General features: G+C 48.5%; 57 protein-coding genes and 1 pseudogene (2 of these 58 running past the window's edge). 18 read left to right on the plus strand and 40 right to left on the minus strand.

Going from position 1 to position 56792, the window contains the following annotated elements:
* Positions 1–403, minus strand: partial view of a PstS family phosphate ABC transporter substrate-binding protein gene (locus PSE6802_RS0122460; RefSeq protein WP_019502283.1) — the start only. Its footprint begins 620 nt before the window's first position; the window shows 403 of its 1023 coding nt (coding positions 1–403); the start codon lies at positions 401–403; its stop codon lies off the left edge, out of view.
* Positions 404–1026: 623 nt separating this feature from the next.
* On the opposite strand from PSE6802_RS0122460, the gene PSE6802_RS0122465 reads away from it, so the two are divergent.
* Positions 1027–1953: a class I SAM-dependent methyltransferase gene (locus PSE6802_RS0122465; protein WP_019502284.1), complete on the plus strand. Its 927-nt coding sequence runs from the start codon at positions 1027–1029 to the stop codon at positions 1951–1953.
* A gap of 134 nt (positions 1954–2087) precedes the next feature.
* Positions 2088–2323 (plus strand): annotated as a pseudogene (locus PSE6802_RS35980) (N-acetylglucosamine-6-phosphate deacetylase); the annotation flags it as partial.
* A 316-nt stretch (positions 2324–2639) separates the two neighbouring features.
* Here the strand turns inward: PSE6802_RS35980 and accD are convergent.
* From accD to grpE, 3 genes are all read right to left on the minus strand, one after another.
* Positions 2640–3593 carry an acetyl-CoA carboxylase, carboxyltransferase subunit beta gene (gene accD / locus PSE6802_RS0122475; protein ID WP_019502286.1) on the minus strand — a complete coding sequence of 318 codons (954 nt, stop codon included), beginning with the start codon at positions 3591–3593 and terminating at the stop codon, positions 2640–2642.
* A gap of 320 nt (positions 3594–3913) precedes the next feature.
* Positions 3914–5785 (minus strand): molecular chaperone DnaK, encoded by a 1872-nt coding sequence (dnaK, locus tag PSE6802_RS0122480; RefSeq protein ID WP_019502287.1) that lies wholly within the window; start codon positions 5783–5785, stop codon positions 3914–3916.
* Between the two features lie 99 nt (positions 5786–5884).
* Positions 5885–6622: a nucleotide exchange factor GrpE gene (gene grpE / locus PSE6802_RS0122485; RefSeq protein ID WP_019502288.1), complete on the minus strand. Its 738-nt coding sequence runs from the start codon at positions 6620–6622 to the stop codon at positions 5885–5887.
* Positions 6623–6957: 335 nt separating this feature from the next.
* Here grpE and PSE6802_RS0122490 point away from each other — a divergent pair, with 335 nt between their 5' ends.
* Both PSE6802_RS0122490 and PSE6802_RS30015 read left to right on the plus strand, forming a co-directional pair.
* A complete protein-coding gene (locus PSE6802_RS0122490; RefSeq protein WP_019502289.1) occupies positions 6958–7782 on the plus strand; it encodes an alpha/beta fold hydrolase in 825 nt (274 codons plus the stop codon).
* 162 nt (positions 7783–7944) lie between these two features.
* Entirely contained in the window at positions 7945–8694 is a 750-nt protein-coding gene (locus PSE6802_RS30015; RefSeq protein ID WP_019502290.1) for a TVP38/TMEM64 family protein, read from the plus strand.
* 27 nt (positions 8695–8721) lie between these two features.
* On the opposite strand, the gene PSE6802_RS33840 is transcribed toward PSE6802_RS30015, so the two are convergent.
* Both PSE6802_RS33840 and PSE6802_RS0122505 read right to left on the minus strand, forming a co-directional pair.
* Positions 8722–8889: a type II toxin-antitoxin system HicB family antitoxin gene (locus tag PSE6802_RS33840; RefSeq protein ID WP_019502291.1), complete on the minus strand. Its 168-nt coding sequence runs from the start codon at positions 8887–8889 to the stop codon at positions 8722–8724.
* 31 nt (positions 8890–8920) lie between these two features.
* A complete protein-coding gene (locus tag PSE6802_RS0122505; RefSeq protein WP_019502292.1) occupies positions 8921–10138 on the minus strand; it encodes a M20 metallopeptidase family protein in 1218 nt (405 codons plus the stop codon).
* Between the two features lie 165 nt (positions 10139–10303).
* Between PSE6802_RS0122505 and PSE6802_RS0122510 the strand changes: the two genes are divergently transcribed.
* From PSE6802_RS0122510 to PSE6802_RS0122520, 3 genes are all read left to right on the plus strand, one after another.
* Complete coding sequence (locus PSE6802_RS0122510) at positions 10304–10966, plus strand: riboflavin synthase (protein ID WP_019502293.1); 663 nt, start codon at positions 10304–10306, stop codon at positions 10964–10966.
* 75 nt (positions 10967–11041) lie between these two features.
* Complete coding sequence (locus tag PSE6802_RS0122515; RefSeq protein ID WP_156815631.1) at positions 11042–11392, plus strand: hypothetical protein; 351 nt, start codon at positions 11042–11044, stop codon at positions 11390–11392.
* Positions 11392–12363: a hypothetical protein gene (locus PSE6802_RS0122520; protein ID WP_019502295.1), complete on the plus strand. Its 972-nt coding sequence runs from the start codon at positions 11392–11394 to the stop codon at positions 12361–12363. Before PSE6802_RS0122515 ends, PSE6802_RS0122520 begins: the two co-directional genes overlap by 1 nt.
* Here the strand turns inward: PSE6802_RS0122520 and PSE6802_RS33845 are convergent.
* The 3 genes from PSE6802_RS33845 to PSE6802_RS0122535 are packed head-to-tail and all read right to left on the minus strand — an operon-like array spanning position 12360 to position 13747.
* Complete coding sequence (locus PSE6802_RS33845) at positions 12360–12536, minus strand: hypothetical protein (RefSeq protein WP_019502296.1); 177 nt, start codon at positions 12534–12536, stop codon at positions 12360–12362. The genes PSE6802_RS0122520 and PSE6802_RS33845 overlap by 4 nt on opposite strands.
* Positions 12537–13328: an IS5 family transposase gene (locus tag PSE6802_RS0122530; protein WP_019498649.1), complete on the minus strand. Its 792-nt coding sequence runs from the start codon at positions 13326–13328 to the stop codon at positions 12537–12539.
* A 56-nt stretch (positions 13329–13384) separates the two neighbouring features.
* Positions 13385–13747: a hypothetical protein gene (locus PSE6802_RS0122535; protein ID WP_019502297.1), complete on the minus strand. Its 363-nt coding sequence runs from the start codon at positions 13745–13747 to the stop codon at positions 13385–13387.
* Positions 13748–14083: 336 nt separating this feature from the next.
* On the opposite strand from PSE6802_RS0122535, the gene purL reads away from it, so the two are divergent.
* Complete coding sequence (gene purL / locus PSE6802_RS0122540; protein ID WP_019502298.1) at positions 14084–16402, plus strand: phosphoribosylformylglycinamidine synthase subunit PurL; 2319 nt, start codon at positions 14084–14086, stop codon at positions 16400–16402.
* A gap of 6 nt (positions 16403–16408) precedes the next feature.
* On the opposite strand, the gene glcF is transcribed toward purL, so the two are convergent.
* The 14 genes from glcF to PSE6802_RS0122615 all read right to left on the minus strand — a co-directional run bounded on the left by glcF (position 16409) and on the right by PSE6802_RS0122615 (position 25641).
* Positions 16409–17758 carry a glycolate oxidase subunit GlcF gene (glcF, locus tag PSE6802_RS0122545; RefSeq protein WP_019502299.1) on the minus strand — a complete coding sequence of 450 codons (1350 nt, stop codon included), beginning with the start codon at positions 17756–17758 and terminating at the stop codon, positions 16409–16411.
* Between the two features lie 11 nt (positions 17759–17769).
* Positions 17770–18285, minus strand: coding sequence for a DUF3172 domain-containing protein (locus PSE6802_RS0122550; protein ID WP_019502300.1), 516 nt, complete (start codon positions 18283–18285; stop codon positions 17770–17772).
* Between the two features lie 87 nt (positions 18286–18372).
* Positions 18373–19119 (minus strand): WecB/TagA/CpsF family glycosyltransferase, encoded by a 747-nt coding sequence (locus PSE6802_RS0122555; RefSeq protein ID WP_019502301.1) that lies wholly within the window; start codon positions 19117–19119, stop codon positions 18373–18375.
* A 115-nt stretch (positions 19120–19234) separates the two neighbouring features.
* Positions 19235–19360: a hypothetical protein gene (locus PSE6802_RS35525; protein ID WP_019502302.1), complete on the minus strand. Its 126-nt coding sequence runs from the start codon at positions 19358–19360 to the stop codon at positions 19235–19237.
* Between the two features lie 28 nt (positions 19361–19388).
* Positions 19389–19676, minus strand: a complete 288-nt coding sequence (locus PSE6802_RS0122565) for an antibiotic biosynthesis monooxygenase family protein (RefSeq protein WP_019502303.1) — start codon at positions 19674–19676, stop codon at positions 19389–19391.
* Positions 19677–19734: 58 nt separating this feature from the next.
* Complete coding sequence (locus tag PSE6802_RS0122570) at positions 19735–20127, minus strand: VOC family protein (protein WP_019502304.1); 393 nt, start codon at positions 20125–20127, stop codon at positions 19735–19737.
* A gap of 102 nt (positions 20128–20229) precedes the next feature.
* Positions 20230–20418, minus strand: a complete 189-nt coding sequence (locus PSE6802_RS0122575; RefSeq protein ID WP_019502305.1) for a hypothetical protein — start codon at positions 20416–20418, stop codon at positions 20230–20232.
* 92 nt (positions 20419–20510) lie between these two features.
* Complete coding sequence (locus PSE6802_RS0122580) at positions 20511–20876, minus strand: YciI family protein (protein WP_019502306.1); 366 nt, start codon at positions 20874–20876, stop codon at positions 20511–20513.
* 139 nt (positions 20877–21015) lie between these two features.
* A complete protein-coding gene (locus PSE6802_RS0122585; RefSeq protein ID WP_019502307.1) occupies positions 21016–21495 on the minus strand; it encodes a DUF1579 domain-containing protein in 480 nt (159 codons plus the stop codon).
* A 153-nt stretch (positions 21496–21648) separates the two neighbouring features.
* Positions 21649–22029, minus strand: a complete 381-nt coding sequence (locus PSE6802_RS0122590) for a YciI family protein (RefSeq protein ID WP_036945723.1) — start codon at positions 22027–22029, stop codon at positions 21649–21651.
* A gap of 223 nt (positions 22030–22252) precedes the next feature.
* On the minus strand, positions 22253–23524 hold the full coding sequence (locus PSE6802_RS0122595; RefSeq protein ID WP_019502309.1) for an RNA polymerase sigma factor: 1272 nt from the start codon (positions 23522–23524) through the stop codon (positions 22253–22255).
* Positions 23525–23908: 384 nt separating this feature from the next.
* Positions 23909–24322, minus strand: coding sequence for a TipAS antibiotic-recognition domain-containing protein (locus PSE6802_RS0122600; protein WP_156815632.1), 414 nt, complete (start codon positions 24320–24322; stop codon positions 23909–23911).
* A gap of 132 nt (positions 24323–24454) precedes the next feature.
* Complete coding sequence (locus PSE6802_RS0122610; RefSeq protein WP_026103486.1) at positions 24455–24943, minus strand: anthrone oxygenase family protein; 489 nt, start codon at positions 24941–24943, stop codon at positions 24455–24457.
* Positions 24944–25011: 68 nt separating this feature from the next.
* Positions 25012–25641 (minus strand): NAD(P)-dependent oxidoreductase, encoded by a 630-nt coding sequence (locus PSE6802_RS0122615; protein ID WP_019502313.1) that lies wholly within the window; start codon positions 25639–25641, stop codon positions 25012–25014.
* Between the two features lie 322 nt (positions 25642–25963).
* On the opposite strand from PSE6802_RS0122615, the gene PSE6802_RS0122625 reads away from it, so the two are divergent.
* Positions 25964–27039 (plus strand): ISKra4 family transposase gene (locus tag PSE6802_RS0122625; protein ID WP_156815358.1). Its coding sequence is split into 2 segments (ribosomal slippage): positions 25964–26119 and positions 26122–27039, totalling 1074 coding nucleotides; the frame shifts between segments, so codons are not numbered across the junction.
* A gap of 54 nt (positions 27040–27093) precedes the next feature.
* Here the strand turns inward: PSE6802_RS0122625 and PSE6802_RS0122630 are convergent.
* Positions 27094–28002 carry an energy-coupling factor transporter transmembrane component T family protein gene (locus PSE6802_RS0122630; protein WP_026103487.1) on the minus strand — a complete coding sequence of 303 codons (909 nt, stop codon included), beginning with the start codon at positions 28000–28002 and terminating at the stop codon, positions 27094–27096.
* A gap of 144 nt (positions 28003–28146) precedes the next feature.
* Here PSE6802_RS0122630 and PSE6802_RS0122635 point away from each other — a divergent pair, with 144 nt between their 5' ends.
* Together PSE6802_RS0122635 and PSE6802_RS0122640 are read left to right on the plus strand one after the other, a co-directional pair.
* The gene (locus tag PSE6802_RS0122635) at positions 28147–29448 is read left to right on the plus strand and encodes a TldD/PmbA family protein (protein ID WP_019502315.1); all 1302 of its coding nucleotides are present in this window, start codon (positions 28147–28149) and stop codon (positions 29446–29448) included.
* Positions 29449–29704: 256 nt separating this feature from the next.
* Complete coding sequence (locus tag PSE6802_RS0122640; protein WP_019502316.1) at positions 29705–30586, plus strand: ferritin-like domain-containing protein; 882 nt, start codon at positions 29705–29707, stop codon at positions 30584–30586.
* A gap of 57 nt (positions 30587–30643) precedes the next feature.
* Here PSE6802_RS0122640 and PSE6802_RS0122645 read toward each other — a convergent pair whose 3' ends face one another.
* From PSE6802_RS0122645 to PSE6802_RS0122665, 5 genes are all read right to left on the minus strand, one after another.
* Positions 30644–31300, minus strand: coding sequence for a V4R domain-containing protein (locus PSE6802_RS0122645; protein WP_019502317.1), 657 nt, complete (start codon positions 31298–31300; stop codon positions 30644–30646).
* 33 nt (positions 31301–31333) lie between these two features.
* A complete protein-coding gene (locus tag PSE6802_RS0122650) occupies positions 31334–31792 on the minus strand; it encodes a globin family protein (RefSeq protein WP_019502318.1) in 459 nt (152 codons plus the stop codon).
* Positions 31793–31874: 82 nt separating this feature from the next.
* Positions 31875–32210 carry a hypothetical protein gene (locus tag PSE6802_RS0122655; protein WP_019502319.1) on the minus strand — a complete coding sequence of 112 codons (336 nt, stop codon included), beginning with the start codon at positions 32208–32210 and terminating at the stop codon, positions 31875–31877.
* A complete protein-coding gene (locus PSE6802_RS0122660) occupies positions 32207–32881 on the minus strand; it encodes a V4R domain-containing protein (protein WP_019502320.1) in 675 nt (224 codons plus the stop codon). The genes PSE6802_RS0122655 and PSE6802_RS0122660 overlap by 4 nt, the downstream gene beginning before the upstream one ends.
* Positions 32882–33032: 151 nt before the next feature.
* Positions 33033–33515 (minus strand): 2Fe-2S iron-sulfur cluster-binding protein, encoded by a 483-nt coding sequence (locus PSE6802_RS0122665; RefSeq protein WP_019502321.1) that lies wholly within the window; start codon positions 33513–33515, stop codon positions 33033–33035.
* A gap of 641 nt (positions 33516–34156) precedes the next feature.
* Between PSE6802_RS0122665 and PSE6802_RS0122670 the strand changes: the two genes are divergently transcribed.
* Positions 34157–35107: a LysR family transcriptional regulator gene (locus PSE6802_RS0122670; protein ID WP_019502322.1), complete on the plus strand. Its 951-nt coding sequence runs from the start codon at positions 34157–34159 to the stop codon at positions 35105–35107.
* 89 nt (positions 35108–35196) lie between these two features.
* Here PSE6802_RS0122670 and dnaA read toward each other — a convergent pair whose 3' ends face one another.
* On the minus strand, positions 35197–36636 hold the full coding sequence (gene dnaA, locus PSE6802_RS0122675) for a chromosomal replication initiator protein DnaA (protein ID WP_019502323.1): 1440 nt from the start codon (positions 36634–36636) through the stop codon (positions 35197–35199).
* A gap of 93 nt (positions 36637–36729) precedes the next feature.
* Here dnaA and pdxA point away from each other — a divergent pair, with 93 nt between their 5' ends.
* Positions 36730–37782 (plus strand): 4-hydroxythreonine-4-phosphate dehydrogenase PdxA, encoded by a 1053-nt coding sequence (pdxA, locus tag PSE6802_RS30020; RefSeq protein WP_019502324.1) that lies wholly within the window; start codon positions 36730–36732, stop codon positions 37780–37782.
* Here the strand turns inward: pdxA and PSE6802_RS0122685 are convergent.
* The 4 genes from PSE6802_RS0122685 to PSE6802_RS0122700 all read right to left on the minus strand — a co-directional run bounded on the left by PSE6802_RS0122685 (position 37732) and on the right by PSE6802_RS0122700 (position 43044).
* On the minus strand, positions 37732–38898 hold the full coding sequence (locus PSE6802_RS0122685; RefSeq protein WP_019502325.1) for a hybrid sensor histidine kinase/response regulator: 1167 nt from the start codon (positions 38896–38898) through the stop codon (positions 37732–37734). The genes pdxA and PSE6802_RS0122685 overlap by 51 nt on opposite strands.
* 4 nt (positions 38899–38902) lie before the next feature.
* Complete coding sequence (locus PSE6802_RS30025; protein WP_019502326.1) at positions 38903–40429, minus strand: histidine kinase dimerization/phosphoacceptor domain -containing protein; 1527 nt, start codon at positions 40427–40429, stop codon at positions 38903–38905.
* Between the two features lie 234 nt (positions 40430–40663).
* Positions 40664–42073: a folate/biopterin family MFS transporter gene (locus PSE6802_RS0122695; protein ID WP_019502327.1), complete on the minus strand. Its 1410-nt coding sequence runs from the start codon at positions 42071–42073 to the stop codon at positions 40664–40666.
* 134 nt (positions 42074–42207) lie between these two features.
* A complete protein-coding gene (locus PSE6802_RS0122700; RefSeq protein ID WP_019502328.1) occupies positions 42208–43044 on the minus strand; it encodes a sigma-70 family RNA polymerase sigma factor in 837 nt (278 codons plus the stop codon).
* Positions 43045–43396: 352 nt separating this feature from the next.
* Here PSE6802_RS0122700 and PSE6802_RS0122705 point away from each other — a divergent pair, with 352 nt between their 5' ends.
* Complete coding sequence (locus PSE6802_RS0122705) at positions 43397–45076, plus strand: NB-ARC domain-containing protein (RefSeq protein ID WP_019502329.1); 1680 nt, start codon at positions 43397–43399, stop codon at positions 45074–45076.
* A 131-nt stretch (positions 45077–45207) separates the two neighbouring features.
* Here the strand turns inward: PSE6802_RS0122705 and PSE6802_RS0122710 are convergent, their stop codons facing one another.
* The gene (locus PSE6802_RS0122710; protein ID WP_019502330.1) at positions 45208–45918 is read right to left on the minus strand and encodes a tetratricopeptide repeat protein; all 711 of its coding nucleotides are present in this window, start codon (positions 45916–45918) and stop codon (positions 45208–45210) included.
* A 6-nt stretch (positions 45919–45924) separates the two neighbouring features.
* A complete protein-coding gene (locus PSE6802_RS0122715; RefSeq protein ID WP_019502331.1) occupies positions 45925–46986 on the minus strand; it encodes a hypothetical protein in 1062 nt (353 codons plus the stop codon).
* 84 nt (positions 46987–47070) lie between these two features.
* Between PSE6802_RS0122715 and PSE6802_RS0122720 the strand changes: the two genes are divergently transcribed.
* Together PSE6802_RS0122720 and PSE6802_RS0122725 are read left to right on the plus strand one after the other, a co-directional pair.
* Positions 47071–48579 carry an AAA family ATPase gene (locus PSE6802_RS0122720; RefSeq protein WP_019502332.1) on the plus strand — a complete coding sequence of 503 codons (1509 nt, stop codon included), beginning with the start codon at positions 47071–47073 and terminating at the stop codon, positions 48577–48579.
* Between the two features lie 45 nt (positions 48580–48624).
* Positions 48625–49416 (plus strand): Uma2 family endonuclease, encoded by a 792-nt coding sequence (locus PSE6802_RS0122725; protein ID WP_019502333.1) that lies wholly within the window; start codon positions 48625–48627, stop codon positions 49414–49416.
* A gap of 74 nt (positions 49417–49490) precedes the next feature.
* Here the strand turns inward: PSE6802_RS0122725 and PSE6802_RS31430 are convergent, their stop codons facing one another.
* Together PSE6802_RS31430 and PSE6802_RS30035 are read right to left on the minus strand one after the other, a co-directional pair.
* Entirely contained in the window at positions 49491–49868 is a 378-nt protein-coding gene (locus PSE6802_RS31430) for an STAS domain-containing protein (RefSeq protein ID WP_019502334.1), read from the minus strand.
* Positions 49855–50112: a DUF1816 domain-containing protein gene (locus tag PSE6802_RS30035; protein WP_019502335.1), complete on the minus strand. Its 258-nt coding sequence runs from the start codon at positions 50110–50112 to the stop codon at positions 49855–49857. The genes PSE6802_RS31430 and PSE6802_RS30035 overlap by 14 nt, the downstream gene beginning before the upstream one ends.
* Before the next feature lie 528 nt (positions 50113–50640).
* On the opposite strand from PSE6802_RS30035, the gene PSE6802_RS32230 reads away from it, so the two are divergent.
* Complete coding sequence (locus tag PSE6802_RS32230) at positions 50641–51903, plus strand: ATP-binding response regulator (RefSeq protein WP_019502336.1); 1263 nt, start codon at positions 50641–50643, stop codon at positions 51901–51903.
* Entirely contained in the window at positions 51900–54215 is a 2316-nt protein-coding gene (locus PSE6802_RS30045; RefSeq protein WP_019502337.1) for a hybrid sensor histidine kinase/response regulator, read from the plus strand. The genes PSE6802_RS32230 and PSE6802_RS30045 overlap by 4 nt, the downstream gene beginning before the upstream one ends.
* 325 nt (positions 54216–54540) lie before the next feature.
* Here the strand turns inward: PSE6802_RS30045 and PSE6802_RS0122750 are convergent, their stop codons facing one another.
* Together PSE6802_RS0122750 and PSE6802_RS0122755 are read right to left on the minus strand one after the other, a co-directional pair.
* Positions 54541–56289 carry an iron uptake porin gene (locus PSE6802_RS0122750; protein WP_019502338.1) on the minus strand — a complete coding sequence of 583 codons (1749 nt, stop codon included), beginning with the start codon at positions 56287–56289 and terminating at the stop codon, positions 54541–54543.
* A gap of 407 nt (positions 56290–56696) precedes the next feature.
* Positions 56697–56792: the 3' end of an iron uptake porin gene (locus tag PSE6802_RS0122755; RefSeq protein WP_019502339.1), read on the minus strand. Its footprint extends 1533 nt past the window's final position; the window shows 96 of its 1629 coding nt (coding positions 1534–1629); its start codon lies off the right edge, out of view; its stop codon occupies positions 56697–56699.

The raw sequence follows: 56792 nt of genomic DNA on the forward strand, positions 1-56792 counted from the left end.
AATCTTTAGCCCAGTTGTTTTGGGGGTGAACAACTACAGCAATACCATCAAAAGCAATAGGTAGCTCGATGTACTTAATGCCTTTATTCTTACAAGCATCCATTTCCTTTTTCAGGATGGGGCGAGAAGCATTGGAAATGTCTAGTTCGCCAGCGCAAAACTTTTTGAATCCGCCGCCAGTACCAGAAATACCAACTGTAACTTTGATACTAGAATTAGCCTTCTGGAAACCGCTAGCAGCAACTTCAGCAATTGGATAGACAGTACTTGACCCATCTACTTTGATGGTTTTTTGCTGAGCTAGTGCCGAAGGAATCAAAGGAAGCGTAACTGCTGCGGCACCTACGAGAAGGGTTGACGCACCCCTAAACAGTGTCCTTTGAATAATAGCGCTTGCATTCATCTTAATTTGTAACCCTAAACCTGAATAAGTACTTAGTAATCAAGCTACACAAATATTTACCCCCTCAGGTGAAGGATAGGGAAAGGTTGAATTAAGCTAATGATAAGAATTGGTAAAAAAATGGTTAAACCATTTCCAATTCATCCTTGCGATCGCCGCTAGCAATTAAAATCCTAATTTATAACAAATTATACCCAAATTATACCCAAATTCACTAAATGATGATGTCTCTTTAATTCTCTCAAGTTTGCGAATTGCGATCGCCATGATAATCAGAAGTAGACATCAATTTAGGTAGAACAGAATTCCATGCTTTGTTAAGAAACTGAGTTTCAATCTAAAATACTATAGCGGTTTTCAGATCGGAAAGAGCAGTGGATTTGGTGGTGTTGCCCCCAAGAAGGGGTGGCCCCTTCACTCCGCCAATGAAACCCGTTCTCAAGCGAACATCGCTATATAACACTCCGATCTGAGTCGTAAATTCCTTTACTGACCGCTGACTACTACAGCTAACTTGCACGAATCATTTCGGATTGCTATAGTCTATACATAGACAGATCCGTGTCTGCCTATCTCACTAATGGTCTAGTAGTGGTATAGAAGTAACGATCGAGGAAAGAATCATGAAACGAGCTATTAAAGGACTTCTTAAAAAAGCGCCGTTCTTTCGGAATCTCGAAGAGAATATTAGAAATCTCGAGGAGCATGTGAGAAGGCAGGGAGCATATCCCGTTGGCCACTATTATTCTCCCATCCCGTCACAAGAAGATGTTCTTACGTATCTAAGAACGCGCAAGCCGCCGAACAAGGAACTAATCGGCATTAATTTGAACGAACAGAAGCAATACGACTTACTAAACGAGTATGCTCAGTTCTATAAAGACCTTCCATTCCCAGAAAAACTAGTTGCTTCGAGCCGCTACTATTACGACAACTCCTGGTTTAGCTATTCAGATGCTATTTTCCTTTACTGCTTTTTAAGAAAGTATCAGCCTAAAAGAATCGTTGAAGTCGGATCGGGTTTTTCATCTGCTGTAATGCTAGATACCATTGATAGCATTTTTTCTCAGAGACCGGAAATTACTTTTATTGAACCATATCCCGATCGGCTTAATAGCTTGCTTAGAGACAAGGACAGGCAACAGATAGAATTAATTGACAGAAAGATTCAAGAAGTTCCATTTGACATTTTCTCCACTCTAAAATCTGGCGATTTCCTGTTTATTGATTCAAGCCATGTAGTGAAATGCGGTAGCGATCTGCAACTGCTTATGTTTGAGATCTTACCACGCATTCAACCGGGAGTCTTTGTCCATTTTCATGATGTATTCTACCCATTTGATTATCCCTCCGAGTGGTTAACAGAGGGAAGATATTGGAATGAAAATTACTTTCTTCGTGCATTTCTAGCTTACAATTCCGAATGGAGCATCCTATTTTTCAATACCTACGCGCACTACATGTTTAGCGATATAATAAAAGAGAAAATGCCTTTATGTATGAAGAATCCAGGCGGCAGCTTGTACATTCAACGCAACCAAATTGTTTAGTTGATATGGGTGCGATTTTTTAGATATCAAATTCTGCCAATAATACTTTCTTCTCACCCGGAGCGATCGATCTGCAAATCAATGGAGCTTTAGGTGCTTCTTTTAATGAATTGGATGCGGATACGGACGATCGCTTGTTTTTAGTGAGCGATGCTCTGGCTCCGTTGGGGTTGCCCGATGGCAGTTATCCTTGGGGTGCACGCGAGATCGAGGTCAAAAATGGCACGGCGAGGCGGGCGGACGGTACGCTCTAACTATGTTACCGTTGCTGGAATGCGTAAAGAATATGGTGAAATGGGGAATTTGCCTGCCCAATCGGGCGATCGCCACGGCAACAATCGCACCGCGTCAAGTACTCAACTTACCAACTGCTTTTCCTGTTATATAGCTGTAGACGGATCGGTTAGTACAGGGGGTGTGGGGGCACAGCCTCCACGCAGGGGTAGAACCCCTGCACCCCGTCATAATCTTTATGGCTTTGACATACTCACCGAGCTAAAGCAACGGTGATTCTTGACGCTTCACAGCTACGCGCTACCGAAGTAGTCTTACCATCGCTCCACGTCCGTTTAGAGTCTCCCAATGCCCTATGGCGACTAGCTACATCTTACCAAAAAGCCGTGCTAAAAGCACGGGGTTTTAGACCCAATTTTCTGATAACTATAGCTTGCCAGATGAGTCGTCAGCTAACTTGTCATCTCATCCGCCAGCAAGTGCATCCCAGGCTCTAGTTTGGCATTTGCACTCTGAACGTGAATTGGTTTGGCAGCGTCGATCGGGACTGGTTTAGAGTGCATGCGTATGATTGCCGCCAGAGTTTGTTTGAGCTGAGTGCGGGGCACCACAGCATCGACAAATCCGTGCTCTAAGAGATATTCCGCTGATTGGAAGTCATCGGGAATTTTTTGCTTGAGGGTTTGCTCGATAACCCGCCTGCCTGTAAAAGCAATCATGGCTTTCGGCTCTGCCAGGATAATATCGCCCAGCATGGCAAAACTGGCCGTGACTCCACCAGTGGTGGGGTGAGTGAGGATGGGAACATACAGCAGTCTCGCCTGACGATGCCGCTCTAAGGCAGCAGAGGTCTTCGCCATTTGCATTAAGCTTAAAATGCCCTCCTGCATTCTGGCTCCACCAGAGGCACATACAATCGCAACGGGCAAATTTTTCTGCGTAGCAGTCTCGATCAGGCGGGTTAACTTTTCCCCGACGACAGAACCCATGCTGCCGCCCATAAAGCGAAAGTCCATGACACCTAGAGCAATCCCAAAACCTTCAATACTGCCCAAACCGGTTACGACACTATCACTGAGACCCGTACTTTCCTGAGTTTCCCGCAGGCGGGCGCTATAGGGTTTGCGATCGCGAAACTCTAAGGGATCGCAGGAATGCAACTGACCGTTAATTTCTGTCCAACTGCCAGGATCGGTCAGTTGAGCAATGCGCTCGCTAGAGTTGACCTGCATGTGATGGCCGCATTCGGGGCAAACCATCAAGTTGTTGCGTAAGTCCTTGATATACGTGAGGGCAGAGCAAGAACTGCACTTATGCCAAAGCCCGTCAGGTATCTCTCGTTCTTGGTGTTGTTGACCCATGGGAGTTGCCTTGCGGCGATCGGCAAACCAATCGAACAACGACATAAATTTACTTAGCCATATAAACAGTATGCAAAGAGGCTCAAGCTACAGAAAAACTAGACTTAGCTTTTACTATGAGGTTAAAGCCTACCCTTTTGCAAATTTTAACATTTCACTGTCACACTCAAAATTTATGAATTTTCGCAGTGCCAAACGATACCAAATCCTTTGTAGTTCGCCCCTTTTACTCGAAGTCCGCACAGGCGGACTTTGTTTGTGTAGCCGTGACTTCCAGTCGCCAGGCAATCTTAGGGGTTAATTTAATGAGGATTTGGGATCGCACGTTCTACAGTGGGGACATTATTTAACTGCGCTTCCCCAATCTACTCGATATTTTCAATGTCTAAACTATCTTTGGGCTTAACTCGCTCTACCTGCGAATACCGTTCGATCGCTTCAGTAATCGCAAATAAACAATCTTGCAAGGGTCTGACCTTTTCCTGTAGCTCCTCTGAGGTAGTTTCTGACTTTTCCAGAATAACTTTCAGGCGCTCGATGTGTTTTTGGGTAGGCTCGCGCAGACTCGCAGTAATCACGGTCGGGCCGTATTCGCGTAGTGCTTCCTCTACCGTGCGCATTAGGTTGGTAGCCTGATTGCGCATATCCGCCATCCTCCGGCGTTCGGTATCCTCTTCCGCATATACTTCCGCTTCTATACGCATGCGTTCGATTTCACTAGCGCTAAGACCGCCGGTATTAGTAATACTAATACTTTGCTCTAAACCAGTATCGACATCGCGGGCGGACACGTTCAGGATGCCGTTGGCATCAATATCGTAGGAAACCTCGATTTGGGGCACGCCGCGCGGGGCAGGGCGAATCCCCGATAGCTCGAATTTACCCAGACTCTTGTTGTCTGCTGCCATAGCACGCTCGCCCTGCAAAACATGGATCTCCACAGTTGACTGGTTGTCTACAGCCGTAGAAAAGATCTGCCCCTTGCTGGTGGGGATAGTGGTATTGCGATCGAGGATTTTTGTGAATACACCACCCTGGGTTTCCAGTCCGATAGACAGCGGAATTACATCTAGAAGGAGTAAGTCTTTCACCTCACCACCCAGAATACCAGCCTGAATGGCAGCACCGACTGCTACAGCCTCGTCTGGGTTAACCGATTGTTCCGGTTTCTTGCCGTCAAAAAATTTACTCAGTGCTTCTTGTACTGCTGGAATGCGCGTAGAACCACCCACTAAGATAATGCGGTTGATTTCCTTCGGTACCATACCTGCATCTTTAAGTGCGTTGCCAATTGGCTCTAACGTGCTTTTGACCAGGTGGGCTGTAATTTCGTCAAATTTAGCTCTAGTTAGTTCGATATCAAGGTTTTTAGGCCCGGTCTCATCGCTGGCAATAAAAGGTAAGTTGATCAGACTAATTGGCGCGCTAGACAGCTCAATTTTGGACTTTTCCGCTGCTTCGCGCAGACGTTGCATGGCAGAGCGATCGCTGCTCAAGTCGATTCCAGTCGATTCTTTAAAATCTGAAACTAACCAGTTCACTACGCAAGCATCGAAGTCATCGCCACCGAGATGATTATTCCCAGAGGTAGCCTTTACCTCGAAGATACCCTCGCCTAGTTGCAAAATCGAGACATCAAACGTGCCACCACCGAGGTCAAACACCAGTACCATTTGCTCCTCATAGATCTTATCTAAGCCATAGGCTAAGGAGGCGGCTGTCGGTTCGTTGACGATGCGCAGCACTTCTAGTCCCGCGATCGTACCAGCATCTTTAGTAGCTTGTCGCTGCGAATCAGTAAAATAGGCGGGTACGGTAATTACTGCTTTGGCAACTGGCTCGCTCAGGTAGTTTTCGGCATCCTGCTTGAGTTTTTGCAAGATCATGGCAGAGATTTCTTGCGGCGTATATTGCTTGTCGGCAATGCTGACGTTGACCGTTTCATCTCTACCTTTAACCGTCGTGTAGGCTACGCGTTGCCGCTCGTCTTCGGTTTCATCCCAACGCCTACCAATAAAGCGCTTGATACTAAAAACTGTATTACTAGGGTTAGTTACGGCCTGTCGCTTGGCTACCTGTCCTACAATGCGTTCGCTCCCATCCTTGATAAAAGCTACAATGCTGGGCGTAGTTCTGCCACCTTCAGCGCTAGAGATTACCACTGGCTTACCGCCTTCTAGGACAGCAACGCAACTGTTTGTCGTTCCAAGGTCAATTCCAATTACTTTTGATGACATAAACTAACAGTCCTGAATAAAGCCAAAAATATCAATAATGAGGTCAACCTAAAGCTACCCATTTTCGCGGTCTAAAAGCACTAATACGCAATAGCTAATTTAACTATCTTCATTTGCACTTGCGTCGCTGCGATCGCTCCCTTGCGATTCGCTTGCTGTTGGTGTTGGCGCTGGTGCCTCGTCTGCAACTGCAACGCGCACCATAGCATGTCGGAGTACGCGCTCCCCTAGTAGATAACCCGGACGTAACTCATCCATGACAGCACCCTCCTCAAACTCGTTTGTTGGTTCTTGGGAAATAGCCTCGTGATAGTTAGGATCGAATTCTTCGCCAACACTGAGCATGCGCACGACACCTGCTTCCTTGAGGCATTTGACAAGTTGCTTGTAAACCGACTGATAGCTGTTGTGAATTACAGCTTCAGCGTCTGTTTTAGGCTTGATCTGGGACTGTGCCCTTTCAAAGTCATCAACAACAGGTAAAAACTTCTTCAGGATTTTAGCGCTGTTTCTTTCTTCCTGTTCTTCCTTATCGCGTTCGGTCCGCTTGCGGAAATTATCAAAATCTGCATATAGTCTGGTGTATTGACTGTTACGTTCCTCAAGCTGTTGCTTGATAGCCGTAACTTCTGACATTAGCTCTGCTAACTTGGGAGACACCTCGCTTTCTTCAGTGACTTGTACTTGGACAGGCTCGCTGGATACTTTGTCAGGCTCCTGGGCATCTGCAACCGCAGCAATCCCTTTATCTGCTAGTTCGTTTAGGGACTCTTCCAAGTCGAGATCCTCCTCCACAAGTTCTTCAATTCCAGGATTTTGTTTATCTTCTTCAATCATGTTTGCCTGTAGTTTTGCTCGCAACTTAGGGTGACTCAGCATAGCAATTATTATAGAAACTGGGTACAAAAACTAGCTGAATTTACGCCAGTACCTATAAAGTTGCTTTATTTTGACATTAGCTTTTATTTTGACATTATATAAAGCTGTTGATATCACGTTGCACTAGGATTGCAACAGACAAATAACTGCAAAGCGTTCCTTTGACGTAGGGGCAGTTTTTGTTCGGGCGCTCAGTAATAAGCGAAAACTTGTAGTTAAACCTGCCCGTACATAAAGTCCATCAATGAAAAATTTACAGGTGAAAGTATTTTGTGCAAATGCAAAATTCAAGCATGCTACAGGATAATTTATCAATCCTGTGCTTGCACGGGCATCCCGGCAGTGGGGATGCTATGTCAGTATTTACGCAGCACTTCTGGGATAGAGGATTTCGAGTTATTGCACCGGATCTGCGCGGCTATGGGCGATCGCAACGCCAGCACCCGATCGAGCAACCCTTCGCTATGCTAGAGCACTTAAGCGACTTAGTTAATTTGCTCGAAAATAGCCATATTGACCGATGCATTGTTTTGGGTTGGTCGCTGGGAGGCATTTTGGCAATGGAGCTAGCCCTTAAATTTAACGATTTGTATCCTGGCAAAATTGCAGGACTGATCCTGATTGCGTCTGCTGCTAGACCTTGTAGCAGCCACCCGAAAGTGCCCTGGTGGCAGGTGATGAATACAGGTTTAGCCGTGCTGGCACACCGTTTGACCCATCGCCTGCTGCCACACAGCAAATTAGCAATATGGCTGGGCAAGCGATCGCTATTGCAATATTTGATCCAGCAACATACAACTTTTGCCTACGATCGCATTGCCAACGAGGGGATGCGTGCTTTCTTGCAAACCTCAAAATTTGCAACCAAAGCCCTATTCGATGCCATGCACCAGGGTTACGATCGCCGCCAGGATCTAGCTCGAATTCAGGTGCCCTGCCTGGCGATCGCGGGGGAGTGCGATCGGCATATCACAGCCGAGTCTAGTCGCGAGACAGCCATGCTTTTACCGAACTCAACCTGGATTTGCTATCCGCAGGTGGCGCATCTCTTGCCCTGGGAAATTCCGACGCAGTTGATGGCGGATATAGATCTGTGGCTGGAGAGGAATGGGTTTTAGGGGTGGGGTGATGGGGGTTGGGTGATGGGGGACGGATCGCGGGCGCAGGGGTTTAGCATTTGTCAATAACGCTTGCATTTGACGCGCAGACGATCGCACAAATGCTAAACCCTTAAAGTTAAAATCGTGGGTGGTGGTCGTTGCTTTAAAATTCATTTCCCTATGAGTAATTCCGATCGCGTCTCAGATGCCAAACCCGATCGAACAGATGATTCTGAGCAGGTAAGCTGGACAAAAAGTCCCTGGTTAAAGTTGGGCATAGCTCTAGTAGTTGAGATTAGCGTTGTATTAGTAGTTTTTTTTACGCCAGTGCGCGGTTGGCTGGGTCTGGGTAACGCTCGCACAATTATGCATAACTTCCAGACCTGGCGGGAGAACCTGGGTATACTCGCACCTTTGGCATATATGTTGACCTATGTGGTGGCAACCGTATTCGCCATTCCAGGGTCGGCTCTGACGCTGGCATCGGGAGCGATATTTGGTGCAATTCAAGGCACCATTTGGACTGTGATTGGGGCAACCCTGGGTGCCACGGGAGCATTTATGGCATCGAGATTTTTGATCGGTGGCACGATCGCTAAGCGGTTCGATCGCGGCGATCGCCTCAGCCAATTGGTACAAGGAATCAAGGAAAATGGCTTTTGGTTTGCTTTGTCTATTCGACTAGCCCCCATTTTTCCTTTTAACGCTGTTAACTATCTGTTTGGGGTAACCCCCATCCGCCTTAGCTCTTATTTTTTTGCCACTTTTATCGGTATTATTCCTGGTACCTTAGTTTATTCGTGGCTGGGACAAGAGGGTGCAGAAGCTTTAACTGGCAATGCTCGTTGGCAGCTACCTGCTGCTCTGGTGGCGCTATCAGCACTATCGGCAACCCCTTTGTTGATGAAACGATTGAAGCGATCGGTTTAGGGGTAGGGGTACGCAGTTTAAAAAACTCTATAAGGAATCTGGAATTGGTTCAACCAACAACTTAATCGCATCTTTTAAATTTGCGATCGCCTCATCTCGTGTTTCACCAAATGAAGATACAAAATTAAGTTCTGGGCAGGTTGCAGAATAAGCCTGTACTTCATCATCCCACTCTAGTACGACCCTAATCTTCATAGACTTGACCTGTTTTTTTTAATACTTCAGTTTACCTACAAAATTTTTCGACGCAGCGCACAAAGATCTCTACCCCAGTTCCCAGCGCTGTCTCGTCAAAGTCAAAGCGGGGATGGTGGTGGGGGTATGCCAAATCTTTATCTGGGTTGGCGGCACCCACAAAAAAGTAGCAGCCAGGGACTTCCTGTAAAAAGAAAGACATGTCTTCGCCACCCATAGTCCGACACTCTGGCACTACGCCTGCGGGCGTTTCCACGACAGTTTCGGCAACAGAACGAACTAGAGCGGCGATCGCGCCATCATTAATCACGGGTGGATAAAGACGTTGGTAATCCAGTTCGTAACCAGCACCATGACTCTGGCATACACCAGCAATTACCTGTTCTAACCGCTGGGGAATCAGGTTGCCCAAAGCTGGATTAAAATACCGTACCGTACCGTTCAGTTTTGCCTTGTCAGCAATCACGTTCCGCTTTGTGCCCGCATGAAGCTCGCCCACCGTGACCACTGCCGAATCAAGGGGATCGACATTTCTGGCTACAATGGTTTGCAGAGCGTTGACCACCTGGGCTGCCACCAATACCGAGTCAACCGTCTGATGGGGCATAGCACCATGTCCGCCCTTACCCAAGATCGTACAGGTAAAACTTTCCACCGCAGCCATCAGTGCCCCGCTACGCACGCCAACCGTCCCGATCGGCAAGTTATTCCACAGATGCAGCCCAATAATCGCTTCAACGCGGGGATGCTCCAGTACTCCCTGCTCGATCATCGGCTTTGCGCCACCGGGGCCTTCCTCCGCTGGCTGAAAAATAATTTTCACCGTACCCCTAAAACTATCCCGATGCTGCCAAAGCCAAAAAGCGGTTCCCAGTGCGATCGCCGTATGCCCGTCATGACCGCAGGCGTGCATCAGTCCATCGATCTGAGAACGATAGTCAACGATATTTTCTTCCTGAATCGGCAGCGCGTCCATATCGGCGCGGATCGCCATGACCCGTCCACCCGTGGGCTTGGTACTGGTAATGGTTGCCACGATCCCAGTTTGGGCAATGCTGCCCTGATGCGGAATCCCCCACTCACTCAACTTTTGCTGTACGAACGCCGCAGTTCGTCTTTCTTTGAACCCTAGCTCCGGCCAACGATGCAGTTCTCGCCGCCATTGCACCAGATTAGACTGCAATGCCAGAATCTCCGACCTGATCTTAAACTTAGGGACGCTGGATAAATTAACTGGAGTAGCAACCATGACGAAATCTTTGCAGAAAGAGCATATCTTACAGTACTTTCCCCATTGTATAGCGAGCCACTAGCTTTCAGTTTTTAGCAGTCAGCGGTCAGCTTTTTTCAAGACCTATACTGCCATCCTCTCAACGCATATTATAGATATGTCTGCTAATTCCCAACCCCTAATATGTTTACCGGCTTAATCCAATCCCTAGGGCAAATCGAGCATCGCGATCGCGAACAAATTGTCATTCGCTGCCCAGATCTGAGAAATAAGCTCGCATTAGGTGATAGCGTTGCGGTCAATGGAGTTTGCCTAACGGTTGCCAAATTAACGGCATCGGGATTTGTTGCAGATATCTCACCGGAAACTCTTAATCGTTCCAACTTGGGTGATTCTAATTCCATGCCCGTAAATTTGGAATTAGCCCTTGCAGTTGGCGATCGCTTGGGCGGGCATTTTGTCACGGGGCATATTGATGGAATTGGAACTCTAATTGAAAGTAAGATGCAGGGTGGCGCATGGGAGATGAGCTTTCACGCGCTCGCTTCAGTGGGGCACTATATCGTCTTTAAAGGAAGTATTTGCGTGAATGGCATCAGCCTCACGGTTGCCAGTTGTAACGATGACGGTACTTACTTTAGCGTGGCGGTAATTCCGCATACATATCAAAATACTAACCTGTCGTACCTGCGATCGGGGAGTAAAGTAAATTTAGAATCCGATGTATTGGGTAAGTACGTTGAGAAATTCCTCCGTCTGGGTTCTCATACAGTTCGCGAACCTAACGGTTCGCCAGCAGAAATCACCGCCGACTTCCTGGCCGAGCACGGCTGGGAATACACATAGGCTTGATGGACTTATGGCTACATCGCTCGACCTCTATGATAGGATAGCAGGCACGGGTTAGATATAGTGATTGGTGTGACGGAAGAGTCTATTTATCATCGAAAAGAGTCGGAGTCTCAGACAGCAGATGATGCAGCGAAACAGATAGCAAGCCAAGAAATGTGGGGCGGGCCTTGTCGGAATTATCTGAGCAGCGATATTCCTAAAGTCAAAGCCTATACGGATGAATTACCTCTGACAAAAAATCGGGAAGGTAAGGAACGGGGGATCGAGTTTACGACAGCGGTAAAACCGGATCGAGGAACAAGGCCAGGTCTAGCCTATTGGTCGGGAGATCGTGAGGGTGTCCGAAATGAAGGTGGTTACGCTAAAATTAAGGTGCGGATAAAATTCTGCAATCAACTGAGTGAGGTCTGGGGTAGTTAATGAGTACTTCAGTGTTGAGGAAAGATCGACTGGTTCGATTTGAAGAGGTGACACCGGCGAATACGATCGTCGCCTTTTTAGATGCTCAATTAAAACCTTTAGCTGCTCGCGTTCAGCTTCCAGTCTTTGCAGGATATGACGATCTGGATGAAATAAAGTTTACTTTTTTGACTTTGCCTTCAGGAAAAACGGTAACGCTGGGACAGTACGAACATTCGCCACAGGTTGGTGTGGATTTATATGTGGATCTCAGCATTCAAGACATTCCCTCTGTTGTGTTTGAGAGCTGCCAGTACCTAGAAATGTCCCGACAAGAGGTTTTGTGGCTCCACCCAGACTTTCAGGAAAAGATAGATCGACTGTTTGCAGAGCATGGTAATCTCCCTATACAGCATAAAGCACCGCAGGTGGAAGTAGAGTTGCTGCAAAACACTCTCTATGAACCAATAGATTGCTTTGAATATTCCCTAGGAATTTACACTAGGCAGCAGTTCCCCGAATACTGGGCAATGCTGCAACACAATCTGGGATTGGCTTACTACAATCGCACTCATGGCGATCGCGTAGAGAATTTGGAGGAGGCGATCGCCCCTCGCAGAAAGAATTTGCGGAAGGCGATCCCCCTTCACATAGAGGATTTGGAGAAGGCGATCGCATGTTTTAATAATTCTCTGCAAATTTTTACCCAGCATGAATTCCCGGAAAAGTGGGAGATAACTCAGCATGATTTGAGTGAAGCCCAGCGATCGCTTGAACAAAAGCAGGGATTTCTGAAATATCATGAATTTCTTAAATCGCATCTTAAATCGCGCGATCATCTCTTAAGACCCAACGTTCTCAACGACACCATTGATTACCTGAATCCCACCCCTCCTTTAACAGATGCTGAGAAAAACTCGATCGATGATTGGTTTGGAGATCTGGGACTGAGAACATCCTTTTTTCGCAGGGTACGTAAGCGTAGGAGCTAGGCAATAAATTGTGGAATATTTTTAGTAGCAAAATATTGTTCGTACATCGCACCAATCTGCCAGGGAATATCTTTGCCAGCAAACCGTTTGTGAAGCTTGGAGGGCAGATCTCCACCAAGTTCTGCTAAAGCTTCAAGCAGATTAACTACTAAATCAATCTTCTCAGAACCCATTTAGGAAGTCGCAGTTGCCAGATTTCTTAGCATTTTGCGGATTAAAGCCAAGTAAATAAACGATTCAGACATTTGCTCATAAAATTCATAATCCTTGCTTAGTCTACGACAATTACCTAACCAAGCAAAGGTTCGCTCTACCACCCAACGCTTTGACTCCACTACAAAACCTTTCTGATTGTCTGCCCGTTTGCTAACTTCCCAAAGCCATCCGAAGTTGTCGTTGACCCATTGTGTGATTTCATCACCAGAGAATCCAGCATCAACCAGAATTTTCTCTAATCGTGGTAATGGAGATGTGAGATTCTGTAACAACTGCTTAGCTCCTGCTCTTTCACCGATGTTAGCTGCACACACCAACACCTTTACAACTAAGCCCAAGGTGTCAACCATAGCGAAGCGTTTTCTGCCCTTGATTTGCTTACCGCCATCAAAACCTCGACTGCCCGCACTTTCTGTTGTCTTCACACTCTGGCTATCGATACTCACCAAGCTTGGGGTCGCCTCTTTACTAACCTTTTCCCTAAATTGTTGGCTCAATTTGCGATTAATCTCCTCCAGTAGCCCAGTTCTTTCCCACCTTTGCCAGTAGAAATAGACCGTTGAGTAAGGCGGAAAGTCATGGGGTAGATTCTGCCATGTACAACCATTTTTGAGTATATAGAAAATGGCATTCAGTAACTCTCGCATATTTGTTTTGGGTGGCCTACCCCATTTTGATGGTTTGGGTAGCATGGGTGCGATAATTTCCCATTCTTGGTTGGATAAATCGGTATTATAGGATCGGCGCATCTCTTCAGGTTTATACTAGACTTCATCAGTATTTATACCTGCTTTTGGTGCGCCTTTTACTTCCTAAATGGCTTCTCAAACGCGCAGATGTTTAAGCAATCCACAATTGGCTGAATAGCTTTTTCAACCTTTGCTTTAGCTAAATGTTTTGCTACTAAGCCTGCATATTCACAGTCAGGTTCTATAGCTTCTAATAGAATTAACAAGCTAGATTTTGAGTTAAGTTGCAGCAGCACTAGAGAGGAGAGAACTTTGACTTCCAAATCATCTGAGGCTTGCAAAAGCTTCTCTAAGTGCGGAATTGACAGCGAACCAAACCTGCTTAAGCGTTCGGCAACTAGGAAGCGATTTGGGCTTTCTAGCAAAGCATTTACAGCCTGCGATACTAAAGAATTGACGATCTCGGTAGCTTCATTCAAAGCTGGAATCTGTTTTTCAACGTAGTTAGTACCCAGATTATCAACAACTGACTTAAGAACCCATTTGGGAAGTCAAGAAAAGCTTCTTTTAGTCACATTGCTACCATGTAAGAAGTCAGCATTTCAGTACCATACATCCCCTGAAGCAGCAAAAAATACTAAGTATTTATACTTTCTTAAATGAGTTCTAAGGTTGAATTCACTCATTATCGAATCCTCGCAACTAAGAACGTGCCTTTGAGCGTAATACCACCAGGAATAGTAAAAATACTGCTTGGTAGAGGGCATTGTAGCAAGTATGGCTTAACATATTTACTGAACTTGTAAACAGCGACCATGACAAACCCAGCCGCTACCAATTTTTCTCCCGAAGAAATCAAGTCAGAAGGCTTGACCTTAGATGAATACGCCATGATTTGCGATCGCCTCGGTCGCGAGCCAAATAAAGCCGAACTAGGCATGTTTGGCGTGATGTGGTCGGAACACTGCTGCTACAAAAATTCCCGACCTCTGCTCAAGCAGTTTCCCACCCAGGGCGATCGCATTTTAGTAGGACCGGGTGAGAATGCAGGTGTGGTCAAAATTAGCGATGACATTGCCATTTGCTTCAAGATTGAGAGTCACAATCGCCCCTCAGCGGTGGAGCCATTTCAGGGGGCAGCGACTGGCGTAGGCGGGATTTTGCGCGATATCTTCACGATGGGAGCGCGACCTATTGCCTCGCTGAATTCGCTGCGGTTTGGCGATCTGTCCGATCCTTGGGTACGCAGTCGCGTCAATGGCGTGGTGGCGGGAATTGCTGGATATGGTAACTGCGTGGGCGTACCGACTATTGGTGGTGAAGTATATTTTGATGCCGCTTACAATCGCAATCCATTAGTTAATGCAATGGCGATCGGGATTTTGGAAACTCCCACCATTGTGAAATCGGGTGCATCGGGGGTGGGCAACCCTGTTCTGTATGTCGGTTCTACCACTGGACGCGATGGCATGAAAGGAGCCAGCTTTGCCAGTGCAGAGCTAACTGATGAATCGCAGAAAGACCGTCCCGCCGTGCAGGTGGGCGATCCGTTTCTAGAGAAGTCCCTGATTGAAGCCTGCTTAGAGGCGTTTAAAACTGGTGCGGTGGTCGCGGCGCAGGATATGGGTGCCGCCGGATTAACTTGTTCCACTTCCGAAATGGCAGCGAAGGGAGGTGTGGGAATTCAACTAGATCTCGATAAAGTTCCAGCAAGGGAAACGGGGATGACACCCTATGAATACCTGTTGTCTGAATCCCAGGAACGCATGTTATTTGTGGCTCAGCAAGGGAGAGAGCAGGAGTTAATCGATATTTTCCATCGCTGGGGCTTACATGCTGTAGTTGCGGGTGAAGTTCTGGAGGAGCCGATCGTGCGGATTCTCTGGCACGGCATCGTAGCGGCAGAGATTCCCGCCACTGCCCTCGCAGATAACACTCCCATCTACTACCGTCAATTCCACAATACGCCGGAATATGCCCTCAAAGCTTGGGCATGGCATGAGTCGGCGATCGCTTCAAAATTAACCACTTCACCCGATCGGGTTCTATTGCAATTATTGGATAGTCCCGCGATCGCTTCTAAAGCATGGATCTACCGTCAGTACGACCAACAAGTGCAGAATAATACGGTGATGTTGCCTGGAAGTGGAGATGCTGCGGTGATTCGCTTGAGAGATCAGGACTTTGGAATTGGCGATATCCAATTATCGCCTCTAAATCAGGCGACAATTGGTGTTGCTGCTACGGTAGATTGTAATGCGCGTTACGTCTACCTCGATCCCTACGAGGGCGCTAAGTTAGCGGTTGCCGAAGCATCCCGCAATCTTTCCTGCGTGGGCGCAGAGCCTCTAGCGGTAACTGATAATCTCAACTTCGGCAGTCCGGAGCACAGCACTGGTTATTGGCAACTGGCGGAAGCCTGTCGCGGTATCGCCGAAGCCTGTCGCGAGTTGCACACCCCTGTCACTGGCGGCAATGTCTCTCTCTATAATGAAACCATCGATCCTGATGGAAACGCCCAGCCTATCTATCCCACGCCCGTGATTGGCACGATCGGACTTGTGAGCGATATCACTAAAATTTGCGGACAAGCATGGCAAGTGGTTGGCGATACTATTTATCTGCTGGGCAGCGATCGCACGAGTCTAGCCGCTTCCGAGTATCTTGCCGTCATTTTAGGACAGGTAACGGGTAGACCTGTAAGCGTGGATTTTGACATTGAGCGGCGAGTGCAGGCAGTTTGTCGTTATGGCATCGCTCAAGGTTGGATCGCATCCGCCCATGATTGTGCCGAGGGTGGTATAGCAGTGGCGATCGCGGAATCGTGCATCACAAGTAACTTGACCGCGCACGTGAGTCTGGATGCTATCCCTGGTTTGCATCCCCACAATATTCTATTTGGTGAAGGTCCCAGTCGGATTGTCGTATCTGCGAGCGCCGAACATCGCAATCGCTGGGAAGAATATTTACAGGCGCAGTTAGCCGATTTATGGCAAGCGATCGGTCATGTCACTGAAGGTGATACCAACCTGGTAATCGCGATCGCGGGATCGGAGGCTAGCGTGAACTTAAGCCTGAACCAACTCAAAGATGCGCATACTCAGGCTATCCCTAGACGAATGCAATCAAATTAGAAAAATTCACTTTGCATCCAACCTAATACCGCGAATCGAATAATCTAATAATTCCATAGGATGCATGACCGGGACTGCCTGCGATTGTAATTGCAGATGTTTGCGAATCTGAATCGTGCATCCCACATTTGCGGATGCGATCGCACTCGCTTTTGTATTTACCAGATTTTGCACCTTCATCTGCCCCAACTCATCGGCAACTTCAGGTTGCAGAATATTGTAAACTCCGGCGCTACCACAACAAAGCGCCGCATCCATTGGTTCGCGCAGTTGGATGCCTGGAATTTGTCTTAACAGACGACGCGGTTCCAGGCTGATTTTTTGTCCGTGCAACATGTGACAAGCATCTTGATAGACCACTGCCAAAGGCTCATCTTGCAAAGGTGAGAGTTTAGCTGTTAAGCCCACCGCATCCAGGAATTCCTGCACGTCCTTAACTTTACTGGCAAATCGCTTCGCCGCTTCTGCATATTCGGGATCGTCTTGCAGAATATGCCCGTACTCCTTCAGCGTGTGACCGCAGCCGGAGGCATTGATAATTATGGCATCGACGTTGGTATCGGCGAAGGTATCGATCGTCTGGCGAGCCAACTCCTGGGTTTGCGCATCTTGACCCTGGTGGTGCGTCAAAGCCGCACAGCATCCCTGTGTTGGCGGAATTACCACCTCGCAACCGTTCGCAGTTAAAACTCTGACCGTAGCATCATTGACGTGGGGTAAAAACACTCGTTGCACGCAACCTAAAATCATGCCGACGCGATAGCGCCGATCGCCTTGGGCTGGAATTACCTGTGGCAGGCTATCTTGGAATGCCTGGGGCGAAATAGCGGGTAAAACCGATTCCATTGCCGCTAATTGTCTGGGCAGGAGGCGATCGAGCAAACCCGTGGAGCGTACGAGTTTTTGCAATCCCAGTTTTTGGTAGATTGCCAGAGGCGCGAGTAAAGCCCGCAAACGCTTGGGATAGGGGAAGATCGCGAAAATTAGCTGGCGTAATAGCCTCTCGGTGAGGCTGCGTTGATGCTGGCGCTCTACTTGCGGACGGGTGGCAGCAATTAATTTGTCGTACTGTACTCCCGAAGGACAGGTGGTCACGCAGGCGAGACAGCCCAAGCAGGAGTCAAAATGCTGGGCGGAGGCATCAGAAAGTGGTATTTTCCCTTCATTAATGGCATCCATCAGGTAGATGCGTCCCCTGGGCGAGTCGGTCTCTTTCCCAATTACCCGATAGCTAGGGCAGGTAGACAAACAAAATCCGCAATGCACGCAAGCATCTATGAGTTTTGGATCTGGAGGATTGCGTTCGTCAAAGCCAGATATGAGTTGTGTCGTTGGAGGTGACTCAGAAGTCTGCATATGATTGCGGGTTAGGGCGCGGGTGTAGGGGTAGGAGTTGGTAGATTTTCGGTGAATAATTTCTTTTGGGCATCGCGGCTCTCATAGACGCAATCAACTAAGGCTTTTTTATCCAGATCGCCTGTAAAGCCGAACGTGTTCATGCGGTCTTTGCACAGGCGGATGTCTTTTTCACCGATCGCTCCCCTGCGTAATAGCTCGTTCCAGTTATTTGGCAACACCACGCAACCCGGAATCGGTTCTGCCTGACTGACATAGACGTTAAAGGGATTGAGCGTGACGTAGACGCGGCTATTCATCACCATAGCGGCGGAACCGAAGTTATTGCAAAAGTCGCGGTTGGGGGCGACAATGTCCAGCCGGATAGCATCAACCGTCTGCGTGGTTGGGTTCAGCGTAGACAGCGCCACGCCCACAGCAATCCCGATCGCAAAAATTGCCCCCGCGATCGCGAGTTTAATACTGGAGCTACCACCAAATCCACTGGAAGTAGTGTTTGTAGTTGTTGCATATCTGCGGCGGGCCATAGGTTTACGTTCGATTTGATTCTACGCTCTATTAGTTATAGCAAGTTTTAGCCTGTAGCTGACTGCTAACCGCCGATCTGCTCTAATTTACCGACTAAACTCGAACATCCGACTCAGTGACTGTAGGGTCACGCACCAAACAAAATAGGGGAGAGCCAGCATCCGCCGCCAGCGCCAGGGTTCTTGATACAGACGATACACCCACTCCAGATGGTTGTCGCGCAACCACTTAGGAGCGCGAGTTTTAGTCCCCGACCAAACATCAAAGCTGCCACCAACCCCAATCCAGGTGGCATGGGGACAGAGCGATCGCTGTGACTGAATCCAAAATTCCTGGCGCGGTACTCCTAGCCCCACCAGGATTAGATCGGGCTGGATAGTTTGTAATTGCGACAGGATAATTTCCTCCTCCGCTCGATCGAAGTAGCCATTATGCACGCCAGCGATCGCCAGATCGGGAAACTGCGCCTGCCACTGTGCGGCTACACTTTGAGCGATTCCCTCACCTCCGCCAATTAAAAAGATCCGCCAGCCCTGTCGCGCCGCCGAACGAATCAAGGATTCCGCCAACTCAATACCAGGACAGCGATCGACTTTTTTACCCTGCGATCGCGCGTACAAAACCACACCCGCACCGTCGGGTACGACCACCTCTGCGTTACGCACCAGTGCGGCTAATTGGGGATTTTTTTGTGCCTGGATCGCCATTTCGGCATTGAGCGTGACCACATGCGTACCCTGGTTTTGGGCCAGGCGCTGCTCTAGCCAATCGCGATAGTTATCATGCAAGTGTACGTGTAAGTCTAAAATGGAAAACTTCTCTACCGATTGCATCACAGCATCCTCAACGAACGACTAGATCGTAGCAGACAACGAGCAATTTCTGTCGCCGCCAAGGAGTGCAATTTCCCTGCTCTCAAAACTATTGATTATAGAACTTGTTTGGGTTCTAGAGGGTCTTTAATGCATCCATCACCTCTTGCGCGGATTGATATCGTTCGCTAGACGATGGCCCGATCGTCTTGTCTAAAATTGCTGCTAGCTCCGCTTGAACTTCGACAGTATCTCGCCACATAAATTCTCCATTCTTTATAGTTCTAAATCTAAGCCGTTTCGCTTGTCACCCAGCGATCCCTAGGACGGGCAAGAAGCGGGGTGAGCCGATGAATCGTCTCAGAATCTTTGTATTTTTCCAGGACAGCATCTGCATCCTCAATGCTTCGCCACTTGCCGAGCGCGATAATGTGCCCAGGTGTATCCCGATCGATGAAAATTTGATGTGAGATATAACCCTCATAGTTCCGCATATCTGACCACACTTGACGCGTAAGGCGGAGTCCTTCTACTTCCATATCAGGTTTCAGCCAAGTATCCCAAATGACTGTAATCACTTAATTTATCCTCCTTGATTTTCTAAATTGACTCCTTTGGATTTGTTTCGGTCTGCCCTCACCCTGTCGTTTTTGGGGGCATGTGAAGGCCGATCGTATTTCCCTCGGTATCGACAACCAAAGCCATAAATCCGTATTGGCCGATTGAGATTTTAGGGGTGTGGATTTGCCCACCTGCCGTAACGACACGTTCCAACTCAACAGCGGCCTCGTCGCAATGGAAGTAGGGTATTGTGCCAATTCCGCCAGACTTAACTCCGTCCATCTTGACCAATGCACCAGAAGCACCGACCGATTCCATCGTCATCGGAAATGCCCACATTTCGATCTCAGAACTTTCAGGACTTTCAAGTTTCTCCAGTTTCACCTCAAATACAGACTCGTAAAACTGTTTTGCACGATCCATGTCCTGGACGTAAATTTCACACCAAATAATGGGATTGAGTTTCATAATTCATCTCCTGTTTAATTTTGCAGTTATAGTATCTGTTTGCGACCAAACACTTACTCTACTTAATAGTCGAATTAAAGTTTGGGCAATCGACAGAGCGAACTACTTTGGGATCGATTTTATAGAAGTAGTAGGCTCGATCGCGCTGCCTGGGGCAACTTGATTAGTTGATATAAATATTGGCAAAGCGAACGTTAGCAAAGCGATCGCTACTAAACTCAGTGTAAAGGAACGCTCGAAATGAGAATCCAGTAAGTAATCCTTTTTAGCTTTTTGAGATGATATAAACATAAGAGTATCTCCTGAACTCGATCTTGTCAGTACAGTATCGACCGACATCTAAATACGGAAATATGCGCAGTTAGTTTTTAGGGGTAAATCTATTACTGTCGCGGCTCTGGGAATAGACCCGCGAGTTCCATGAGGGGTCGGATTTCTACCGTGCCTTTTAGCACAGTTGGAATGCGCTCGGCGATCGCGATCGCTTCATCGAGATCTTTGGCATCGATGAGAAAGTAGCCGCCGAGTTGTTCGTAGGTTTCTGCAAATGGGCCATCGGTTACTAGCCGCTTGCCGTTACGTACTCGCACGCTGGTTGCTGTTGCAATAGAATGTAATGGCGATGCTCCTAGATACTGACCCTTTGCTTGCAGTTGATGTGTAAGCTGGATCGACTCAGCATAACATTGCTCCCGCTCGCTCTCAGTCCATGCGTTTTCGTCATTATAAATAAGCAACATGTATTTCATAGTTTCTATCCTCCAGTGAGTCATAGCGATAAGCGAACCGATCCGATCGGGGTGTGGAGACATCGCTCCTATACATGGATATGCCTCCATCACCTTGCCGCCAGACAATCTTGTAATGCTATAAAATGACAACCACGAGCTATTGCTTTCGCCAGTAATGCGATGTCATAAATTGATGCCAGTTGCCGTCCTCTCCCAGAATTTGTGATGTCAAGATCCGGCGATCGTCGCTGACAAACTCGATAATGTCCTGGTATTTGGACAGCGAGTTCTGCTTGCAGGTAGGCCCTTCGGTGTTGAGCGTTAACACCTTTCCCGTAGCATCCAGCGAGCCGTCGTAAATCCAGAGATGGGACATCATGGAGCAGACAAACGTTCCCACATAGCGATCGCTCTGCGGATCGAAGCCCAACGTTATAATGCTCTTTCCCGTACTGCCATCCGGCATCTCGCTCTCGCCTTCAGCTACAATCCAAAGTCCGCCAAGCGATCGCACGACCTCAGTCCCTTTAGACTTTGATGGCGGTTGACCTGGCTCCATAATGCATTCGGCCTCAAAGATCCACTCACCGATGAGTTTGTTTAACCATTGTTGTTCTTTTTGAAGTGTTGCTTGCATTGGTTTTCTCCTGAATTAATATAGCTATAGCCAATAGTCTTGGGACGGGGTTCCACCCCTGCATGGGGGCTGCGCCCCCACACCTCCTGTAATAACCGAATCTATCTACGGCTATAAAAATAGAGTCGATCGGTGTGGATTTGGTGTCAGCCCTCAGGCAACTGCATCGATTGTTTTACCAAGGCAGTTTTCCTCATCCACCGGACGAATTTCAAAGGAGCCATAACGAACGCCTGGATGCCTTGACATGAGCTGGATCGCGTGGTTGAGATCTCTGGCTTCAAGGATCAGGAATCCACCAAGCTGTTCTTTCGTCTCAGCGTAGGGGCCATCCGTAACTGCGACATTTCCATGCCGATATTGCAGTGTCGCCGCATTGCGAACGCTTTGTAGCGCTTCTCCGCCAATAAAGTGTCTGCCCCTGCGCAGCTCGTCGTCGTAGGCTAAACACTCCGTAATAATCGCACTGCGATCGCTTTCGGGCATTTCATCCCACTTTGACTCTTCCATATATCCCAGACAGATGAATTTCATTGCGTCCTCCCAAATTAGGTTCGATTAGATCTGAGGGTTACTTTCACCTAGTAGTCGTTCGGTGTCTCCGCAAATCGACATCGGCTCGAAAAAAATTTGCTGCCGTCAAGATCCATTGGTAGGGGGAGGTTTTGCCCGATCGCTGCGGGTGAAAATCAAAAACTTCTTGCCAAACCTGCCCTTACATATAGCCCATCAACAGAAAATTTACAGGTAGAAATTTTTAACCTAATTCTTGAAGCCTTCTTTCTAAAAAACGACGCTCTGGTTCTTGCCGTACGAGGGCAAGGGCTTTTTGATACGATGCTTTGGCATCAGCGGTTCTTCCCAGCCGTCGGCATAGATCGGCGCGAGCCGCGTGCGCCAGGTGATAGTCGATCAAGTTGCCCCGAGCCAGAATGCCATCAATCAGTTTTAAACCCGCCAGCGGGCCATCTCGCATTGCCACTGCCACCGCCCGATTTAAGTCAACAATAGGTGAGGGCTGTACGAACAAGAGAACATCGTATAAGCCCACGATCTGCGACCAATCCGTTTTAGCAGCACTGGAAGCTTCGGCATGCACGGCAGCGATCGCCGCCTGCAGCGAGTAGGCACCAAATTGTCCTGACGATATCGCCCGCTGTACCAGCGCCCTGCCTTCCAGGATTTGCGATCGGTTCCAGAGCGAGCGATCCTGGTCTTCCAGGAGGATCAGGTCGCCTGTCGGCGAGGTGCGCGACTTACGCCGCGATTCTTGTAGCAGCATCAGTGCCAGCAGTCCCATGACCTCTGCATCTGGCAACAACTCCATTAAGAGCTGCCCCAAACGGATCGCTTCATTGGAAAGATCGGCTCGCGTTAGCAGCGCCCCCGACGAAGCAGCGTATCCTTCATTAAATACCAGGTAGATGACCTGGAGCACCGCCTCCAACCGTTCGGGTAATTCGGTTGCGGACGGTACTTGATATGGAATGCGCGCATCGCGGATTTTTGACTTGGCACGCACGATCCGCTGTGCTAGCGTGGGCGGAGCAATCAGAAAAGCACTGGCGATTTCCTCGGTTGTCAACCCGCAGACCTCTCGCAGGGTTAGCGCCACCTGGGCTTCCTGTGACAGGGCAGGATGGCAGCAGGTGAAGATCAGACGCAGGCGATCGTCCTCTACTTCCCCATCATCTGGGGCATAAGCAACCTCTGCGCTTCCATCGATGCGATCGGCAAGTTCTGCCAGCGAGGCATCAAAACGAGTGCGGCGGCGAACGGCATCAATGGCTTTGAAGCGACCGGCAGACACAAGCCAGGATCGGGGATTTGTCGGTACGCCATCCCGCACCCATTGTTTCACCGCTGCAGCAAAGGCTTCGTGCAGTGCCTCTTCTGCCAGGTCGAAGTCCCCTAGCAGTCCGATTAGGGTTGCAAAAACCCGACGCGACTCAGTGCGGTAGAGGCGGTCTACCAATTCACTTACCTGTTCGCTGGCTTTGTTAGCCACCCTCTCATCCATTACTTGCATGTTCACCACCTTATGGGTAGATTTTCATCGATCGCCACTTGGAACGCATCGCTTATGAAGCCTTGCAAAGAACGTTTGGTTACTAAACCGATTGCCAAACTATTGTGCGTGTTACAATCCTAATACACATTTTGTTTTTTGTACTAATATCAAAACAAATCTTTACATAAGCTAGTACACCAAAACAAAAGTTTTGGAGGGGGTGGAGGGGGTGAAACCCCCTTCTGGGGGCTTTGCCCCCATTCCCCCATGTTGCAAAATTTATGATTTGCAACACTAGCTATGGTAGATAGGGGCAGGTTTGGCTAGAAATAGTTGACTTTTACAGACAAGACTCGTAGACCACCAGTCCCTACAACGATCTACAAATTTACCGCCACGGTTTCATCCTGTTTGTTGAATAGCGGCGATCGCTTTGTTCATATACTCATACAAAGCCCTATCCACCGCACTTTGCGTCAAATGCTTCGGATCTTCTTGCTGATACATAGCAAACAGCGATTCCTTAATACCAGCATCGCCACCAGTAAACTCCTCAATCAGTTCAAACCAACGGCGAGCCAATTGTTGCATGGGTTCGCTGGTTGGATCGGTACCCTTCTCCATTTCACGTTGAACCTGCATAATTAGGTTTTGCCAATCAGCTTGACTTTGCCGAATCCGTTCCTCGCCCAACGATTCCTGACGTTGCTTCAGGGTTTCGAGTTGCTCGGGCGTGTAATATTTTTCCAACATACAAATGACCTCAATAGTTTGCATCAACGTTTCGATGGAAACAGATTCCATCGAATTCATCATTTCGGCAATTGCGTCCAAGCGATTGAGAAGCTTGTTAGATAGTTCGATTGGCTTGCAGACTACCCTAATTGATGAACGAGCCTATCGTAGAACCCTCACCTTACGTCAGAGTCAAGGGGTGCTGCAAAAAATCTAACGCCCGCTTGCGATCGCGAGTAATGCGGCTGCCGCCAGCGATGCAATTGTACGAACAGTGTTCCAGAACGTCCAATCGGTCAAATAACTAGCCCAGAAACTTGCGCCTTCAGTGCTTTCTGGTTTAGCGATCGCCAGGGCATCGTTCAAGGGCACGTTGCATACCATCGTTACGCCAAAGCTACCAATAAGATAGAACAAGCTGCCGAGCAGCAGGTAGACAGAAATGGGCTGTTGCCATTGCCACAGCGAGTAAATAGATAGAAAAAGACAAATCACTGCTGTACCGAGGAACGCTGACATAAACCACGGATTAATTACCGTGATATTGATAGATTGCATGGCGGCGATTCCCTCTGCTGGCGGTCTTTGCCCAAGTGCTTTCATCACAAATGTAGAAAAAGCGAAGAAGACTCCTGCAATTAGTCCGCAGCCAAGGACTGTAAGGATTTTTAATACAAAAAGCGTGCGATCGATAGTTAGCATATATTTCAATGTTCCAATATCCAATATTCCAATAGATTGCGATCTCATTCCAAAGGATAAATTCTGCTTCAGTACGATACCCCAGGCGTTTTGTGAAGGTATGAGTTATCCGTCAACTGCTTTAGCATAAAGTCAGCAACATCAGCGCGCGAAATTACGAGTTTCGTTGTCTTGTCAGTGCCTGGGAAACCACGTCGATAAGCGCCAGTGCGATTCCCCTCCACAAAAGCTGACGGACGGACAATCGTCCAGTCCAGTTGACTTTGCTTGACATATTCCTCTTGCTTGACATGATCCGCAAACACTTGACGCAGAAGGAAGCCAAACATAATGTACTTCCAGAAGAAATTCAGATTTCCCCGACTATCTCCAATCCCTAGGGTGGTTTGACAGATAAAACGTCTCGCATTCGATTTTTCCATCGCCTGGATAATATTGCGAGTTCCCTCCGATCTGATCGTCCCTTTTGTCTGCGTACCCGAACCTAGCGAACACAATACTGCGTCTTGACCTCGCACCGCTTTTTCTACCGCTGTGATATTTGTGGCATCGCCCTGAAACAGTTTCAGATTCTCGTGCTGAATGTCTAGCTTTGAGAGGTTTCGCGCGAACGCCGTGACCGTATATCCTTGGTCGAGTGCTTGCTTGACAAGCTCGCGACCAATACTACCTGTTGCTCCAAAAATCAGTAGGTTCATGTTCTCTATTCCCGCTATAGCTTTTAGCAATTCATTACCCTATTAGCGTAGAGAAGTCGTTTACGGTTAGCTATTTGATTCCTGCGGTACTATCACAATCTTGCGGTTAGTTTTTATAGCCATAGACAGATCTGTTAGGACAGGGGGTGTGGGGGCTGCGCCCCCACGCAGGGGTGGGTCCCCTGCACCCCGTCCTAAGCCTGTTGGCTAGGGAGCATCTCAACTTTGCGCTGAGTAATAATGCTTAATATAGATGGGTAGCCAAAAGGGGGAAGAAATCAGAAGATAGGAATACGAGAAACCAACCCCAAGGAGAGCAACCATGACTCCAGAGCAGGAAAAAGAAATGCAAGCGCACGTTCAAGCTATTGCCGCCATCCTTTATCAGAATACACCATCGGAACAACTAACCAGCTTGGAAGGGATCGAAATCGCTGTGCGGCAGCAAATCCTCGAACATGTCAGCCCAGAAATAGGGAGTTTTTTATCCGCACAGTTACGGGCACAGAAGCAGGACGCCGCAGGCGAGTGCAAAGCAGCATCGGACAGCTCCACCTCACGCAAAAGCAAGCGCAGAAGCTCAAAGTAGCCCCCTATAGCCAGGTGAGCCCGTATGTGGAAAGATGTAGCCTGATCTTGAGTGCGAATGTATCCTACGAACAAGCCGCCAAAGACTTAGCCATGTTGATGGGAGTGCAAATATCGCGCAGTACACAACAGCGCCTGGTGCATCGCCATGAATTTAGCCCCCTAGAGGTAGAAGAGTCGGTCGAGGAATTAAGTGTCGATGGAGGCAGAATCAGACTGCGCACGCCACTTGGACAGCCAAGTGAGTGGAAGGACTATAAAGCTGTGAACTTGCATGGACAAGCCATATTTGCCACATTTCAAGATAACATTGCCTTAACAGACTGGGTAAATCGACAGCCTTTAGCAGATATGGTTACCTGTATTGGGGATGGACATGATGGGATTTGGAATATTATTGCCCAGATCTCTATACCTGATAGTCGCTATGAAATCTTGGACTGGTTCCATTTGGTGGAAAACCTGCATAAAATTGAGGCTACAGCTCAACTTTTGACTGGGGTCGAAGCTTTTTTGTGGCGGGGTAATGTGACTGCAGCTATTGCTGAGCTCAATCACTTAGCTAGTCCTCAGAGCATCAATTTTATTGCTTATCTGCACAAGCATCGCCATCGTATTCCTGATTATTGGTATTTCCAAACCGAGCAGATTTGCTCTATTGGTTCTGGCGCAGTGGAATCTGCTGTTAAGCAAATCGCTAGACGCATCAAAATCTCTGGCGCTCAATGGAACCGTGATAATGTGCCACAAGTCCTCAAACACCGTTCTGCTTACCTTAATGGCTCTCTTAACCTTGCCTTGCAAAACTGAGATGCTCCCGTTGGCTATAGCTATAAATAGATTTCCAGTAAATAAAATATCGGTCTACCATTCTCCACCGATCCAGAGCCGCAGTCCCCAAAAGACGCATAGCAAAATCCCCACTAGCCAATCCCAACCCATGAGTTTAAGAGGGTTCCACCTCACCAAATGCTGGTTTGGGGTCGTAAAACCTCGTACTTGCATGGCGCTCGCCGACTGCTCGGCACGGGTAAACAAGTTAGCAATCAGTCTTTCTGCTAGAATCAACCAGATTTGCGTCGTGCGTTTAAGCCCCAATTTTTTCCAGTCGATCGCTCGCGTGCGTACTGCCCTGAAAAGATTTTGCACTTCCTCCAGTACCAACGGGAGAAACCGCAATGCCAATGTCAGCGTCAGCGTAATTTCAACAATTGGTACCCTCAGCCACTTTAAGGGCATAGCAATACTGGTAATCGCAGCGGTAATTTCTTCGGGGGCGGTCACCAGTAGATAGAGCGTAGGGGCATATAAAAAGGTGAAAATCAGCGTGCTGATGCGCGTCCCCAGGTTCAGGGACTGTCGCGTAATTTGAATATTGCCAGCCTTAAACAGGACGTACCTATAAGTGGTTGGGGCATTGGCTGCCTGATTTGGGAAGCTTACCTGGCTGACAACAGGTTCGGGAATGGGGCGGCGGGGTTGATGCGTTACGTTCAGACCGTCGGGTGAAAATATCGCAATTACAAACGTCATGACTGCCAGTAGCATTAATAAACCCATCTGTTGCTTCCACACCCTGGCTGGAATACCGGCGGTGAGGGTAAGGGCAATCAGCGAGATTGCCATTGCCACCCGCCACAACGGGTTTGACAGGGTAGGTGAGAGCAAAAAACTCAAGAGCCAGAATAGCTTGATGCGAGGGTCAAGGCGATGCAACCAGGTAATTGGTTGCTCTAAGTGAAGTCCTATAGTCAGCGATCGCAGTATATCCACGTATCAAAATGTCTTGGTATCAATTCTTCTGTATAGTCAAAGTGGCTAACTTATAGCAGTTAGCGATTCAGATCTTAGCCGAAACCTGGTTAAAGATCGGGTTTTCATCCAATTAGCTGGCTCGTAATCTTAAAGCCCTACCTCATGTCAATCGCCAATCATTTACCAGAACAATTACTGGAATTAGCTGTCCGCAACGGTGCAACTGCCGCCGAAGTTTACCTATCCAGTTCGATCTCCCATCCCGTCTATTTTGAGTCCAACCGTCTCAAGCAGCTAGAAAGTACGGAATCGGCAGGATTGGCACTGCGGTTATGGAAGGACGGTCGTCCTGGCCTGGCGATCGCCTATGGTGAAGTGGAGCCACAAACACTGGTCGATCGAGCCATAGCTTTGAGCGAACTGAACGATCTGGAAGAGCCTAACCTCACGGCTAATACCCTCAGTGCCTATCCTAGAAGCTATGGTAGCGGTGTCAGCGTCGAGCAGTTAATCGACTGGGGACAATCTGCAATCGAGCGGGTACAATCCGCTTACCCTGAGGTACTGTGCGAGTCGCAGTGGGACTGCACGGTGGAAACCATGCGCCTGGTCAACTCTTTGGGACTGGACTGCGGCTATGATGACAGCACCCTGGACGGCTACGTTAGTGCCGAGTGGATTCGTGGGGATGATTTCTTAAATGTTTGGTATGGCGAATCGGATCGCGAACAGTTAAGACCCGAAGCGATCGCCAACCAGATTCTCCAACATCTAATCTGGGCGCAAGAAAATGCCGCTGCCCCCAATGGCAAAGTGCCCGTCCTATTTACCGCAAAAGTGGCGGATACGCTTTGGGGCGTGGTAGCCGCTGCCATGAGCGGTCGTCAGGTACAGCAAAAGGCCAGTCCCTGGACTGATAAGCGCAACCAACCCGTAATCGCCGCAGAATTTACCCTGGAGCAACGCCCAGACTTTGGGGTATACAGCCTGCCCTTCGATGATGAAGGCACGCCAACCGAAGCTATGACCTGGATCGACCGAGGGATATTGCAAGATTTCTATGGCGATCGCCGTACTGCCAAGGAACTCAAGCTTCAACCCAGGGGGAACGGTTTTCGGGGCGGATTGGGCAGTTATCCCAGTCCTGGCCTATTTAACCTGGTGGTTAGTCCTGGGCAAGGCAGTCTGGTCGAGTTAATTGCCTTCATGTCCGATGGCATTATTGTCGATCAGATTCTTGGCGGCGGCCCTGGCATATCCGGTGACTTCTCAGTCAATATCGATTTGGGCTATCGCGTTAAAAATGGGGCGATCGTGGGGCGGGTCAAGGACACGATGGTAACCGGTAATGCCTACACCGCCTTGCAAAACCTGATTCAGCTAGGTGGTGACAATGAGTGGCAGGGTTCAATCTATCTACCCTCGATGATTGTAGACAGTCTGACTGTTACCAGCCGTAATTAATAACACGACAACCATCGTACGTTTTGCAGGGTCGGCAATGCTCACCCTGCACCCCGTCCTAAGCCTGTTGGTTATAGTTATAGCCGTAGACAGATCTATTAGGATAGGGGGTGTGGGGGCTGCGCCCCCCCGCAGGGGTTCCACCCCTGCACCCCGTCCTAAGCCTATTGGCTATAGCTATATATGACGAAATTATGAGCGTTTACTTTAAAAACTGCACTAGAATATAGGCAATTTAATCAAGTAAGGATGAAATATGACAGTCGCTTACCCTCGTAAACTTCGCAACCAACTGAGCGCCCTGGATATTCTCAGTCAAGTTGTCAAGCAACGCGAAGTTCATATGGTAACGCTGAATCGCTACCGCTTTAACGAACAACGCAGTTGCAAGGATCTTACCGAGCTGATCGAACAGTTGGACGGTCAGCCCAAGCAGCTAGTGCGCGAACTTTCCCATCATGTATCGGATGAAGCTCGTCATGCTTACTGGTTAACCGATTTGCTCGACGAACTGGGCGAGGAGATCGGTACTCCACCCGGAACCTCATATATTGACGAATTCGAGCGCTTGCTAAATCGCGCTTCCACCAATAGTAAAGAAGATACGATTATTGACGCTTTAGCTGCGATCAATGTTACGGAAAAGCGGGGATGCGAATATTTCTCCGCTCATATCAAAGCACTAAAGGCAGCGGAACAAACTCCAGAAAATATCAAGATCCGCGAGACCATCGAACGCATCATGCCGGAAGAAGCCGGTCATGTCCGTTGGGGCAATCGCAAGCTTGCTGAAATTGCCCAGCAAAGTCCCAGACATAAAGCTAAGGTAGAAAACGCTAAGCTTAAATACGCGGCGATCGAGCAGGCTGCCTTTGAGTCTGGAATGGATGTCTTAGCTGGTGCGGAGTTTCGCCGCGTCGATAACCTGATGAAGGTAATCGATACGCTACCGATTTGGCAACGCCCTCAATATTTGATCGAGCATTTGCCTCAAACTTTGCTCTCGCCAGAACTGCAAAAGACGCGCATCGAGCTGGTGCAAAGAGCGTGGCAGCGCGACCCTGTAGCCTTCGTGGAAAAATTTATCCCCATGTTCTTTGGCGGTGACCTCAAAGCAGCCCAAAAAGCGACTCAATAGTGTCTTTAGTAAGGGCGAACGGCCGTTCGCCCTTAAGAGCGGGTTTGGGATAAATTCCTAAGCGATTAGATCTTCAATAATGGCTGCGTGATCTAAACCTTCCTCTACCATAGCTTCTACGCGGTTCAGGCGTTCTGATAACCCCACAATAAAGCGATTGCAGTCAGCTCCCATTGACTCGCAAGATGTTTGTACTGCTAGCAGATCGCGACTTGTCAAACGACTAAAGAATGAAGTTAAAATACCTGCTTCCAGGTAACAGCTAGGTAAACTAGCATTTGACATAGCTTTGCTGTAGGGAGAATTGAAGGTCTTAATCAGCAACAAGCCTTGCCCCTGGTGCTCGGGATCGAACTCCAGTCTTCCCCAACCGTGGGTAGCCCAGCACTCCTTCAGGCATTGGATGAAAGTTGCCATGTCCATCTCAGATAGGGACGTGTTGTAGTAGTCCGTTATTTCTTCGCTGAAACGGGTGTAGAAGTTCTTGCCCCACCACTTTCCGCAGTTGAACAAAACCAGGCGGGATGCTTCGCCAGTTTCTTGCTCTAAACCTTCATACAAAGCAGCAATCAACGTATCTGGCACGGCAATCAGGCGATCGCCGCGACGGTTTTCTAAAAGACCTAATTCTAGATCGCCACTGATATAGTTCTCGTAGCTAAAGTAGTTACCAGGGATGCGATCTTCTTGAAGTAAATCAGCAACAGAAATCATAGTTTTTAAGATGGTAAATGTGGATAGTTACGATCAATAAATTAGAGTCACTTGAGCGCTAGTAATCAGCGGTTGCATCAGACCCAGTTGCTCGTTGGATAGTTCTTCCTTGAGTACCTGATTGAGAGATTTGTAAAGAGTTTCGTTCAGGCTCCGCATATCAAACTGCGACACAATCTGCTCCAGCCATTTTAGTAGTCTGACTTTGATAAATTCTTCGTCATTTAACAACATGCCCATAGCACAATAGCGAACCACGAGGATTAGATTCTTAATGCCCCGCTCTAAGTCTTCTTCAGCGACTTTGGGTAGCTCTCCTTCGGTGCGATCGGCTACGGCTTGCATGATATCTACTTCGCGATCGCGTAAGAGCTTGTATAGATTTATGCGCTCTGGTAAAGATTGCACGTATGCTTCTAGGGTGTCTAATTCCTCGGCTGCGAGGTAACGATCTTGGGCGCGCTCAATTAGTTCTTCGATCTCATTGTTCATGGATAGTTACTCAGTCATTGCTCGTGTGGTGGTTAAATGTGGAGGATGCGATGTTGTGTCTTAGCGAGTTTTGAATCTAGCATTAGAAAAACTGAGAGATATCTGCTAAGAAATCATCTAAAGTATCGATTTTATGCTCGTTATCTTCGACTACTGCTGCCGCTGGAGTAGGAGCTGCCACTAACGGCGCACCCGCCCAGGGAATAGCATTGAGATAATCCCGCACTGACATCTTGAAGTTCAACATTAATGCCGGAGCAACCGTGAATGCTGCAGATAGTTCTGATGTCTCAGATTGACCGTTAATTTCGGGCTGGGCTGCGGCAACCGATACTACAGGAATCGGACGATTTTCCCAATTAACTTCTTGCCAGAACTTCTTAACAGTTTGGCGCATCAATAGACTGTAGTCGCTCATCGTAGTAATTCTCCATCGCGCAAGCGTCTCTCGATATCGCGGCTGGTTGCTCCTTCATTGAGCCAGAATGCAGCGGCATCAATGCGATTTTTGCCACCCAGTAAAAACTTACAGAAGTTTTCACCCATGGAATAGCACTGAATTTCGATGCAATCTAACTCCTTTTTGACCAAACTGGTGAAAAAGCCGGAGAATAAACCAGCGTAGAGATGGCAGACTGGCTTGCCTACATCCCCCAAACTGCGTGCTACGGCGGAGTCGTAAATGCTGATAAACATAAACCCCTGCTTGCGATCGCTCATGTCCATCTGCCAGCGTCCCCAACCTTGGGAGGTAAACGGCCACCACCAGGTTTCCAGTAAGAACGGCAGGTTAGCCTGACGAATACTACGTCCAAAATCGCGCTCGAACCACTCAGTAAAGAATTCTGCGTCCTTGCGACCCCATTCGCAGCCAATCGTGTACATTACTGCTGCCGAGGCTTCTCCCACCTCTTCTTCTAAACCTTCCTGGAGACCAATAATAAAATCTTCACTGGTAAAGATATTGCGCAGGCCGTTCCAGTCATCGATTACGCCTCGCTCGGAGTCCGGCTTAAAAAAATCTGCAAAACTGTAGTGATTGTTTCTTCTATTGGCAGTAGCAATAGAACGCTCGGCAGTAACGGTCATAATTTGGCATACTCCTTAAATTAACACTTGGAATTTCGAGCTATGCGCGATACTTGGTTCTTGACCTCCCTACAGGCAATAAACTTTTATCCTGGTGGAGCAAATCTCGGCATGGCAGATGGATAAATCTGTAATCGAGCAAATTAATTATCTATACTCTCCGGGTGTGCGATAGTTGCTCGCCTACACGAAAGTCAGTATTTTCTAATTGCCTGATAGTTGAACGTGTAATTAGCTTACCCACTTCTACTAAAGTTTTACCTGTTACGGGGTGTAACAAGGGTTTTTCACAACGACGGCCAATCAGCGCTTCAATATCTTGAATTGACTGCACGTACATACCAACTGGCAGCTCTACGACAACTCCCTCACCCATTACTCTGGCTTGACAGGCTAAACGAGAGTTAGGCTTGCAGGTAGTAATTACCTCTAGGGTGCGCTGCTCCCTTTTTGCCATGGGGCTAAGAGCATCCATCCCTTCTTGAATGTAAACGTGACAAGTTGCACACATGCCGCGTCCACCACACTCTTTAAGGATATTGAGATCCTCTGCCATTAATATAGATAACAACGCACCATTTGTAGCAATGTCTGCTTCCTGTGCGATTGGTTCAATTCTAACTTTCTTTGCCATTATTGTAGTTTCCCTATTTACCCAGCACGGTGCGTTACAGTTTTAAGTTTATCTCAACATAAATTATGCCCATTGGTTGACCTGATGCGATCGCATTGGTTGCGATCGACTCTATGAATGAGTTGAGAGTTTGAGCTACAGCGAGATACAGCACTACAAATTCTTGTGAGGATGGGATGCAGCTCGCACGCCCTACAATGTACGCACAAGTTATCTTGTTCATCGTTTGATGCTTTAGATCCCCCTAAATCACCCTTTTTAAGGGGGTTGGGCGATCTAAAGCATCTTCAGCCTTTTTAGAGATGTGTGTGCTCAGGGAGGGGAACAAAACCAGAGCGGGGGCTATGCCCCTGCGACCCTTATGTATAAAGGGTACGTACAGGTTAAAGGAGATAAGGATTCCGCGTAACATCAGTTATAAATATTAATAAAGATTTATTGCAATATCTAAATTAAAAGCTGGGACGTTGGTAGAAATTATGGCAGTTTGAGAAAGTTTTTCAAACTGTGAGGTCTTCGGATGTAGTATGGGGTTGTACGCAGTGTTACTCTCTGTGAGGCAGGCATAGAGCTAAGTCAGGCTAATCGCACAGATCGAAATTCTGAATAACATATCCGAGCATGAATTTTTACCTAATTTTATGATCGACATTCCTTTCACTCTAGACCAGCTAAGAATTTTAAAGGCGATCGCAGCAGAGGGTAGTTTCAAGCGTGCGGCTGATAGCCTGTATGTCTCTCAACCTGCGGTCAGCCTCCAGGTACAGCATCTAGAGCGCCAACTCGACGTTCCCTTGTTCGATCGTGGCGGCAGGCGGGCGCAACTTACAGAAGCAGGACGGCTGTTGTTGTCCTACGGCGATCGCATCCTGAGCCTATGCCAAGAAACCTGTCGTGCTATTGACGATCTGCAAAACCTCAATGGAGGCACGTTAATCATCGGTGCGAGCCAAACCACCGGCACGTACCTGATGCCGCGCATGATCGGTCTGTTTCGGAAAAAATATCCCGATGTCGCAGTGCAACTTCACGTCCACTCTACACGCCGTACTGCCTGGAGTGTGGCTAACGGACAGATCGATCTAGCAATTATTGGTGGGGAAGTACCGCCGGAGTTGAAAGAGGATCTGGAGATCCTGCCATACGCTGAAGATGAATTGGCATTGGTGCTGCCCATCCTCCATCCCCTAGCAACAGTTAATGTTTTGCAAAAAGAAGAACTGTACAAGCTGCAATTCATTACCCTGGACTCCCAATCAACCATTCGCAAGGTGATCGAGCAAGTCTTAACTAAAAGCGGTATCGACCCGCGCCAACTGAGTGTCGAAATGGAATTAAACTCGATCGAGGCCATCAAAAATGCGGTGCAAGCTGGTTTAGGTGCGGCATTTTTGTCCGTCACGGCGATCGAAAAAGAGCTACAGATGGGCGCAATGCATCGCGTTGCCATTGAAGGTGTGGAAATCAAGCGCACCCTCTGTCAGGTTCGCAACCCCAATCGCTATAGATCTAGAGCTACCGAAGCTTTTTGTAATGAGATTCTGCCGCTGTTTAGCGACCATCTCGCAGTTGCCTCCGCTGCCAGCATATAGGGACTGCCAGGAAACTAAGATAACCGCGATGCGTTATGGCTATCGCCTAACACATCCTACAATTGGGACTAACACGTCCTACTGATAGATCAGCTTGCCTTTGATTTTTTATCGCCGTTGGACTGGGCAAGTAAATAAATTCGATCGCTCAACTGTCTGATTAACTGCGCTGTATCGGCATCGGTAGCTTGCAGTTGGGTAACCTTGTCACAGCTATACATGACAGTGGTATGGTCTTTGCCACCAAACTCTTCGCCGATTTTGGGCAGGCTGAGGCTGGTATGTTGACGCATCAGGTACATGCCAATTTGACGCGCTTGACTGATTTCCCGCCGCCTGGAATTACCTTGTAGGTCAACTAGATCGATACTAAAGAAATCGGCTACCACGCTCAGCACCAACTCGGCAGAGACCTCAACGGGTTCTTTCGGGGGATTGAGTGCTGGAGCCACATTCTCTACAGTCATTGGTAGACCGGAAATGGAGATATAAGCTACAGCCCGTACCAGAGCGCCCTCTAGCTCGCGCACGTTGGAGGTGTAGCTAGCCGCAATATGGTGCAGTACATCGCTGGGGATGCGTAAGTTTTCATGCTCTGCTTTCTTTTGCAAGATTGCCATGCGCGTTTCTAGATCCGGCACCTGAATATCTGCTATCAACCCCATAGAAAACCTCGAGCACAAGCGTTCCTGTAGGCGGGGTATGTGGGCGGGAGGGCGATCGCTAGCCAGGATAATTTGCTTGCCGGCCTCATACAGTGAGTTGAACGTATGGAAAAACTCTTCCTGGGTGTATTCTTTGCCTTCGATAAACTGGATGTCGTCCACTAAAATCATGTCTACATCGCGATAGTGTTCGCGAAAGCTCTGCATGCTATCTTTACGAATTGCCGAGATCAAGTCGTTGGTAAATTGTTCCGTGGAAACATAAAAAATCCTGGCTTCTGGCATGATTTCTAGACGGTAGTGCGCTATCGCTTGCATCAGGTGCGTTTTGCCCAATCCCACACCACCACATAGGAATAGGGGATTAAACTCGCGTCCCGGCGACTCGGCCACGGCAAGCGCCGCCGCATGTGCCATGCGGTTTGTCGCCCCCACTACAAACCTCGAAAATACATACTTGGGGTTGAGCGTGCTTTTTTTGGGCACGTTGCTGGTCTCGGGCACGTGGATTGCTGCTGGTTTTAGTGCGGGTTCGGCAGCAGATTTGGCGGCGGCCTTAGTGGCGGCAGCCTCCTCCTCTCCTACCAGCTCATCTGCCAAATCTTCCTGGTTAGCCTGAGAGGTAACCACAATAACCTCAACGGGATAACCCAGAATTTGCGTCACGGCATCGGTAATATTTTGGTGATAATATTTGACCAACCAATTGCGGGCAAACGGATGTGGGGTACGGAGAGTTAAGCGCTCTGGAGTTAGCTCTTCGGGTTCTACGGTCTTGATCCATGCCTCAAAGGTAGGACGGCTAAGCTGCCCTTCTAACAGGCCAAGCACCTGATTCCAAAGAGTTTCTAAAGAAATATCCACAGTTTGTTCTAACTTCAGACAGCAAAATTATAGATAGGAGAATAATTCTAGCTTCTAGCTAACGGTATCGACCCAAAATAAAATCTTTAAATTATGAACCAACGCCCCAGACTAGCATTGACCTTAGGAGATCCAGCGGGAATTGGTCCCGAGATAGTTTTGAAGGCTCTAGCTAACTTAAAACATTCTCAGGTTTCAGCTAAGATAACCGTTGTCGGAGATAGTCGTCAAGTAAGGTTAGCATATTCACGACTGCGCCCGTTTTCTGAGGAATTGGCCGACCCTGACAGTTTTGAAATTTTAGACACTAAAACTAACCTGGAAATTAGTTGGGGACACGGCAATGCGGCTAGCGGGGAGGCAAGTTTTGTTTATTTAGATACGGCGATCGCCCGCACCTTGGCAGGCGAGTTCGATGCCATTGTCACGTCACCAATTGCTAAATCGGCATGGAAACTTGCAGGGCACGATTTTCCCGGTCAAACTGAGTTGCTTGCCCAGCGTTGCGACGAGTCGCAGTTTGGTATGTTGTTTGTAGGTAAGTCGCCCTATTCGGGCTGGCTGTTACGCACTTTGCTAGCAACCGTGCATATTCCCCTCGCAGATGTCCCGAAAGTCCTGACCCCAGAGCTAGTAGAGCGCAAACTCGATCTGCTGTGGCGATCGCTTCAGGATGACTTCAACTTGTCGGCTGCTAGAGTAGCGGTTGCCGGACTAAATCCCCACAGCGGCGAGCAGGGGCAGTTGGGGCGAGAAGAGCGGGATTGGCTGGTGCCGCTATTGCAAGATTGGCAAGCTAAGCATCCAAACGTGCGTGTAGACGGCCCCATACCGCCGGATACGATGTGGATTAACCCGGGCTTAGCTTGGCACGATCCAGCCCAGGCGAACCTGGGTCATGATGCCTACCTTGCCATGTACCACGATCAGGGGTTAATTCCGGTAAAGCTGCTGGCATTTGAACAGGCTGTCAATACAACCATTGGCTTACCCTTCGTGCGTACCTCTCCCGATCGCGGTACCGCCTTTGACATCGCCGGGCGCGGCATAGCCAGCTCAGCCAGTTTAGAGGCCGCGATCGCGCTTGCTGCAGAGCTAACTACTACCAAGTGGCAGCACGACCGTAAAAGTGGAACCAACTCCTAACTCGCTCTCCACCAAAACCACTCCTCCCAAAATGTCCGCGTAATTTTTCACGATCGCCAGCCCTAAACCATCGCCTGGAATGGTATCGACATTTTCAGCGCGGAAAAAAGCATCGAATATTCTTGTTTGAGCATGGCTGGGTATGCCGATACCCCAATCCTGCACGCTAAAAACGGCAGCATCGGTGCTAAAAGGTAGGTTTTGCCCTGCTAACTGACTGGCATCCTCCAGCGGCATACATGTGAGGTGCAGGTTGACTGCGCCACCAACTGGGGAATATTTAATTGCGTTGGAGAGGAGGTTATGCAGGATCTGATACAGTAATTTTTCATCCAGGTAGGCGTTGCGATTGTTGCTGCGATCCAGGAAGCCGATTTCATAGCTGCTATATTCCTGGCGAAATTCGTCAATCAGATCCGCACAAAATTTTCCTAGCTGGAAAGAGGTTGGCTTAGGTTCTAGTTTACCTAGCTCGGATTTACTAATGGAGGTAATGTCATCGAGTAGCTTTGTCATGCGCGCGATCGCTCTGCGGATATGCGCGTAGCGCTTGCTCTTTTTTTCGTCAGATAGCTTGTAACCTTGACTTTCCAGCAGATCGGTAGATAGGTAGATGCTAGAAAGCGGCGTGCGGAACTCGTGGGAAAGTACCGACACAAATTCTGATTTGAGGTTATTTAGCGACTCGACCTGATGGCGCAGTTGTGCCTCCTTTTCGAGGGCTGCCTGCAGGCGCAGGTCTGCCTCTTGCTTGCGCAGCGCAATTTCTATCGTCGCTCTTAATTCGTGGGACTTAAACGGTTTGATCAAATAGCCAAATGGTTCGGCAACTTTAGCGCGTTGCAAGGTACTTTCATCCCCAAACGCTGTCATAAACACCACGGCAGTCGGCGATTGCCTGGATATTTCTACCGCCGCTGCCACACCATCGATCTCCCCCTTCAGCATAATATCCATCAAGATGAGATCGGGCTTGACGTTACTGGCTTCTTTAATCGCCTCTGCCCCAGAATCAACTATGCCAACTACATCGTAGCCTTGTTGGCGCAAGCGTCCTGCAATATTCTCAGCAGCGATCGCCTCATCCTCTACAATGAGAATCTTTGCCTGCGGCATAGGTTTATAGCCTCTCTTTGTACTGTAACTCTGTAAAAGTCAACTTGAATAGAGTACCTTCTTTCAGGTCTAGCTCGATTTTCCCCTCTAATTGGCGAGTTAGCATGCGCACCAACCTTAACCCCAGCGAGTTAGTGTTTTGCCAATTAATACTTTTACAAATCCCTACGCCATTATCTCCTACGGCCAGCACAAATTCGCGATCTTTTAACTGTTCTTTAGAGTCAGAACGAACGTGTAGTTGCAAGCGCAGGATACCAGGATACTCAGGCGGGAAAGCATATTTTAACGAATTGGAAACCAGTTCGTTTACGATTAACCCGCAGGGCATGGCAGTTTCGATGTTAACCGTTACCGGCTCTAAATCTAATTGCACCTGGACGGATTGAGGATAGAAACTGTAGGATGCCAATAAGTTATCTACTAAATCCTTGAGATAGCGATCGAACCCGATCGCACCTAGATTTGCCGATTGATAGAGTTGTTCGTGAATCAATGCCATCGAATTAATCCGATTTTGACTGTCTGTAAATAGGTCGATCGTTCTAGCATCATCAATGTACTGAGTTTGCAGATCTAACAGGTTAGAGATGACGTGCATGTTATTTTTGACGCGGTGGTGAATTTCTTTGAGCAGTACCTCCTTCTCTTCTAATGATGTCGCAACCAGTTGCTCCGCTCGCTTGCGATCCGAGATATCAGTAGAAATGCCGCAAACTGCGTAGAATCGATCGGCAGTATTGTGGAGTGGAAACTCGATTGAAAGAAGGGTTCGATCGCCTTCTGGCTGGGAGATTGTTTCTTCAAATTCCTTGGGCAACTCTTCCGCAATTACCTGCCGATCGTGCTCCCACAATCGATCTGCTAGATCTTTAGGAAAGATATCGCGATCGGTTTTTCCTAAAACTTCTTCTCTAGTGAGATGAAAGAGAATTTGGAATTTGCGATTGATTAATATATATCGACCTTGTAGATCTTTGAGGTAGATCGCAGCCGGGGCATTATCGATAATATCCTGCAATCGTGCCTCGCTTTCCTGTAGTGCGGTTTCTGCCTCTTGCCGCATAGCTATAGCTCGGTGCTGGGGATCGATCGCTTTAAACTCAACGGCATCATTTGAGCGATCGTGGTTGTTGGTAGCTGCAAGCAGCGATCGCATCACTCTTTGCTCGGAGATCGCGCCGATCGGTAGATTCCCAGGATCTACAACTGGTAAATATTGCAAGCGATGGCGATGAAATAGATCCAGCAGGTGATAAGGATCGCTTAACTCGCTTTGGCTGACCCGGATGGTTGAAGGTGGGAGGCAATCTGCAACCCTGGTCTCCAGGGCGGTCTCCAGGACGTTAGATTCACACGACGGTTGGACAAACACCCTTAGTGCTTCTTTTGCTGTGAGAATACCCCTAATATTTTCGCAGTCCATAACCAGGGCGTAGTCATAATTAGATTGCGCAATTTTTGCGATCGCCTCTCGAAGGGTAGCTCGAGCGCTAACAATCGGAGGCTGATAGTCAATGGCATCCAGCATCTTGCTAATCTAGCCCTGCTTTGACGAACTTACATTTAATATTGAGTATACCCAAATCAATTTTGAAAATTCGGCACGGTAATACCAATTCTCTAAAGTGAAATTACAGATTACTGGAGGGGCGAACGGCCGTTCGCCCGTACTTAGATTGATATGTAGTTCAATTTTGAAGAATTGGTATAAGGTGGGTATCTTTCCCTCGCAGGCTTTTAGCCTGCCATGCGGATGGTGCAATTACTGAGTAAGCTTTTCTGTTTGACGGACTGGTATCGTTACGGCAACAGTTTCGACACGGGGAACTTCTGTATTTGATGCTTCCGTTAAACTCAATTGAGGCTCGCGGGCAGCCGTTACTGCCGTTTGTTCGGGCAGCCAACCCAAGAGCGGTAAAGGTACGAGGTTACTCAGGTTGGTAATCAGTACTAAAATCCATAGGTTAGCAAAGTTAACGTCCGTCACGCCCAACCAGTGCGTGAGTCCCGCACCTAGCTGGTACGAACACAATCCCGCTACGTTCATTACGGACATCAAAAGTGCAAATAAAGTAGCTTCAATTCCCTCTGGACAAAGACGAGCCGCAAGCACCAGGACGGGCATGTACGCAATTCGTCCCGCTACTGTGAGGATGAGGCTATCCCCCAAGCTAAACCAGCGATCGTCAATGCCAAGACTGCGGTTAGTATGGGTGATCAGGATTAAACTAGTCAGTCCCAAGATAGTGGAAATAAGCGTAGTCCACAGAAATATGCGACGCATCGGTACGGATTTGAGGTAGCGCTGGAAGATCCATACACCGACCAATCCTGCCAGGCTAGTTGCCAAGCGTACCGTACCTAAAAATTCTGGATTAAACCCCAGTTCGTTGGTCGTGAAGAAAAAGAACGCCGTGTCAGCCGAAGGGGTGGCTTGCCAGAGAAAAATAAAAGCGGCTGGCAGCCAGATTTGCTTGCTGGTAAACGCCTGGCGCAGTTGGTGCCATTGGTGTCCGATATTCGGCTGAGTGCTGTCGATCGCGCTATTTTCAGATTTTGCAGATAGATCGGCGATCGCGAAGGCGGCGATTGCTACTAACAAAGGCAAGGCGGCTGTAATCTCGAATACTACTTGCGTACCCCACCGCTCCAGCACAAAGCCACCAAAATAGGCTGAGGAAATTGCACCCACCGAAACGGCTGCCCAACTGAATGACTGCAGAGAGCCAGCATCACCTTCTGACTCCGAACGCGCCCTTTGGACGACTAGAGCATCGGTGATGGCATCGGAGCAAGCAACGGATAGAGAAGCCAACCCAATCGCGATCGTGGCAGCTAGGGGAGTTTCCACCACCATTGCCATGCATAACCAGGCGATCGAACCTAAGAGGCTCGACAGCACTAAATAGGGTCTGCGCCTATAGCCTCCGATGGGGAAGCTATCCGAAATCATGCCGTAGAGAGGTTTTACCGTCCAGGGTAGCATGGCAATCCCGACTAGGGAGGCTACTTCAGCGGGACTAAGACCGAGGCGATCCTTTAGAAAAAAGCTGACAGCCAGATGGGCCAGTCCTAGCGCTCCCTGCACAAAATAAACCAGGGCGATCGCGCCTAGTTCGAGATCGAACCGAAAATTTTTAGACTTATTTACCCAATCTGAGTGGCTGAACACAGTAATGATTAAGAAATATCAACAACTGCAATCTATCTTAACTGTATTTTAAAAATCTACAAATAGCTATCGGCGAACGGGGCGTTAAATCATAGATTTAACGCCCCGTTCGCTTCCTCGGATTGTAAGATTTGCTAGGCAGCGGTTGCCATTACATACTTAAGGGTTGATAAACCCTTTTTCACTTGTCTGGAAATAGTTACGGCGCTGACTCCTAGCATTTTGGCGACTTCTCTTTGAGTCAAGTCTTCAATGAAAACGAATTCCATAATTTCGCGAGTGCGCTGCTCCAGGTAGCTGAAAGCTTGTTGCAGTCTGATGATTTCATCGCGGTTGTTTTGCGTTTGCGATCGCGGATCGCCGACCAGGTCGGCAAGGCAAATTGAGTCTTCTTCACCATTGCGCACAGGGGCATCCAGGCTGATGGGGGAGCGGTTATAGTGGGCTAGCTTAATTTCCTGCCACTCCGACATAGTAATTTCTAGAAAATTGGCAATTTCGCGATCGGATGGCTCGCGGTTTAGTTCGACTCGTAGTAGGCGGCTGGCGCGGCAGCCTTGTTCGTATAGCTCTTGCCAGCGACGGGGCATTCTCAAAGTCGAGCTTTTATCGCGTAGATAGTGCTGGATTTCACCACGAATGTAGCGCGTGGCAAAAGAGCTAAATGCATAACCGCGATCTACCTCAAATCTATCGATCGCGCCAATGAGACCAATAGAACCAACCTGGAGTAAATCTTCGTAGGATTCCGAACTCTGGTTAACCCAATAACTCACCTCTTTCTTGACTAACCCAATGTTGAGGCGTACCAGTTGGGCTCGTACCTTAGATGATGGCTGCTGGCGATATGCTTTTAGCAATTCTAGCGTTGTGCTCTTGTCTTCCTGCGAGAATTCTTTATATTTAGAGAATTGCGTAATCCCAGCCGTCGATCTTGAAGTCTCTAAAGTTCCCCCTGCTAAATGGTTCATTAATTTTGTTCCTTATTTTATTCAATACTTTTCAGTCATAAATTCATTAGTCGCAGCATTTCTGCTTAAGCCATCAATGGCTGCCAATGAGTTTGTAGCTATGAGAGCAATTTAATGTGAGGATACCCACCTAAAGCTGAAATGTCTTCTCTCTTTATCAAACTCAATAACAAGCCGCTATCTCTCAACAATCAGGTTAAACTAATGGCTAGATCTGGGTCACCTAGCGGCATGTTAGGATTTCTGTTGCTTGCAGTAAAGCGACACCTAACAGTTTGTTAGGTAAATATGTTAGGTTGTGTTTCTGTGAATGTAACCTTTGGCAATCTAGCCCAAACCATACTTAATTAAGATGGTGTCCTCTTCCGAAAATTTCGATCGCTTATTCCCTGAAGCAGCACAAACCTGGGACTTAGACAGGCTGTATGCAGATCTAGAGGCAGTCAGCATCAAGCCCCTCAAGCCTTTTGAAAAAGCCTGCTTGCGGGGGTTGCTGTGTCGTTATCGACCGGGACAGTTAGCATTTAAACTTGCCTGGACATCAGGCGCGATCAGAGTAGAGCTTAATAAAGGTCTGTATCGCTATATTGAGGATCTAACGGAACAGCCCCCCAATACTTTAAGGTGGGAAAAGATTAGTGAATGGCTGGAGGCAAAGGGCTATAGGGTCGTGCAGCAAGTCGATCGCTCCGTACCTGGCGCGGAACCAATTACCCAAGGTAGACCTCGCAATATGGCAGACTGGGGCGAAGCTCCTGAAGTACCCGTATTCTTTGGTCGGACGGCGGAACTAACCAACCTGGAAAACTGGATCTTGCGCGACAATTGCCGCGTCACCGCAATATGGGGGATGGGTGGGATTGGCAAAACCGCTTTGTCTGTAAAGTTAGTCGAAAAAATTCACAGGAAGTTTGAGTATTTAATCTGGCGATCGCTGCGAAATGCCCAGCCCATCCAGCCATTTTTATCAGATATTCTGCGGTTTATTAGCGACGGTAAAGAGGCAGATTTTACCCTATCCTATTTAATCGACACTTGCAAAAAACACCGTTGCCTGATCGTGCTGGATGACTACGAAACCATCATGCGCGACGGCGAGTTGGTGGGACCGTACCGTCCCGGCTATGAAGCCTATGCAGAACTGCTAGAAAGATTGGGCGGCGAGCGCCATCAAAGTTGCGCGATCGTCATCAGTCGCGAGCAACCAAAGGAAATTGCCGTACTTCAGGGCGAGGATTCCCCCGTGCGATCGCTTAAATTAGGTGGTATGGATCGGCAAGCCGCCCGCAGCCTTCTCACAGCAAGGGGATTTACAGGTTCCGAAGGTGGATTGGAGGATCTAATCCAACAATACCGAGGGAATCCATCCGCACTGCGCATTGTGGCAACTACGATCCGCGAGCTATTTAATGGCAATGTTTCCGACTTTCTCAAGCAAACGACCCTAGCTCTCGGGGATATCCTGCGCAATCTTTTATACCAACAGTTTGAGCGTCTCTCCGAACTGGAAAAAGATGTCCTCTATTGGTTAGCCTTAAAACGCCGTCCTGTCTCTCTATCCGAATTGCGCGAGGACATGCGATTGCACGACTCTGTCTCGGAACTGATCGATGCCCTGGAGTCGCTACGCTGGCGATCGCTAATCGAGCAAGCGATCGATAAGGGAACGGTGATGTTTGTCCTGGAACCAGTAGTCATGAAATACGTGAATAAAAAGTTTGTAGAGGAAGCATGTAAGGAAGTTGATGAGATCGTCAAAAGTTCGAGCCTGAGCAAATTAAATCTCCTCAGCCGCCACGCCCTGGTGGAAGATAAAGCATCTGACACGATTCGCGCCGTACAGATCCGTCTGGTCTTGAAACCTATCAAAGATAGATTGGGCGTAACGTTGAGACAAGTCGGCAAGTCTACAGATTTACTCAACGAGCAACTGGCTGCCTGTCATCAAAGTAAATCTGCAACCCTATCGGATATCGCAGATAGCCTCGACTACATGGAAGCAAACCTCACTCTATTAGGTTTGTGGGTATGAGCTATAGCTATAGCCAATAGGCTTAGGACGGGGTGAAGGGGTGGAACCCCTTCACCCCAAAAATAAAACCCGTTCTCAATTGAAAACCGCTATAGTCTGCGTAGGCAGACTTTGTTTGTGTAGGCGCGAATTTATTCGCCAGCACCCTGAAGTAACACCTGCTTAGAAGTTTGAATTTGTTCGGTGCTGAAGCCTGCCTCTTTTAAATAATCGAGAAAGTTGGCATCGCCATATCTGCTGTCGATGCTAACAGCACTGCGAAAAGATTGAATGGCAGCATTACGATCGCCGTTGTCCCAGTGCGCGATCGCCTCAGCCACGAGCGGATGGGGATTGCCTGGTTCTAGTTGGGCAGCGCGCTTGGCGTTGGCGATCGCTACGGTATGTAGCTTTTGGCGATGGTACGCCAGGCTGAGGTTGTAATAGGCAATTTCATTATCGGGCTTGAGCAAAGCTGCCCAAGTGTGACTGGTAATGGCTGGAGGCAGTTCGCCCTGCACCAGGTAGACGATGCCCAGTGCGTTAAATGCTTGGACGGAGAACGGATCTAGATATATCGCACTCCAGAGCGATCGCGCTGCTTCAGATTCTTGACCTGCTAGATGTTGCGTCCATCCCAGCAAGATCCTGGCTGAAACATCTTTAGGTGCTAGCTCTGCCGCCTTTTCAAATGCAGCGATCGCCTCGGGAAAGCGTTCCTGCTGGCGATATGCCAAGCCTTGTTGGCGATACTGGCTGGCGGAATTAGGGCTAGCAGCAAAAACTGGCCTAGCGATCGCTAGACCAGCTATCAGTATCAACGTACTGACTGAATTACGCCTAAATTTTGGATAAGAGGTCACGAATGCTTATGAAGAGTACTTATTAATTGCTTTAGCAACTAACTTGTCATTTCTAAAGGTAGCATTCATGCTAACATCACCGCTCTGCCAACTGATAACTACTGCCAAATTTTGATTGTTAACCAGGTTTTGCACGTCGTCGCCCTTCTGCCAACTCGCTAAAACCGTAGAATTGCTAAACGGACGAGATATACCCAATGGCTTGCCATCACCGCCCAAAATACTGGTGACTTGGGCATAGGACATGCCATGCGTCAAGCAGACATAGTTTTTCATCGATATACCAGGATTACCGCATCTGTATTTGGGGTTAGCAAATCTGGAGTCATAATGCTGAGCTGGAATCTGCGCTAAATTCAGCGTCGGCCCCGATAAGAAGTCAGTGGCAAGCCATAGTGCCGCAATCAAAAATAAGCCAAAGATGACATCTTCAATAATCGCCTTAACTAAGTTGCGTTTATGCCTGCGTTTTTGCCATTCCAGTTTTGCTTGAAACCATGTCTCCCAGGGAAACGTATCTACCCAGGCTAGCGCTTCGCTGCCTTTGAGTACGATCGCATCTTTTGCCCCAATTAAGAGGCGTTTGGGATCGCGAGCGGCTAACTTCCCAGTACTGCGTAAATTTTGCGCCAGTTCGGGACTGGTAAGCGCAGAACGCAAAGCGCGAAACAGTCCGCCACCCTTAGCAGCAGGAGCTAATTGGACGGTGCTAGGACTCGCGATCGCGCTGTCATCCGGTGTGGGTGGAATAAATGTAACTTCAAATTTGTGGTTGAGTGTAGGGACAGATTCGCCGATCGCAAAGAAATCTAGCTCGATTTGCCGCACTCCAACCAGTTGCAGGCGCTTCAGAAAACTTTCCAGGTTTCTGGTGAAATAGTTAGCGCGTTCCTGGTCTGGTGGTACGGCAATCAGGGTAAAAGCAAGTGACAGGTTTTGTTGTTCGAACTTAAATGCAGTTTGCTCGGCGGCGACTAAGTCAATGTAGTCTGAAGCAAAACTGGTCAGAACGTGTTGAAATTTCTGCCACGACTGTCGATCTTCGAGGTTTAACCTTACTGTTTTCATCTCTAACCTGCACGCCCAATATTGGCTACATTCCGGTGCGGGTTTATAATACCCGAGTTGCAAATTTTATTACACGTTATCTACATGAGCTTTGAAGCAGAGTTAAGTCTCACTCTCCGCGCTCGTTATCCTATAGTTTACATCCCTTCGCATGAAGAAGAACGAGCCGAAGCAGTAATTACCACGATCGCCAAATCTCTAAGTCGCGGTGTATACATTTGGGATTTTGTGGATGGGTATCAGGGCAATCCCACTGATGCGGGAGTGGGTAAGCGCAACCCCCTTCAGGCTTTAGAATTAGTTGAAAAAGTGGCTCAGGGTGCCGTATTCATCCTGCGCGACTTCGATCGCTTTCTAGATGATGTCGCGATCGCGCGCAAGCTCAGAAATTTGGCAAGACGACTGAAGAGCGAGCCACAAAACATTATTATATTGGCATCGCAGGTTAATATCCCCGATCGGCTTGGTGAAGTAATTACCATTCTGGAATTTCCGCTGCCAGAAACCGCAGAAATTCGGCAAGAAATTCAGCAAATGCTGGCTAGCGCGCAAGATAAGGCGCAGCTAGAATCTAGTGCCCTTGATGAATTAGTCACATCCAGTCAGGGGTTATCCTTAGATCGCCTGCGACGGGTATTGGCAAAAGCGATCGCTGAAAATGGGTATTTACGTGCCGATGATGTGGATTTAATTTTAGAGGAGAAGCGTCAAAGCATAAGACAAACCCAAATTTTAGATTTTTACCCTTCCGCCACGGAAATTAGCGACATTGGTGGTTTGGATAATCTGAAGGAGTGGCTGTTGCGGCGCGGCGGTAGTTTTTCGGAGCGAGCGCGACAATATGGACTGCCTCATCCCAGGGGCTTGCTGTTGGCAGGCATTCAGGGCACGGGTAAATCGCTAACTGCCAAAGCAATTTCGCACCACTGGCACCTGCCGCTGCTGAGGTTGGATGTAGGGCGGTTGTTTGCTGGACTCGTGGGTGAGAGCGAGTCGCGCACCCGTCAGATGATCCAGCTTGCCGAAGCTTTAGCTCCTTGCGTGTTGTGGATTGATGAAATTGACAAAGCCTTTTCTGGTGCCGATAGCCGGGGCGACTCCGGTACGACCAGTCGCGTGTTCGGCACGTTCCTAACCTGGATGGCAGAAAAAACTTCCCCCGTGTTTATCGTGGCAACGGCTAACAATATTCGCCAGCTACCGCCGGAACTGCTGCGGAAAGGGCGATTTGATGAGGTGTTTTTCGTCGGACTGCCCAATCAAATGGAGCGCCAGCAAATCTTTAACGTCCATCTGGGTAAGTTCCGTCCCCACAACCTGCGAGCCTACGACATCGATCGCCTCGCCTACGAAACGCCGGACTTTTCTGGTGCTGAGATCGAACAGGCAATTATCGAAGCCATGCACATAGGCTTCAGTCAGGATCGCGACTTTACCACCGATGATATTTTGGAAGCAGCCAGCCAGATCGTGCCGTTGGCTCAAACTGCCCAAGCTGAGATTCAGTTTTTGCAGGAATGGGCAACCTCAGGTAAAGCCCGCCTGGCCTCGCGTCAGGGGATACTCAACGCTCGCATGAAATCTATGGAGTAATGAGTGCTATGTTAAAGTAAAACCAACGTATCTCTGGGAGTTACTATGGAAAGCATTCAAACCCTCATTGAGCCTACTGCTCCCACATCTCCACCTGCGATCGACACCGATATCGACTTACCCGACCATACGCAACTGCCAGAATCCGATGGAACTTTTGTGAAAAATTTTCAGGAACACCCCCAGAGCATTATCTTAACCAGTTCCATCAAACCCGTTTTAGAGAAACTACATCCCGACGGGCGTTATTGTATTGGGCAAGATAGCGGTATTTATTGGCGCATCACCCAACCAGCCGAAAGAGGAGCGGAGGCTCCTGATTGGTTCTATGTCCCTAACGTGGAACCGCTTTTGAATGGGGAATATCGCCGCTCCTATGTGATGTGGAAAGAGATAGTTGCTCCTTTAATTGCGATCGAGTTCGTATCTGGCGATGGTTCGGAGGAGAGAAATACCACTCCACCGAGTGAAACCCAAAAAGCAGGAAAGTTTTGGGTCTACGAACAAGCAGTGCGCATTCCTTTCTATGCGATTTACGAAGTGAGTAAGGCTGCGGTTGAGGTATATCGCCTCGCGGGTGGACGCTATCAGCAGATGCCACCCAACGATCGCGGACATTATCCTATTACTCCTTTGGGAGTGGAGTTAGGTATCCTCCCAGGGCCAGAAAACCCTCCGATTCCGTGGCTGCGGTGGTGGGACGCAGATGGCAATTTGCTTCTGACGGGTGATGAACGAGCCGAGCAGGCCGAGGCGATCGCTGTGCAAGAGCATCAGGAAAAGGAAAGACTAGCAGCATATCTGAGATCTATAGGTGTTAATCCTGATGAAATTTAGAGTTAGCTTGCGTGGCGGAGCCAATCGCTCCCCAGACAATAATTATCGTCGGGGATATGCGGGCGCTGCCCACCTCAGGCTAATGGAACTTCTTTCTTAGCTGGGAGTAGCGCTTCGCGGCTGTCGTAAATATCAAACAGTCGATCCATAGATGTGATTTCAAATAAAACCTTAACTTGTGGACTGAGCGCGCACAATGCAACTTCAATGCCGTGGGGCTTTAACTTTTTGAGCAAGCAAACCAGAACTCTTAGCCCCTGGCTGTCCATGAATCCTACACCATGCATGTTGAGCAATAAAGTCCCTACTTTATCTCTAATAGCTTCTGTGGCTACGCGATTGATAAGACTGTCGCAACTTAGATCGAATATGCCGGAAAGCCTTAGCTCGGCGATCGCAGCGCGTTTTAGCTGGCGTGATGGAGTCGATTGCCCTATCCTAATTGTCTTCATAAAATTTGGTTAGCTCGGCTGGGTAACAGCGTTTAATCGCAGTTGTAATGTTTTGGGCACCTTCAGCGACTAAATCCTCAACATAAGCGGGACACAGATTGGATGCTTCGATAAAATTGAGAAAAGGGCCAAAGTAATAAACGCATTGAGGGCTGGATGTCGTAACTTCTACCCACCAATCGCCCACGCCAAAATCAGGTAAGTTGATGAATAGTTTTTTGATGCCAGTTGCGATCGCGTTCATAAAATAGATTCTCCTGAACACTCTAAATATAAATACACTGAGAATTTCAGCCTCTCTTTAAAAGGAACCTGGAAGCTCGCGGGATAAAGTCTCTGGTTTCTTCTTTAGGAGGTATTTCTGACCAATTAGACATTCCCGACCAACAGTGACGACAAAACCAATGCATTTGACGATCTCGAAACTGTTGGAGCATTGGATAGGAACAGCAAGGGCACTGGCTCATGATGACATCGTTATCAGAACAAAGGATCTAGAAAAGGAAGTCTCAGAAGTTCTGCTGCACTTTTGGGGATTGCGGACAAAAGTTCCTCCTTCTAATTGGTTATTATCTCGATCGAGTTGTAAAGAAACTGTGAAATAGAAGTAAATAGCCAGGATTTAATGATAGGAGTGTAAATTTATCCTCAGGCATCGTTACGATACTTTTAGAGGAAGCCTTTTGGGTGCGATCGCTTCTGAGAGTAACTGTACCATTGCTCGATTGTAGTTGCGTTTAAGTTGCAAGCAGTTGGCTTGACGAAACCCCCAATGAAAATTCTGGTTGTAGAAGACGATTTCGCTGTTGCCCAAAGTTTACGATTTCTATTTTCAACCTATAGCTACGCGGTGGATATTGCTGCCGATGGCGAGGCTGGATTGCAAATGGCGGAAGCCTTTGCCTACGACCTGATCTTGCTGGATGTCATCCTGCCCAAGTTGGATGGGGTGAGCCTATGCAAACAATTGCGGGCTAAGGGGTTTCAGAGTCCGATCCTGTTACTGACAGGACAGGGAGAGGGGTGGCAAAAAGCCAGCGCCCTCAATGCGGGAGCCGATGATTACGTCACCAAACCCTTTGATTCTGAGGAATTGGTTGCCCGAGTGCAAGCGTTGTTGCGTCGCGGCGATCGCACCAGCCAACCCATCTTAACTTTTGGCGATCTGTCCATCGATCCGAGTCTTCGTCAGGTAGCCTACGGTACGCGGTTGCTGACCCTCACCCCCAAGGAGTATGCCATTCTGGAATTGTTTTTGCGCAATCCCCAGAAAGCATTCAACCCCAATGTCATTCTGGAACACGTTTGGACTTCGCTGGAAACCCCTGGAGAAGAGGCAGTTCGCGTGCACATTAAAGAGCTACGCAAAAAATTGCTCTCCCTGGGCGCGCCTGAAGATTTCATCAAAACCAAATATCGGCAGGGTTACATATTGAATCCGCTCTATTCGTCCCCGTCAGTTGCACAGACTGCCGATCGCCTGACCCCACCCCAGCTTGCCGAATTGAATGCGGTTAATGAAGAATTGCGTGCCACCTTAAAAGAACTGCGATCGACTCAGGAGGTGCTGCGTCAGAGAAATCGGGATTTGGAGATTGCCTACGAAACGATCGCTCAAGAAAGGCAGCAGTTGCAAGCTTCTTGCGGCGGACTGGAACAGCCAGCCAGCAACCTGGATCGGTCGAATGCCCTCCTCAACTCTATTTTGACCGACCTGTGCTTAGGAATAGTCGCGATCGATTCTCAGGGTTGCATTATCAGTTGGAACCAGGAAGCGCAAAACCTCTGGGGACTGTCGGTTGAGGAGGTGCGGGGAAAGTCCTTATTTAATCTGGATATTGGCTTGCCGATGGCGCAGTTGCGAGAGCCAATCCTGGCCTGCCTGAACGGGCAAACCGATCGCTATGTCCTGAAGCTCGATGCGATCGACCGCCGAGGGCGATCGATGCAATGTCAGGTTAGGATCTATATATCGCTCGGAGTCGCTCGGGAGCGACAAGGGGCAATCGTGTTGATGGAAGAGGTTGCGGCATGAGCGCATCAGAGGAACGACAGCATTACCAAAACTGGTTTGAGCTTGCCCCCGATGCCTGCTTGATAACGGATGTCAAAGGCACGATTGAGGTGGCAAACGGGGCTGCTGCTGCCCTGCTGAACGTGCGGCGCAATTCGTTGGTAGGCAAATCCCTGCTTTCCTTTGTGGCCGAATCCGATCGCCCCGCGCTCTCTGCCCAGCTAGATAACCTTACCCACTCGAACCAACCAGCGTCAAAACGTTCTCCCCAGCGATCGCGGAGCCAGATTTTATTGCAGGATTGGGAATTGTCTTTGCAACCGCAGAAGCAGGCTGCCTTCCCAGTCTCTTTGTCACTGACGGGAGAGCGCGTTGGCGCAGCCTCTCGGAACGAGACTCGCCAGGGACAGGTCGCGTGCTTGTACTGGTTATTTCGCGATTTGAGCGATCGCAAACAAGCCGAACTCGCTCTCAGGGAAACGCAACAACAGCTTCAAGCAATTCTCGATAACTCACCTGCGGTTATCTACGCGATCGATCGGCAAAACCAACATCTGTTCGTGAATCGCAGTTATGCCGAAATTATGTCTGTGACACCAGAAGCCCCGATCGGCAAGAGTATCTATGAATTCTGGCCGGCGGAAACTGCTAATAATTTTGCTGCCAATAACCAACAAGTCATTCAAGACAATCGACCCGTCAAAGTAGAAGAAGTCGTGCCTCAGCCAGATGGACTGCACACCTATATTACCCTCAAGTTCCCCCTGCGCGATGTCGATGGCAACCCATACGCCGTCTGCGGTATTTCTACAGACATTACCGATCGCAAACAGACAGAACAGAAAATCCGCGAACAAGCCGCCCTGTTAGACATCACCTCTGATGCGATTTTTGTGCGCGACTTAGACAACCGAATTATTTACTGGAACCGGGGGGCAGAGCGGTTGTATGGGTGGTCGGCTGAGGAGGCGATCGGGCAATTTGCCGATCTATTGCTCCAAGACCCGACCTCTACTATCGCAGTGATATTACAACGGCTGACAGAAACAGGAGAATGGCAGGGTGAAATCCACAACATAACCAAATCTGGGGAAGCGGTTACTGTCGCAGTGCGTTGGACATTAATGCGGGATGTCGCAGGTCAACCGCAGGCGATTTTGACCGTTGATACCGACATCACCGAAAAGAAAAGTCTGGAAGCTCAGTTCCATCAGGCTCAGCGCATGGAAAGTTTGGGTACATTGGCAAGCGGCATCGCCCACGATCTCAACAACGTCCTCACACCCATCGTGTCGATCTCTCAACTATTGCGATTGCGCCAACCCACGCTAGATCGACAATCGCAAGAGATGCTAAAGGTTTTAGAAGAAAGTGCCAAACGCGGTGCAAGCATCATCAAACAAATTCTGACCTTTACCAGAGGCACCGGAGGAGAGCGACAACCCGTCCAGATTGCACCCATATTGCAGGAAGTAATCGACGTTACCCAACAAACGTTTCCCAAATCGATTTCCATTCATGCATCCACACTCGACCCAGAACTTCAGCTAATTTCTGTCGATCCCACCTATTTGCATCAGGTTTTGATGAACCTCTGCGTCAACGCCCGCGATGCTATGCCCAATGGCGGTGCGATCGCGCTGTCTGCCGAAAATTTCCACGTTGACGCACTCTTTGCCCAAATGCACCTGGAGGCTCGCGTCGGTAACTACGTGTTAATTACTGTTGCCGATACGGGCAGCGGCATTCCCCCAGAGGTGCGCGATCGCATCTTCGAGCCGTTTTTTACTACCAAAGCGCTCGGGCAAGGCACTGGCTTAGGACTTGCCAGTGTCCTGGGCATTGTCAAAGCCTATGGTGGATTTATCGAGGTGCAGAGCCAGCCAGGAACGGGCAGCCAGTTTAAGATATATCTACCTGCCCTAGTGGAAATGGAAGCAATCCCCTATGAGGCTCTAACCGAGTTGCCCCGAGGGCGCGGAGAATCGATTTTGATCGTCGATGATGAGAATGCCATTCTTCAATCCGCTCAAGTCATTTTAGAAGCTTACAATTATCGGGTTATTACTGCTAGTCGGGGCGCTGATGCGATTGAAATTTATCGCGATCGCCAGGATGAGATTCACGCCGTGTTGATGGACATGATGATGCCCGAAATGGATGGTATCAATGCGATCCAGGCACTGCAAGCGATAAATCCCCATGTCAAGATCGTCGCTACGAGCGGACTGGCGGGAAACTATCGGCCAACTTTGCAAACCCTTGGTATCGCGATCGTATTGACCAAACCATTCAACACGATAGAACTCTTACACAGTATCTCCCAACATTGACGCTCCCTATTAATTACCCCTAATATTGCCTGACGATTGGAAGTCGCGACTACACAAACAAAATTGCCTGGCGATTGGAAATCGCGGCTATACGAGCAAAGTCCGCTTGCGCGGGCTGTCAAGGAAAAAGGGGTTATACCAATTCTCTAAAGTAAAATTACAGATTACTGGAGGGGCGAACGGCCGTTCGCCCGTACGTAGATTGATATGTAGTTCAATTTTGAAGAATTGGTATTAGCAACCCAGGACTTTGTATCGCTACTCCCAATAAAAAACGTGCAGGTCGTGGAGATCTGCACGTCAAAACTCAGAGAAACTACGAACTCTAGAAAGTGAACACTGTGCGCAATGTCCCAACTGTAACCGTGCCGTTCGCGCTGTTGTTATTGGGATTAAAGATGAACTGGATATCAGGCGTAATTGTAATATTGTTGCTAATTGGGAAGTTGTAGAACAATTCCAAATTAGTTTGAGAACTATTACCCACCTGGCTGGAGATGAACGGCTGACCCACAGCGATCGCAGCTAGAGCGCCTGGCTTGAACAGATCTGGGAACGCAAATCCAAACATCCAGGTTTGCGGACTGATACTGGTGGAAGTAGCATTGGCGTTGACAAAGTTGTTGAGTGCAGGATTGGCATTAACTGGTACGCCATTGCGACTGTTGATACTGCCAAATCCATAGCGTCCAAACAGAGCTGCACCCTTCGCAAATGCCCACTCCACATTTACACCACCCGTGTTGAAGTCGAGATTGCTGATAGAAGCATTGGTGTATTGCAGGCGAATTGCAAATGGGCCTTTCTTATCGCCATCCTTGGGTGCAAATTCCAATTCAACTGTGCCCTGGTATGGGTCGCCGAACAAGCCGCGATTGGTGACGATGCCACCCGTGGTGACGACGGAGTTAATCGCCGATCTATTCAACCCAGCCGCAGCATCGGAGGCATTTGCCGCTATATATACGGCTCGAATGCTGAATGGCCCATTCCCCGGATTCCAGTCAAAAGCTGCGCCTGCGCCGCCTGTTTGTGGATTGACCAGGACTGTCAGGGGATTATTAATAAAGAAGGTGGACGAGAAATCCACTGCTTCGTTGTTGGCAAAGCTATTTAGATCGACGTGGTCGTAGACGTGCATAACGGGTCCCACGGAAACCTTGAGATCCTGCCCCAATTTAAAGTCGTAGCGCAGTTTTGCCAGGGTAAAGTTGCTACTTGCGCCAGCATAGTCGAGACCGAAGGTATCAAAACCCAGGTTGCCCACATCACCTGCTGGTACGTTACCGAGGATGGAACCTGCGGTACCGCCACCATTGCCTGCCTCTAAGCGCGTAATCAGGAGATCGCTACCAGTGAAGCTGGTATTAAAGTCAAGGCGAATTCTGGAGTTGAAGGTGGTGTTAACATTCCCGGAAGGAATGCTGAAGGCACCATTGCCAGCCGCACCGGGTAGCGCGCCGACATTGGAACTGAAAAAGCGCCCGCCACCGCCGTTGCCACCTGTGATGGCGAAGATCGCTTGCGCGGATAGTTTAGTTGTGGTGGAAAACTGTTGGGCTTCTAGCGTGGCGGTCTTGGACTCTAGGGCATCGACCCGTCCCTTGACTACAGCTAGTTCTGCGGCAAATTCTTCCTGTAACTTTTGGAGGGCAGCTAGATCCTCTTTGCTAGCCTTATCTGCCAAACCAGCCGTGAGAATTTCGTTAATTTTATCCAGGCAAGCATTTAAGCCTGCGGCGAACTCAAAGCGCGTTAGGGAACGCTGGCCGCGAAAGGTGCGATCGGGGTAGCCAGCAATACAGCCGTAACGTTCTACCAAGGATTGCAGCGCTGTAAATGCCCAGTCGGTAGGTTTGACATCGCTCAACTGAGACACAGAGGTCACGTTTTGGGCAACTTGACTGGAATTTTCATCCATCTTCTGCGTCAACTGCTCGACAGTTGTAGTTGCAGGCGATGTTTCATTTGCATTTGTATTTGTAGTCTCAGCTAAAGCTGGGCAACTGGCAGATAATCCAGCGATCGCCATCACGCCCAGGCAACTAGCCAGACTAAACTGATAATTCTTCATTTCTCTCCCCTCACAAGAGTTGTCGGTGTATATCACTATGGGGATTATCTTAGCACTGAATAAATACTCATATAGCTTTTATAGCTATAGCCAATAGGCTTAGGACGGGGTGCAGGGGTTCCACCCCTGCGTGGGGGCGCAGCCCCCACACCCCCTGTCCTAACAGATCTGTCTACGGCTATAGCGGTTGGCTTTCGGCAGTCAGCTTTTTAGGGACAACAATAAATAAGGCATTCTCAGTATTGAGAATGCCTGAAATTTTAACTACTTTTAACCCGAAACCTGCTTAGCTGGTTGACTGGCAGATACCTGTAAGGTCAGGTTTAGTAGAGCCGTTATTGGCTCGCAGTCAAGCTTTTGGCAAAACCTGACCCTACGATAAAATGCGGATCCCAGCACTAACTAGCTTAGAAGCTGAATACAGTCCGAATTGTTCCAACTGTAACCGTGCTGTTGGCACTGCTGTTGTTGGGGTTAAAGATGAACTGGAGGTCGGGAGTGAT

The organism is Pseudanabaena sp. PCC 6802 (genome assembly GCF_000332175.1).
Classification (GTDB): domain Bacteria; phylum Cyanobacteriota; class Cyanobacteriia; order Pseudanabaenales; family Pseudanabaenaceae; genus PCC-6802.

Excerpts from the sequence above, each read along its gene's own strand:
- PSE6802_RS0122575 (WP_019502305.1), bottom strand. The coding sequence starts at position 20,418 with ATGTTTATATCATCTCAAAAAGCTAAAAAGGATTACTTACTGGATTCT.
- PSE6802_RS0122585 (WP_019502307.1), bottom strand. The coding sequence starts at position 21,495 with ATGCAAGCAACACTTCAAAAAGAACAACAATGGTTAAACAAACTCATC.
- PSE6802_RS0122655 (WP_019502319.1), bottom strand. The coding sequence starts at position 32,210 with ATGAGCGACTACAGTCTATTGATGCGCCAAACTGTTAAGAAGTTCTGG.
- PSE6802_RS0122465 (WP_019502284.1), top strand. The coding sequence starts at position 1,027 with ATGAAACGAGCTATTAAAGGACTTCTTAAAAAAGCGCCGTTCTTTCGG.
- PSE6802_RS0122715 (WP_019502331.1), bottom strand. The coding sequence starts at position 46,986 with ATGAAAACAGTAAGGTTAAACCTCGAAGATCGACAGTCGTGGCAGAAA.
- PSE6802_RS0122600 (WP_156815632.1), bottom strand. The coding sequence starts at position 24,322 with ATGATGAATTCGATGGAATCTGTTTCCATCGAAACGTTGATGCAAACT.
- PSE6802_RS0122570 (WP_019502304.1), bottom strand. The coding sequence starts at position 20,127 with ATGAAACTCAATCCCATTATTTGGTGTGAAATTTACGTCCAGGACATG.
- PSE6802_RS0122705 (WP_019502329.1), top strand. The coding sequence starts at position 43,397 with ATGGTGTCCTCTTCCGAAAATTTCGATCGCTTATTCCCTGAAGCAGCA.
- PSE6802_RS0122660 (WP_019502320.1), bottom strand. The coding sequence starts at position 32,881 with ATGACCGTTACTGCCGAGCGTTCTATTGCTACTGCCAATAGAAGAAAC.
- PSE6802_RS30025 (WP_019502326.1), bottom strand. The coding sequence starts at position 40,429 with ATGCTGGATGCCATTGACTATCAGCCTCCGATTGTTAGCGCTCGAGCT.
- PSE6802_RS0122590 (WP_036945723.1), bottom strand. The coding sequence starts at position 22,029 with ATGAAATTCATCTGTCTGGGATATATGGAAGAGTCAAAGTGGGATGAA.
- PSE6802_RS0122555 (WP_019502301.1), bottom strand. The coding sequence starts at position 19,119 with ATGCAATCGGTAGAGAAGTTTTCCATTTTAGACTTACACGTACACTTG.
- PSE6802_RS30015 (WP_019502290.1), top strand. The coding sequence starts at position 7,945 with ATGAGTAATTCCGATCGCGTCTCAGATGCCAAACCCGATCGAACAGAT.
- PSE6802_RS0122505 (WP_019502292.1), bottom strand. The coding sequence starts at position 10,138 with ATGGTTGCTACTCCAGTTAATTTATCCAGCGTCCCTAAGTTTAAGATC.
- PSE6802_RS0122665 (WP_019502321.1), bottom strand. The coding sequence starts at position 33,515 with ATGGCAAAGAAAGTTAGAATTGAACCAATCGCACAGGAAGCAGACATT.
- PSE6802_RS0122490 (WP_019502289.1), top strand. The coding sequence starts at position 6,958 with ATGCTACAGGATAATTTATCAATCCTGTGCTTGCACGGGCATCCCGGC.
- PSE6802_RS0122580 (WP_019502306.1), bottom strand. The coding sequence starts at position 20,876 with ATGAAATACATGTTGCTTATTTATAATGACGAAAACGCATGGACTGAG.
- PSE6802_RS0122520 (WP_019502295.1), top strand. The coding sequence starts at position 11,392 with ATGAGTACTTCAGTGTTGAGGAAAGATCGACTGGTTCGATTTGAAGAG.
- PSE6802_RS0122670 (WP_019502322.1), top strand. The coding sequence starts at position 34,157 with ATGATCGACATTCCTTTCACTCTAGACCAGCTAAGAATTTTAAAGGCG.
- PSE6802_RS0122635 (WP_019502315.1), top strand. The coding sequence starts at position 28,147 with ATGTCAATCGCCAATCATTTACCAGAACAATTACTGGAATTAGCTGTC.
- PSE6802_RS30045 (WP_019502337.1), top strand. The coding sequence starts at position 51,900 with ATGAGCGCATCAGAGGAACGACAGCATTACCAAAACTGGTTTGAGCTT.
- PSE6802_RS31430 (WP_019502334.1), bottom strand. The coding sequence starts at position 49,868 with ATGAAGACAATTAGGATAGGGCAATCGACTCCATCACGCCAGCTAAAA.
- PSE6802_RS35525 (WP_019502302.1), bottom strand. The coding sequence starts at position 19,360 with ATGTGGCGAGATACTGTCGAAGTTCAAGCGGAGCTAGCAGCAATTTTA.
- PSE6802_RS0122615 (WP_019502313.1), bottom strand. The coding sequence starts at position 25,641 with ATGAACCTACTGATTTTTGGAGCAACAGGTAGTATTGGTCGCGAGCTT.
- PSE6802_RS0122720 (WP_019502332.1), top strand. The coding sequence starts at position 47,071 with ATGAGCTTTGAAGCAGAGTTAAGTCTCACTCTCCGCGCTCGTTATCCT.
- PSE6802_RS0122700 (WP_019502328.1), bottom strand. The coding sequence starts at position 43,044 with ATGAACCATTTAGCAGGGGGAACTTTAGAGACTTCAAGATCGACGGCT.
- PSE6802_RS0122645 (WP_019502317.1), bottom strand. The coding sequence starts at position 31,300 with ATGATTTCTGTTGCTGATTTACTTCAAGAAGATCGCATCCCTGGTAAC.
- PSE6802_RS0122750 (WP_019502338.1), bottom strand. The coding sequence starts at position 56,289 with ATGAAGAATTATCAGTTTAGTCTGGCTAGTTGCCTGGGCGTGATGGCG.
- PSE6802_RS0122550 (WP_019502300.1), bottom strand. The coding sequence starts at position 18,285 with ATGGCCCGCCGCAGATATGCAACAACTACAAACACTACTTCCAGTGGA.
- PSE6802_RS33840 (WP_019502291.1), bottom strand. The coding sequence starts at position 8,889 with ATGAAGATTAGGGTCGTACTAGAGTGGGATGATGAAGTACAGGCTTAT.
- PSE6802_RS32230 (WP_019502336.1), top strand. The coding sequence starts at position 50,641 with ATGAAAATTCTGGTTGTAGAAGACGATTTCGCTGTTGCCCAAAGTTTA.
- PSE6802_RS33845 (WP_019502296.1), bottom strand. The coding sequence starts at position 12,536 with ATGGGTTCTGAGAAGATTGATTTAGTAGTTAATCTGCTTGAAGCTTTA.
- glcF (WP_019502299.1), bottom strand. The coding sequence starts at position 17,758 with ATGCAGACTTCTGAGTCACCTCCAACGACACAACTCATATCTGGCTTT.
- grpE (WP_019502288.1), bottom strand. The coding sequence starts at position 6,622 with ATGATTGAAGAAGATAAACAAAATCCTGGAATTGAAGAACTTGTGGAG.
- accD (WP_019502286.1), bottom strand. The coding sequence starts at position 3,593 with ATGTCGTTGTTCGATTGGTTTGCCGATCGCCGCAAGGCAACTCCCATG.
- PSE6802_RS0122510 (WP_019502293.1), top strand. The coding sequence starts at position 10,304 with ATGTTTACCGGCTTAATCCAATCCCTAGGGCAAATCGAGCATCGCGAT.
- PSE6802_RS30035 (WP_019502335.1), bottom strand. The coding sequence starts at position 50,112 with ATGAACGCGATCGCAACTGGCATCAAAAAACTATTCATCAACTTACCT.
- PSE6802_RS0122595 (WP_019502309.1), bottom strand. The coding sequence starts at position 23,524 with ATGCAAGTAATGGATGAGAGGGTGGCTAACAAAGCCAGCGAACAGGTA.
- dnaK (WP_019502287.1), bottom strand. The coding sequence starts at position 5,785 with ATGTCATCAAAAGTAATTGGAATTGACCTTGGAACGACAAACAGTTGC.
- purL (WP_019502298.1), top strand. The coding sequence starts at position 14,084 with ATGACAAACCCAGCCGCTACCAATTTTTCTCCCGAAGAAATCAAGTCA.
- PSE6802_RS0122650 (WP_019502318.1), bottom strand. The coding sequence starts at position 31,792 with ATGAACAATGAGATCGAAGAACTAATTGAGCGCGCCCAAGATCGTTAC.
- pdxA (WP_019502324.1), top strand. The coding sequence starts at position 36,730 with ATGAACCAACGCCCCAGACTAGCATTGACCTTAGGAGATCCAGCGGGA.
- PSE6802_RS0122725 (WP_019502333.1), top strand. The coding sequence starts at position 48,625 with ATGGAAAGCATTCAAACCCTCATTGAGCCTACTGCTCCCACATCTCCA.
- PSE6802_RS0122530 (WP_019498649.1), bottom strand. The coding sequence starts at position 13,328 with ATGCGCCGATCCTATAATACCGATTTATCCAACCAAGAATGGGAAATT.
- PSE6802_RS0122610 (WP_026103486.1), bottom strand. The coding sequence starts at position 24,943 with ATGCTAACTATCGATCGCACGCTTTTTGTATTAAAAATCCTTACAGTC.
- PSE6802_RS0122640 (WP_019502316.1), top strand. The coding sequence starts at position 29,705 with ATGACAGTCGCTTACCCTCGTAAACTTCGCAACCAACTGAGCGCCCTG.
- PSE6802_RS0122685 (WP_019502325.1), bottom strand. The coding sequence starts at position 38,898 with ATGCCGCAGGCAAAGATTCTCATTGTAGAGGATGAGGCGATCGCTGCT.